Annotated in this window: 53 protein-coding genes and 3 pseudogenes (1 of these 56 only partly in view); 30 read left to right on the plus strand and 26 right to left on the minus strand. The window is 54.2% G+C overall.

Annotated features, from left to right (window positions below; all coding sequences use genetic code 11):
- From V8Z78_RS22955 to V8Z78_RS23025, 15 genes and pseudogenes are all read left to right on the plus strand, one after another.
- Positions 1-655, plus strand: a pseudogene (locus tag V8Z78_RS22955) (pyridine nucleotide-disulfide oxidoreductase); the annotation flags it as partial.
- Between the two features lie 204 nt (positions 656-859).
- Positions 860-1,093: an ArsR/SmtB family transcription factor gene (locus V8Z78_RS22960; protein WP_349732243.1), complete on the plus strand. Its 234-nt coding sequence runs from the start codon at positions 860-862 to the stop codon at positions 1,091-1,093.
- A gap of 46 nt (positions 1,094-1,139) precedes the next feature.
- Entirely contained in the window at positions 1,140-2,192 is a 1,053-nt protein-coding gene (locus V8Z78_RS22965; RefSeq protein ID WP_019042282.1) for an NAD(P)-binding domain-containing protein, read from the plus strand.
- Positions 2,193-2,729: 537 nt separating this feature from the next.
- Complete coding sequence (locus V8Z78_RS22970; RefSeq protein WP_080731525.1) at positions 2,730-3,461, plus strand: DUF3577 domain-containing protein; 732 nt, start codon at positions 2,730-2,732, stop codon at positions 3,459-3,461.
- Between the two features lie 383 nt (positions 3,462-3,844).
- On the plus strand, positions 3,845-4,519 hold the full coding sequence (locus V8Z78_RS22975; protein WP_019042162.1) for a DUF3275 family protein: 675 nt from the start codon (positions 3,845-3,847) through the stop codon (positions 4,517-4,519).
- A gap of 453 nt (positions 4,520-4,972) precedes the next feature.
- The gene (locus tag V8Z78_RS22980; protein ID WP_003054979.1) at positions 4,973-5,257 is read left to right on the plus strand and encodes a hypothetical protein; all 285 of its coding nucleotides are present in this window, start codon (positions 4,973-4,975) and stop codon (positions 5,255-5,257) included.
- A gap of 214 nt (positions 5,258-5,471) precedes the next feature.
- A complete protein-coding gene (locus V8Z78_RS22985) occupies positions 5,472-5,705 on the plus strand; it encodes a hypothetical protein (RefSeq protein ID WP_034359692.1) in 234 nt (77 codons plus the stop codon).
- A gap of 101 nt (positions 5,706-5,806) precedes the next feature.
- On the plus strand, positions 5,807-6,367 hold the full coding sequence (locus tag V8Z78_RS22990) for a hypothetical protein (protein ID WP_019042160.1): 561 nt from the start codon (positions 5,807-5,809) through the stop codon (positions 6,365-6,367).
- A gap of 77 nt (positions 6,368-6,444) precedes the next feature.
- Positions 6,445-7,572, plus strand: a complete 1,128-nt coding sequence (locus tag V8Z78_RS22995) for a DUF6094 domain-containing protein (protein WP_019042159.1) — start codon at positions 6,445-6,447, stop codon at positions 7,570-7,572.
- 845 nt (positions 7,573-8,417) lie between these two features.
- Complete coding sequence (locus tag V8Z78_RS23000; RefSeq protein WP_230629851.1) at positions 8,418-8,714, plus strand: hypothetical protein; 297 nt, start codon at positions 8,418-8,420, stop codon at positions 8,712-8,714.
- A gap of 223 nt (positions 8,715-8,937) precedes the next feature.
- On the plus strand, positions 8,938-9,285 hold the full coding sequence (locus V8Z78_RS23005; RefSeq protein ID WP_029158312.1) for a hypothetical protein: 348 nt from the start codon (positions 8,938-8,940) through the stop codon (positions 9,283-9,285).
- A complete protein-coding gene (locus V8Z78_RS23010; RefSeq protein WP_019042155.1) occupies positions 9,278-9,529 on the plus strand; it encodes a hypothetical protein in 252 nt (83 codons plus the stop codon). The genes V8Z78_RS23005 and V8Z78_RS23010 overlap by 8 nt, the downstream gene beginning before the upstream one ends.
- A gap of 141 nt (positions 9,530-9,670) precedes the next feature.
- Positions 9,671-10,186 carry a hypothetical protein gene (locus tag V8Z78_RS23015; protein WP_231879660.1) on the plus strand — a complete coding sequence of 172 codons (516 nt, stop codon included), beginning with the start codon at positions 9,671-9,673 and terminating at the stop codon, positions 10,184-10,186.
- 101 nt (positions 10,187-10,287) lie between these two features.
- Complete coding sequence (locus V8Z78_RS23020; protein WP_034398723.1) at positions 10,288-12,681, plus strand: DEAD/DEAH box helicase family protein; 2,394 nt, start codon at positions 10,288-10,290, stop codon at positions 12,679-12,681.
- A 302-nt stretch (positions 12,682-12,983) separates the two neighbouring features.
- Positions 12,984-14,054, plus strand: coding sequence for a CAP domain-containing protein (locus V8Z78_RS23025; RefSeq protein WP_131326365.1), 1,071 nt, complete (start codon positions 12,984-12,986; stop codon positions 14,052-14,054).
- Between the two features lie 424 nt (positions 14,055-14,478).
- Here V8Z78_RS23025 and V8Z78_RS23030 read toward each other — a convergent pair whose 3' ends face one another.
- From V8Z78_RS23030 to V8Z78_RS23085, 12 genes are read right to left on the minus strand one after another with little or no spacing between them, the layout of a single operon-like run.
- Entirely contained in the window at positions 14,479-15,846 is a 1,368-nt protein-coding gene (locus tag V8Z78_RS23030) for a type II secretion system protein (RefSeq protein ID WP_019042150.1), read from the minus strand.
- 43 nt (positions 15,847-15,889) lie between these two features.
- Positions 15,890-16,471: a prepilin-type N-terminal cleavage/methylation domain-containing protein gene (locus tag V8Z78_RS23035; RefSeq protein ID WP_019042149.1), complete on the minus strand. Its 582-nt coding sequence runs from the start codon at positions 16,469-16,471 to the stop codon at positions 15,890-15,892.
- A gap of 36 nt (positions 16,472-16,507) precedes the next feature.
- Positions 16,508-17,632, minus strand: a complete 1,125-nt coding sequence (locus V8Z78_RS23040) for a type II secretion system F family protein (RefSeq protein ID WP_029158310.1) — start codon at positions 17,630-17,632, stop codon at positions 16,508-16,510.
- Entirely contained in the window at positions 17,632-19,422 is a 1,791-nt protein-coding gene (locus tag V8Z78_RS23045; protein WP_019042147.1) for an ATPase, T2SS/T4P/T4SS family, read from the minus strand. Before V8Z78_RS23045 ends, V8Z78_RS23040 begins: the two co-directional genes overlap by 1 nt.
- A gap of 10 nt (positions 19,423-19,432) precedes the next feature.
- Positions 19,433-19,885, minus strand: coding sequence for a hypothetical protein (locus tag V8Z78_RS23050; protein ID WP_029158309.1), 453 nt, complete (start codon positions 19,883-19,885; stop codon positions 19,433-19,435).
- Positions 19,872-21,215, minus strand: coding sequence for a type 4b pilus protein PilO2 (pilO2, locus tag V8Z78_RS23055; protein WP_019042145.1), 1,344 nt, complete (start codon positions 21,213-21,215; stop codon positions 19,872-19,874). Before pilO2 ends, V8Z78_RS23050 begins: the two co-directional genes overlap by 14 nt.
- Positions 21,216-21,222: 7 nt before the next feature.
- Positions 21,223-23,013: a hypothetical protein gene (locus V8Z78_RS23060; RefSeq protein WP_019042144.1), complete on the minus strand. Its 1,791-nt coding sequence runs from the start codon at positions 23,011-23,013 to the stop codon at positions 21,223-21,225.
- On the minus strand, positions 23,010-23,813 hold the full coding sequence (locus V8Z78_RS23065) for a TcpQ domain-containing protein (RefSeq protein WP_230629849.1): 804 nt from the start codon (positions 23,811-23,813) through the stop codon (positions 23,010-23,012). The genes V8Z78_RS23060 and V8Z78_RS23065 overlap by 4 nt, the downstream gene beginning before the upstream one ends.
- An 8-nt stretch (positions 23,814-23,821) precedes the next feature.
- A complete protein-coding gene (locus V8Z78_RS23070; protein WP_019042142.1) occupies positions 23,822-24,403 on the minus strand; it encodes a lytic transglycosylase domain-containing protein in 582 nt (193 codons plus the stop codon).
- A 7-nt stretch (positions 24,404-24,410) separates the two neighbouring features.
- The gene (locus tag V8Z78_RS23075) at positions 24,411-25,307 is read right to left on the minus strand and encodes a hypothetical protein (protein ID WP_019042141.1); all 897 of its coding nucleotides are present in this window, start codon (positions 25,305-25,307) and stop codon (positions 24,411-24,413) included.
- Positions 25,308-25,309: 2 nt separating this feature from the next.
- Positions 25,310-25,819 (minus strand): hypothetical protein, encoded by a 510-nt coding sequence (locus tag V8Z78_RS23080; RefSeq protein ID WP_242608300.1) that lies wholly within the window; start codon positions 25,817-25,819, stop codon positions 25,310-25,312.
- Positions 25,820-25,878: 59 nt separating this feature from the next.
- Positions 25,879-26,640, minus strand: coding sequence for a DsbC family protein (locus V8Z78_RS23085; protein ID WP_057092291.1), 762 nt, complete (start codon positions 26,638-26,640; stop codon positions 25,879-25,881).
- A 215-nt stretch (positions 26,641-26,855) separates the two neighbouring features.
- Here V8Z78_RS23085 and V8Z78_RS23090 point away from each other — a divergent pair, with 215 nt between their 5' ends.
- The gene (locus V8Z78_RS23090; RefSeq protein ID WP_231879659.1) at positions 26,856-27,824 is read left to right on the plus strand and encodes a tyrosine-type recombinase/integrase; all 969 of its coding nucleotides are present in this window, start codon (positions 26,856-26,858) and stop codon (positions 27,822-27,824) included.
- A 629-nt stretch (positions 27,825-28,453) separates the two neighbouring features.
- Here the strand turns inward: V8Z78_RS23090 and V8Z78_RS23095 are convergent.
- From V8Z78_RS23095 to V8Z78_RS23115, 5 genes are all read right to left on the minus strand, one after another.
- Positions 28,454-30,037, minus strand: coding sequence for a phosphoethanolamine transferase (locus V8Z78_RS23095; protein WP_230629845.1), 1,584 nt, complete (start codon positions 30,035-30,037; stop codon positions 28,454-28,456).
- 253 nt (positions 30,038-30,290) lie between these two features.
- On the minus strand, positions 30,291-30,635 hold the full coding sequence (locus tag V8Z78_RS23100; RefSeq protein ID WP_019042316.1) for a DUF4148 domain-containing protein: 345 nt from the start codon (positions 30,633-30,635) through the stop codon (positions 30,291-30,293).
- 200 nt (positions 30,636-30,835) lie between these two features.
- Entirely contained in the window at positions 30,836-34,009 is a 3,174-nt protein-coding gene (locus tag V8Z78_RS23105) for an efflux RND transporter permease subunit (RefSeq protein WP_019042317.1), read from the minus strand.
- Between the two features lie 13 nt (positions 34,010-34,022).
- Positions 34,023-35,372, minus strand: a complete 1,350-nt coding sequence (locus V8Z78_RS23110; RefSeq protein ID WP_029158349.1) for an efflux RND transporter periplasmic adaptor subunit — start codon at positions 35,370-35,372, stop codon at positions 34,023-34,025.
- Positions 35,373-35,394: 22 nt separating this feature from the next.
- Positions 35,395-36,672, minus strand: a complete 1,278-nt coding sequence (locus tag V8Z78_RS23115) for a TolC family protein (RefSeq protein WP_019042320.1) — start codon at positions 36,670-36,672, stop codon at positions 35,395-35,397.
- A 175-nt stretch (positions 36,673-36,847) separates the two neighbouring features.
- Here V8Z78_RS23115 and V8Z78_RS23120 point away from each other — a divergent pair, with 175 nt between their 5' ends.
- From V8Z78_RS23120 to V8Z78_RS27225, 3 genes are all read left to right on the plus strand, one after another.
- The gene (locus V8Z78_RS23120; RefSeq protein WP_019042321.1) at positions 36,848-37,540 is read left to right on the plus strand and encodes a heavy metal response regulator transcription factor; all 693 of its coding nucleotides are present in this window, start codon (positions 36,848-36,850) and stop codon (positions 37,538-37,540) included.
- Complete coding sequence (locus V8Z78_RS23125; protein WP_019042322.1) at positions 37,537-38,931, plus strand: heavy metal sensor histidine kinase; 1,395 nt, start codon at positions 37,537-37,539, stop codon at positions 38,929-38,931. The genes V8Z78_RS23120 and V8Z78_RS23125 overlap by 4 nt, the downstream gene beginning before the upstream one ends.
- A gap of 550 nt (positions 38,932-39,481) precedes the next feature.
- A complete protein-coding gene (locus V8Z78_RS27225; protein WP_502878871.1) occupies positions 39,482-40,015 on the plus strand; it encodes a transposase in 534 nt (177 codons plus the stop codon).
- Between the two features lie 270 nt (positions 40,016-40,285).
- Here the strand turns inward: V8Z78_RS27225 and V8Z78_RS23135 are convergent, their stop codons facing one another.
- From V8Z78_RS23135 to V8Z78_RS23150, 5 genes are all read right to left on the minus strand, one after another.
- Positions 40,286-40,687, minus strand: coding sequence for a diacylglycerol kinase (locus tag V8Z78_RS23135; protein ID WP_019042324.1), 402 nt, complete (start codon positions 40,685-40,687; stop codon positions 40,286-40,288).
- Entirely contained in the window at positions 40,656-41,390 is a 735-nt protein-coding gene (locus tag V8Z78_RS23140; RefSeq protein ID WP_034356759.1) for a phosphatase PAP2 family protein, read from the minus strand. The genes V8Z78_RS23135 and V8Z78_RS23140 overlap by 32 nt, the downstream gene beginning before the upstream one ends.
- A gap of 149 nt (positions 41,391-41,539) precedes the next feature.
- Entirely contained in the window at positions 41,540-41,923 is a 384-nt protein-coding gene (flgB, locus tag V8Z78_RS23145; RefSeq protein ID WP_019042325.1) for a flagellar basal body rod protein FlgB, read from the minus strand.
- A 181-nt stretch (positions 41,924-42,104) separates the two neighbouring features.
- On the minus strand, positions 42,105-42,377 hold the full coding sequence (locus V8Z78_RS27230) for a double zinc ribbon domain-containing protein (RefSeq protein WP_080571249.1): 273 nt from the start codon (positions 42,375-42,377) through the stop codon (positions 42,105-42,107).
- Positions 42,378-42,426: 49 nt separating this feature from the next.
- Complete coding sequence (locus V8Z78_RS23150) at positions 42,427-44,658, minus strand: heavy metal translocating P-type ATPase (RefSeq protein WP_029158351.1); 2,232 nt, start codon at positions 44,656-44,658, stop codon at positions 42,427-42,429.
- A gap of 76 nt (positions 44,659-44,734) precedes the next feature.
- On the opposite strand from V8Z78_RS23150, the gene cadR reads away from it, so the two are divergent.
- Positions 44,735-45,181: a Cd(II)/Pb(II)-responsive transcriptional regulator gene (gene cadR / locus V8Z78_RS23155; protein ID WP_019042328.1), complete on the plus strand. Its 447-nt coding sequence runs from the start codon at positions 44,735-44,737 to the stop codon at positions 45,179-45,181.
- 79 nt (positions 45,182-45,260) lie between these two features.
- Here cadR and V8Z78_RS23160 read toward each other — a convergent pair whose 3' ends face one another.
- The gene (locus V8Z78_RS23160; RefSeq protein WP_080571250.1) at positions 45,261-45,650 is read right to left on the minus strand and encodes a CzcE family metal-binding protein; all 390 of its coding nucleotides are present in this window, start codon (positions 45,648-45,650) and stop codon (positions 45,261-45,263) included.
- A gap of 251 nt (positions 45,651-45,901) precedes the next feature.
- On the opposite strand from V8Z78_RS23160, the gene V8Z78_RS23165 reads away from it, so the two are divergent.
- A complete protein-coding gene (locus V8Z78_RS23165) occupies positions 45,902-47,575 on the plus strand; it encodes a phosphoethanolamine transferase (protein WP_230629841.1) in 1,674 nt (557 codons plus the stop codon).
- A gap of 145 nt (positions 47,576-47,720) precedes the next feature.
- Here V8Z78_RS23165 and V8Z78_RS27235 read toward each other — a convergent pair.
- A pseudogene (locus tag V8Z78_RS27235) lies at positions 47,721-48,243 on the minus strand (IS5 family transposase); the annotation flags it as partial.
- A 147-nt stretch (positions 48,244-48,390) separates the two neighbouring features.
- Positions 48,391-49,208, minus strand: a pseudogene (locus tag V8Z78_RS23175) (SprT-like domain-containing protein).
- 84 nt (positions 49,209-49,292) lie between these two features.
- On the opposite strand from V8Z78_RS23175, the gene V8Z78_RS23180 reads away from it, so the two are divergent.
- The 9 genes from V8Z78_RS23180 (at position 49,293) to V8Z78_RS23220 (ending at position 57,076) form a co-directional block, all read left to right on the plus strand.
- Complete coding sequence (locus tag V8Z78_RS23180) at positions 49,293-49,508, plus strand: DUF2191 domain-containing protein (protein ID WP_034356765.1); 216 nt, start codon at positions 49,293-49,295, stop codon at positions 49,506-49,508.
- Positions 49,508-49,894, plus strand: a complete 387-nt coding sequence (locus V8Z78_RS23185; RefSeq protein WP_019042333.1) for a type II toxin-antitoxin system VapC family toxin — start codon at positions 49,508-49,510, stop codon at positions 49,892-49,894. The genes V8Z78_RS23180 and V8Z78_RS23185 overlap by 1 nt, the downstream gene beginning before the upstream one ends.
- A gap of 88 nt (positions 49,895-49,982) precedes the next feature.
- Positions 49,983-50,192, plus strand: a complete 210-nt coding sequence (locus V8Z78_RS23190; protein ID WP_034356767.1) for a hypothetical protein — start codon at positions 49,983-49,985, stop codon at positions 50,190-50,192.
- Positions 50,193-50,371: 179 nt separating this feature from the next.
- Positions 50,372-51,172, plus strand: a complete 801-nt coding sequence (imuA, locus tag V8Z78_RS23195; protein WP_122974731.1) for a translesion DNA synthesis-associated protein ImuA — start codon at positions 50,372-50,374, stop codon at positions 51,170-51,172.
- Positions 51,117-52,427, plus strand: a complete 1,311-nt coding sequence (locus V8Z78_RS23200; protein WP_034356769.1) for a Y-family DNA polymerase — start codon at positions 51,117-51,119, stop codon at positions 52,425-52,427. The genes imuA and V8Z78_RS23200 overlap by 56 nt, the downstream gene beginning before the upstream one ends.
- Before the next feature lie 15 nt (positions 52,428-52,442).
- A complete protein-coding gene (locus V8Z78_RS23205; protein ID WP_349732226.1) occupies positions 52,443-55,556 on the plus strand; it encodes an error-prone DNA polymerase in 3,114 nt (1,037 codons plus the stop codon).
- Complete coding sequence (locus tag V8Z78_RS23210) at positions 55,553-56,350, plus strand: hypothetical protein (protein WP_131423883.1); 798 nt, start codon at positions 55,553-55,555, stop codon at positions 56,348-56,350. Before V8Z78_RS23205 ends, V8Z78_RS23210 begins: the two co-directional genes overlap by 4 nt.
- Before the next feature lie 86 nt (positions 56,351-56,436).
- On the plus strand, positions 56,437-56,646 hold the full coding sequence (locus tag V8Z78_RS23215) for a hypothetical protein (protein WP_034385147.1): 210 nt from the start codon (positions 56,437-56,439) through the stop codon (positions 56,644-56,646).
- A gap of 196 nt (positions 56,647-56,842) precedes the next feature.
- Entirely contained in the window at positions 56,843-57,076 is a 234-nt protein-coding gene (locus tag V8Z78_RS23220) for a hypothetical protein (RefSeq protein WP_230629839.1), read from the plus strand.
- Positions 57,077-57,083: 7 nt separating this feature from the next.
- On the opposite strand, the gene V8Z78_RS23225 is transcribed toward V8Z78_RS23220, so the two are convergent.
- On the minus strand, positions 57,084-57,318 hold the 3' end of the coding sequence (locus V8Z78_RS23225) for a conjugal transfer protein TraG N-terminal domain-containing protein (protein ID WP_019042340.1). Its footprint extends 1,382 nt past the window's final position; the window shows 235 of its 1,617 coding nt (coding positions 1,383-1,617); the start codon falls outside the window, past its right edge; it ends in the stop codon at positions 57,084-57,086.

Consider the following 57,318-nt stretch of genomic DNA (forward strand, 5'->3'; position numbering starts at 1 on the left):
TCCATTTGTCCCCAACGTTGAGGGTTTGATGTCCTTCAAGGGGCAACAGTTGCACTCAGCTCAGTACGCATCTCCTGAGCCGTTCACAGGCAAGAGGGTGATGGTGGTCGGCGGAGGAAACTCCGGCGCACAGATCCTGGCGGAGGTCTCGCTTGTTGCGCAGTCCACGACCTGGGTCACGCTGGAGCCTCCAGCCTTTTTACCGGACGAGGTCGATGGGCGCGTACTCTTCGAGAGGGCCACTGCGCGCTGGCAGGCCCTGCAGGAGGGTAAAGATCCAGAGAACCTGCCAGGTGGCTTTGGCGATATCGTGATGGTTCCCCCTGTCCTTGAAGCACGCCAGCGCGGCGTGCTGCATTCTGTCGGCTCATTTGAGAAGCTCACGGCGGACGGGGCTCAATGGGGCGACGGAAGTACCAAGCCCTTCGACGCGATCATCTGGTGTACCGGCTTCAGGCCTGCGTTGCAGCCTCTGGAGACTCTTGGCGTTGTCAACGAATCCAGAGTCGCGGTAGACGGCACCCAGGTGCGTGGCGTCTCAGGTTTATGGCTGGTGGGCTACGGAGAGTGGACCGGGCCGGCGTCGGCCACGCTCATTGGTGTCATGCGTACAGCACGTAGCACCGCCGAGGAAGTTGAGCAGTACCTCTCGTAGAGGGTTGTTTGTCCATGCTCTCTGGGGACATACTCGGGTGGGGGCAACCTTTACATGTGCAAACCTATACACATATGATTGCCACTATGTCCTCCGTAGTTTCAATTCGTACTCAGGCGATTGAGGCCGCAATTGCCTCGCTAGACAGCAACTTTTTTTCGTGCGTTGTGTGAACCTGCACGAGTCGCTGTGCTCAAGCGTGTCATGCAATTGGGCAGAGCGGATGTGACCGCGATTGCAGCTGACCTTCCTCAAGAGCGATCCGTTGTGTCTCGCCACCTGCAAGTCTTGCTGGATGCACGGATCGTGCGAGCCACCAAAGTTGGTCGCCAAATGTTCTATGAGGTGGATGGTCCAGCCATCATTGCGCGCCTAGAAGGCATTCTTAAACATACTCAAGGCATAGCGGCACACTGCTGTCCCGCCACCTCACTGTAGACCGTGTCCATTTTTTTTTCAATGAAATGTGTATATGTGCGCACAAATGAACAGTTTGAGTAAGAGGCACGATGTAATCGTCGTTGGTGGAGGCCAAGCAGGACTGGCCTGCGGCTGGCACGTGAAGCAGCGGGGCTTGGACTTCACAATACTGGACGAGCAGGATAAACCTGGGGGGAACTGGCGCCACTACTACGACAGTCTCACACTGTTTTCCCCTGCTTCGTACTCGTCTCTTCCTGGAATGCCTTTTCCTGGGGCACCCTCAGCGTACCCTCGACGCGACGAAGTAGTGAAGTACTTGGAGCAATACAGCAAGCATTTCGAACTGCCTGTGCAGCCGAACATTCGCATCGTGCGTGTGTACCGGGACAGCGGTGGATTTCGACTTCTCTCGGAAAATGGAACGGAGTTTTCTTCGAGAGCAATTGTTGTGGCGACTGGGGCATTTAGTCGCCCCTTCATTCCCAACATTGCCGGTCTCCACAACTTTGAGGGAACGAAGATTCACAGTTCGTCCTATCGAAATGTGAAGCCTTTTCTAGGGCAGAGGGTGGTAGTCGTTGGAGCCGCAAACTCTGCACTACAAATCGCCTACGAACTTGCGCAAGTAGCCAAAGTAACACTGGCCACACGCGAAAGCGTTCGGTTCTTTCCACAACGGATTTTGGGAGTCGACTTTCATTCTTGGCTCAAATGGACGGGCCTAGAAAGAACACGCTGGCTCAATGATCAAAGTACACCGGTGCTCGATGACGGCACTTACCGAAATGCACTTAAGTCTGGTCTGTTTGCTCACACATCTATGTTTGAGCGAGTAACGTCCAGCGGCGTAGTCTGGCCAGGTGGAGCAGAAGATCAAATTGACGGCATCATCTTCGCAACAGGTTTTCGTCCAAATCTCAAACCGTTTGAGCCACTGGACATCCTGGATTCACAGCAAGGCGTCAAGCAACATCAAGGGGTTTCTACTTCGAACCCAGGCATCTTCTTCGTGGGCTTGCCGAAGCAGCGAAACTTCGCTTCAGCAACGCTCCGCGGTGTTGGTCCTGATTCTGAGCAAATCATGGACTCCCTACACAAGTATCTCAATATCTAAGGCACCATCGGGCTCTACCAAACACCGACCCTATGTAGAGTCGTCCCAGCAATGCTCAAAGAGCGATCATCACTTGTACGTCTAGGTGCCAAGTTCTCCAACGACATGTGAATGGCTGTGGCCGGTGGTTCGCCGCCAACTTATGAGCAATGTGCAATCGACTAAAAATGTGAATCCTCAGTTGAGCGTCCGCTTTTCATACGTATGAACGACCGCTGCGGGTCGATTGCTGCCGGTGGTCAGTACAAGCAGGCCGGTCATCACGTCTCGGAATGATGGTCAATTAAGGCCAGCGCCCGCAAACTCGCCGCGCCAACTGTCAACACTGTTTGACGGGCAGAAATCTACCGTTTATTCTCCTGCACGTGAACGCCCTTGGGCACACATAGACGACTGAGCTTTTGAGAGTCGTCAACCGATCCCCCAAGGATCGGTCAAAGCATTACCTCGCAACCCGGATGGGGATCATCGCCCCATCCAGACCTTGCGGTCAGGTGTGGCTGTGCTCCGTCCAAACATTGGAAATTTGGAGTCATCATGCAGCAACAACAAGCACCTGCTCAACGTGAGTTTTTCAACCTGCACGCTAACGGCATTGGGTATTTGCACCGTGTTCGTTGGGTAACGCCCGCTGGTCGTGGTCGTAAGGCTGAACCGTTTCTCGCTTGCGCCATCAGTGCGCTGCGTGGGGCAACGGATTCTCCCGACTACACATACTTCGATCTGCGCGTGTCCTCTGCCGAGGCCATTGACCTGATCGATAGTCTGCAAAAGGAAGTTGATGAGCGCCGCAAGGTGCTGATCTCTTTCCGTATTGCTGACCTCTACGCTCACTCTTACGAGCGAGATGCGCGAGATCAAGGCGGACGCCCCACCGGGCAGAAGGAACTGGCCGGTCTCATCAAGGGCCGTCTTATTCTGGTTAACTCCGTTAAGGTCGACGGTCAGCTCGTGTATCAACGTGCCGAGTCGAATGCGGATGCTGCTCAGTCGGGCAGTCAACCGCATGGCGATGAGGCGTTTCACGATGAACGTGCTGGCAACTCTGAACAGGGTGGCCAAAATGAGCAAGCGCATGGACCTGCAGCGCAGGAACGTGCACCGGCTCAAGCTCCACGTCAGCAACCTCAGTATCGTGCTCCTGTTCCGCAGGGCCGTACACCTTCGGCGCCTGCGCGCCAGCCAGCTCGCTCAGGCGGGTACGGCATTACGCCTGGCCATCAAAGGCAAGGCGGATATGCTGATCGACGCGAACATGATTACGCGTAATCAGCAGTAGCCACCCACCCCTGAATTGCGAAAGCAATTCAGGGCGTGATTTGTGGCCCGAATACCCTGGAATTGCGCTATGCTCTCAGCCTTTCCAAGTGTTTGCCGGTATCACTCAAACCGGATGCTAGGCAACTAGCGAAGCAGGTGAGCCTCTGAAACTTGCGCGCCCTACGGGCCGAGGCACTTATAGACCGTACACACTTCACTCGTTGACGCACACCTCGAACCGGTGTGTTCTGTCTCATTCCCAAAGGATCGGAAGTCCTTTGGCAATTCCAAACAGCACTCCACAGGCATATGCGTGTGGAGTGTTTTTCTTTCACCCACGCGGGCCTGGCCCCGCGTTGGACTGGTGCTCCGCAATCTGATGGAGCAAAAGCTTGATAAAGCTCGAAAACGTGACGTTGCGTGTCAAACAAATTCGAGGGGGCCGCTACGGCGATTTCTGCGTCGGGGAGCTATTCCACGAGTGCTGCGAACTCAAGGTCAAGGATTCACTCCTGGATCAGTTTGAAGAAGGCGAGTATCACGGTACTGTGTGGATCAGCCGAATCTTCCTGCATCAGTACATTGCGTTTGGAAAAGCCGTCACTGAGATGAGAGCAACGCTGCATGACATGCAGCTCGATAGCGCCTCTGACGCTCCTGTCGAGACCGAATTGGCCGAGCCCGACCCACTGCTTGAATCGCCATCCCTGACGTCTCAAACGCCTGTGTGGTCCGCTCCGCTGCCCGCGCCGAGTACCGAGTCGAAGACCGAGGGGTCCACGCGGTTGGGCGAACAGATGCGAGAGCGCATTGAGAGAATAAAGCGTAACCCTGGGCAACCAACCCAAGCAATTGCACAAGCGTCCTCAGTCGAAGATGTAGGTCAGGTCGATACGCCCGATCTTCCTGAAGTGCTCCGAGAATACTGGGATCAGATCCGCGGTCTTCAACCAGTGAAGCTCGATCCCACTGTCGATCGCTCGATGTTGCGAGAGCAGACCAAGGCCATCGGCCAACTGGGCTCCTATAAATTTGTGTTCCAAGATCAAACTTGGCATCCAAAGTAAAGCCCATCGCCCGCATCAGCGGGCTGATCCATATGCGTGAACGCGCGTATATGGATCAGCCTACTGCCTGGTAGCCAGGCAGCGGGAAGGTGGAAATAGGGTGGCTGCGACCTGATGCGCAGCGGCTTTGCGATAGTGCGTGTCCGGTGAAAGCCAAGCCGGCCTCGTGACCGCGCCGTTCCTTGGCTGTCTGAGCCCGTTGTGACAGCCGGCCAGCCTATAGGCGGCCTGGGTACTGTAATCTGGCAATGCCGGGAGCCCGATGGGTTCCCAGAGTGTCTGCAGCAATTGCGGATCTTCTGGGAAACCATCTGACCATCAATATGGTTTCGCGCACTTTGAGCCCTTGAAAAGTGCTGGCAGCAATGCCCTGGGCATCATTTTTCTATAACCCTCGCGGGCACAACTGTCCGCAAGGGCCGGCGTGCCCGCTCCTTATCGGGAGGAGTCTCCATGGGCACACCTTCCAGCCTTAAGCTCATTGCCTGGTCTGAGGACCAGCGCATGCAAATGCATGACGCCTATCGCAAGTTCGTGGCGATGTGTACCGAGCAGGACTACGAAGCACTGATGCGACTGCGCGAGCAGGTTGCACCAGGGCAGGTTTGTTCGATCGTGACGCTGATCAGTTCGTGCTATCAAAAGCCGGAGCTGCTTGACGGCATGCCGTCGAGCTTGGTTCAACTATTGAAAGAGCGGAATTTGCCGCCGCCGTCTGCTGACGCATCCTCTTTCTAAGAATAGGTAGCGCATCACGCGCATCCATTTCCTCGAAAAGATGCACTAGGTCCAGAGGCTCCTCATGACGAGGAGTCCCTGTTATTACTCTCAACTGGGGACGCTTTTCAGTCATCTGGAAAGTGTCTCACGTTTTCAACCTCTCTCAACCCCGGATGGGCCGTGTCCCATTCGGGCGCGCTCGTCCTTTTCCCCCATCAACAGGAGAAAAGACATGACGCAAATCGTTCAATCGCAAGCAACTACTGGTGTGACTTTCGGCGTTCTCGCTGCTCAATGTGGCGAGGTTCTGCCGATGCAGGTTCTGCGTAGTGGAGGCGGCTTCTACCTCGGTACTTGTACCGAGCGTGGCCCGTTCACTCGTGAATCTCTGGAGACTTGGAATACCCAAGCCAAGGCTGAAAAGGCCTGGGCGAAGGGTCACTGGTGCCAGAAGGACCACCTTTAAACCCGTGCCAGTCCCTGAGAAATCAGGGCTGGCATTTTCTTTCCCTATGGGGCTTTGGCCCCTATGGGCTGGAGTTCCCTGAGCCTAGTTTGGAGGACTCTATGTCCATTAGTGCAAATGAAGCTGCGTTCAAAGAGCTTCTCCTGTGGACTCAGAATGAGCCCGCGCATCGCTATGAGATCTACGACACGCGTATGGAGGTCACCTACCGGCTCTATATCGCGAAGGACGCTATTGCGAAGGCAACTGAGTTGAGCTCGACAGCCTTCCAGTGTCGTCTCATGGACCGCACCGTGGAGCAGATCCGGTATGTCAATGGCATATGGATGCATGAAGGCGGCAGCATGCTGTCGACCGTGCAGAGGCTGTTCGATCATGAGGCGCTCTTTCATATCATGCGTCGCCTAGAGATGCGTGCTGAGATTGACGAGCTGCAGTCGCCAGACGTAGAAGAAGTGATGGCGCTTGCCGATACCGTGGCATTTCGCCGCATTCAAGACTTACCCGCTCAGCAGTCTGCAGCGTCCGTCATCGCGGTGCATGCACGCTCTAACCCTCTCTACCGAGAAGCCTTGAAGCGCGCGTTGCCGCGCCTCGACATTTACGGAAAGGTTCAAGAGCTTACCGGCGTTGGCCTTGATCCAGACGAGATCCCGTTCTAAGCGGTACTGAAGTACCACCTCTTTAACCAAGCCAGCTCTCCACAAGGAGACTGGCTTTTCCATTTCTGGAGCCGCCCATGGCCTTAATGTTCTCGCGCCTGGCGCACAACTATGTCAAAAACGGCTACTACCCCACGGACGAGGAATCCATACGCCGGATCTCAAACCTGCTGCAGATGCCCGAGAAGGGGGGCATACGCATGTTTGACCCTTGCTGCGGCGAGGGCAGCGCGCTCGCCGATTTACGGCAGCTACTGACCGTCGATCGAGGGCGAATCGGCGGTGCCGAGGCCTTCGGCATCGAGCTCGACCGTGACAGAGCGCGTCATGCAAAGGGAATCCTCGACCGTGTGATTCATTCGGACGTGCACGATGTCGTGCTCAAGCCGAGAAGCATGGGCCTGCTGTTTCTAAATCCGCCTTATGGCTTCGGCGTAGCCGATCAATCAGCCCAGCGCTCGCTGTTAGCGGAGGCTGATAAGGCCGAGCGCCTGGAGCGAACCTTTCTTCGCAAAACTGTGCCATATCTCGCCTACGGCGGAGTGCTTGTCTACATCATTCCGCACTACGCGCTCGACGACGAAATACGCAGCTACCTGGTGCGCAACTTTGAGGATCTGCGGATCTTCATGGCGCCAGTGCAGCAGTTTCGACAATGCATAGTGATTGGCAAGCGCTGCCGGGCAACCCATGCCACCAAGGCGGCCCTGCAGCCACTGACTGAGGCCCAAGCCTCGGAAGAGGGCGCCCCTGTCATTCCAGACTCCTGGGAGTTGGAGCCATATGTCATTCCTGCGCTGCAGGTCGATCAGGAGTTCGACTTCCACGCTGTGCAGATCGATGCCGAGCAGCTCGGCGACGAGCTGGACAAGTATGAATCGAGTCTGCTTTGGAGCGGGCTTTCATCGCAGTTCAGCCAGGTCGGCGGCGCTTGTCGACCGCCGTTGCGCGATCTGACGCCATGGCACCTTGCGCTTGCCCTTGCGGCTGGCCAGGTGGTCGGAATGATCCACGGCGCCGGCGGCAGAACTCTCCTGATAAAGGGGGATACCTACAAACGCAAGGAGCGCAAGGTGTCCGTTGACTTTGACGAGAAAGGTCAAGCATCGCAGACCACGGTGATGCTGGACCGGTTCGTCCCCGTCATCAATGCCATCGAGTTCACCCCCGACCACCGGCTGGGTCGGATCGTCGCCATCGCATAGCTTTTCTTTAACCACTGCTGGCCTCGGCCGGCGAACCGCAACCCCCTGGGGACACTTTCCCAGGGAAGGTTGTCCTCGTTCATTCACTTGATTGGAGATGACCTTGAGAAATGCTGTGAAGCCAGCACAACCATCGCAGCGCTATGACACACCGCTGTTTCGACCGGGCCGATGCGTAGCAACGCTGGGCCTAGACAACCTAATTTGCCAGGGGACCATCAATCCCCACGAGCTCCTGCAGCGGCACATCTGTGGCGATCCAGGCGAGCTGGCCAACACGAAGTTGGTCATGTTTGCGCGTGACTTGGAAGCGGCGCGTGGCCAGCGACTATCTGCATTTCTTGTCAACAGCGAGTATGTATGGGTCGTGACAAGTGCTGACTGGTCGGTGACAAAGCTGATGCTTTCATGCGAATGGAGCGCTGAAGCACGCGCAGCGTAGTTCCTTACTGGAAGCACGCTGTAAATCTAACCACCCTTGGGGGCACTAGCCTCTAGGGCCGGTGGTCCCCGATTTTTTTAACGAGGACCATCATGCAAAAACAACCACCTACTACGGCGGCAGCTCCACTTTTTCAGTTGGGCCGCTGTGTGGCCACAGTTGGAGCCGACGATCTACTTCGTCGTCTCGCCCTCAATCCGTACGACTTGCTCTCTAGGCATGTGCGCGGGGATTGGGGGGACTTAGACGAGTCAGATAAGTCATTGAATCGACGGGCGCTTTTAGACAGAAGCCGTCTCATGTCTTCCTACTCGGTAGGCGATAAGAAGGTATGGGTCATAACCGACGCAGATTGGGCGGTCACGACCATTTTGCTGCCCTCGGAATATTGATGGCGAGCTCGATGAATACCTTCCAGCTGCTTGAACACATCCTCAGCCTCCATCTGCAGGGGCTGACGACGCAGGACGAGCTCATGCTCGAAGCGCTTGCAGAGTTGCCCTCCAAGATCCCCCACATCCTGGATGCGCTCAACAAGGCATGTGATGCATCAGCCAGTCTTGAGAACGTCATGCTTCATCTCGGGGAGCGCATGACGGAATCGGACCGGACGTTTCGCAACCTGGTTGCCCTCGATCTGTCACTGGCGCTTGGCCTGCTTGCTTCCAGCAGCAAGCCATGCATCAGTGATGGATTCTGATAGGACCCATTAAACCCACGAGAACCGGCTACAGCCGGTTTTCCCCAGCCTACCCATAGAGGTGAGCTGCGGAAAACCGTTTGACCTGTCAGAAACGGTTTTAAGGCGCGCTGAGCCATGAAGGCGCACCAGGTCGAGAGACCTTGGCATTTCTTCAACCACCCTTGCGGGCCTGTCCCGCAGGGGAGGGGCTCGCTCTATCCACTTGAACCAGGAGCGATCCATGAATACATCTTTTTCTAACAACATCCGTGATGGCCACCGTGGGAACACCGAGATTGATCTCGGCGACCGGCGCGTGCTCACCGTCTCAACACGTAAGTTGAATAGCTCCCTCGTCACATCGGCCTCTGTGTCATTGGTGGAGGGAGGTTTCAAGCGCTTTGTCATGGGCTTTGGCGGCGATGGCGATTTCAGCAAGACGCTCGTGGCTTCAAAGCCTAAGCGTGTGACTGAGAAGGTTGTCCGCGAACAGCATACGCAGGCGCTGACCCAGATCGAGGACCTCAAACTGCAGGTCGAGATGCACTACGACGCCTTGGAGAAACGCAAGGCGGCTGCCCATGCATGAGCTGGAGGAAGCAGCGCGGGATGTCGTTGACTCCTGGGAGTCGGGCGACCTTGCCGGTGCTGTCACGCAGCTCGGCAGGCTTCTCAACAACCAGGATCTGAATCGCGCTGAGTGCGCCGATGCAATCGCCCGTGCCAGGGAGATCCACGCCAATGACCAATGCGTCATCGATCCCTTGCCGCTGGTAGCGCCGGCGGAAGACGGTACCTACGTCGCCGCCTGGCTCTGGATACCGAATCCATAGTCTTTCATCCACCCACACGGGGCACGCCCCTTGTGGGCTGCTCCATAAAAGGAGCATTTCATGCAAAGAGCGCTTCACCGTATAGAGGGTTTCGCGGATCTATGGGCCGACGCTTGCCTGCGGAACGATGAGGGCGAGCTCATGTTTCTCTCGTTCTATGGGCGCGATGCTTCTGCCATGCAGTTCATCGCGGCTATGGAGCTGGGCAGGACTGAGCACGGAATCACGGATTTCACGTTGGTGAGCCCTGAAGGAACGCGTAACCATGTCCAGGTTGGATCTGCGGAGCGCCTGGGAAAGTTCACCGGCCGTCTACCGCGTCAGAACCTCTTTGGATCTTTGAACCATCTGTTCGTCTACGACAAACGCTTACAGGAGATCGACAAGCCCAACCGCATTGGCTGGGTGGTGTCCAATGTCGACGCCGGCATCGAGGAGAAGGTGTGGGCTCTGGTGAAAACCTTGGCTCCCATTGCGCTGCTCGATCACTGGCAAGGACCCTTGATTGCCTGGTGTCGAGAGAAGGGCGCTGTCCACGAGCTCGGGGGTGGCCTCTATCCGCGCATCGGAAATCTTCACGCGCTGCGTGTAAGTATTTCTGATCACTTCATTCGGCATGTAAGTGAGGGCGTTCGCAACCGCGTTCTCCTTCCTTAACTCCATCAAGGCCTCGCCAGAGGCCTTTCTCACCTTCATTCATCTAACCGTTGGGCGCGCACTCCTTTGTGGGGTGTGTGCTCATTTTTTTGGAGCAAACAATGAACGATTTGGCAATTGCTGAGCCCGCTGTGGCAGAGGCATCCACTACTGCGGCCGAGGCCGCCCCGGTGGTACAGGAAGTCGCTGATGAACTTGGCACGATCGAAGGCGCAGATTTTCTGGCCGAAGTGATTGATGAAACCCTGCCCCTTGGAGATTTCATACGCGAGTTTGGCCAAGGGCTGCTCGATCAGGTCCGGTCACAGAACCCGCCTGTCTATCTACCGCAGCGCGATCAACTGTCCGAGGTCTGGCTGGCCCGCCAGCAGATCCTCGACAATTTGAAGCGCAAGCCATTCAAAGAGCAATCCGAAGCGGTTCAGGCCATCGTAAAGCTCCTGGCTGATCGAGGCGAGCCAGCTGCGGTCTTGAACGCGGAGATGGGCACGGGCAAGACCATGATGGCCATCTGCGTGTCTGTGCTGCTTCAGCAGCTGCAGCGACGCAATCCTCGCACTCTTGTGATCTCACCGCCGCACCTTGTCTACAAGTGGCGGCGCGAGATTCTTGACACGGTACCCGGCGCTCGGGTCTGGATCTTGAATGGCCCGGACACGCTGCGCAAGCTGCTGCAGATGCGTGCCCGCTTGGGCATCACAACGAGCCAGCCGGAGTTCTTCGTGCTGGGCCGTGTGCGGATGCGTATGGGGTTTCATTGGCGTCCGTCCTTTATCGAGCGCACCATCCTCGTTGGTGGCCAGCGTTTCGTGGCTGCATGCTGCCCTTGCTGCATGCGGCCGCTCGAATCGAAGGGCGATGACGACGAGACCTTGCCCATGTCCGTACCCTTGGCCAAGCAGGTCCTCAGTGACCGCCGGCGAAAGTGCGAACACTGCAACTCGACGCTGTGGATGCTGATTCGCAATGGGCGGCCCATCGACTCTATGTCCGACCTGGTGCTCAACGCACTTCAGCAGATGCCAACCATCGGCCCGGTTTCTGCGAAGCGGCTGCTCAGCAAGTTTGGAGAGAAAACACTGGCTGCGATGCTGGAGGACAACGTCTACGAGTTCTTGAACTTGATGGACGAGAACGGGGAGCTGGTATTCAGCGACAAGCAGGCGAAGCGCATGGAGCGAAGCCTGGCCACGTTCGAGTTTTCAATCGGGCAGGGCGGCTATCAGCCCACGGAGTTCATCAAGCGCTATCTGCCGACCAACTACTTTGGTTTGCTGGTGGTCGATGAAGGACACGAGTACAAAAACGAGGGCTCGGCCCAGGGGCAGGCAATGGGCGTGTTGGCCAGCCAGTGCGAAAAGGTGCTTCTGCTGACGGGCACACTCATGGGCGGCTATGCGGATGATCTTTTTCACCTGCTCTGGCGCGTCAATCCCAGGGTGTTGATCGAGGACGGCTTCAAGCCATCCAAGACCGGCTCCATGGCTGCTGCGACCATGGGCTTCATGCGCGTGCATGGAGTGCTCAAGGACATCTACAAAGAGACCTCAACTACTTCCCACCGCACGGCCAAGGGTAAAGGCGTGACTGTTCGCACAAGCAAGGCTCCAGGGTTCGGCCCCGTGGGTATCTTGCGTTACGTGCTTCCCATTACGGTATTCCTAAAGCTGCGGGACATTGGGCAGAAGGTGCTGCCGGCGTATGACGAGTCCTTTGTTGACGTGCAAATGGGCGATGACCAAGCTGAGGCATACGCCGATATGTCGAGGAAACTGGTGCAGATCCTGAAGCAGGCCTTGGCCATGAAGGACAGCACGCTGTTGGGTGTGGTCATGAACGTGTTGCTTGCATGGCCAGAATGCTGCTTTCGTTCGGAAACGGTGAGGCATCCAAGAAGCAAGGAGCTGCTGCACATGCAGCCGGCTCTGTTCGATGATGTTGAATGCACTCCGAAAGAGGCCAAGCTCATTGAGCTCTGCATGGATGAGAAAGCCCTCGGCCGCAAGGTCCTGGTCTATTCAATCTATTCAGGCACCCGCGACACCACGGCCCGGTTGCGCATGCTGCTCGAAGCCAGGGGGTTCAAGGTAGCTGTGCTGCGTGCCAGCGTAGATGCGGCCAAGCGGGAAGACTGGGTAGCGGACCAGGTAGAGCGAGGCATCGATGTGCTCATCACCAATCCCGAGCTTGTGAAGACTGGCCTGGATTTGCTTGAGTTCCCAACGATCGCTTTCATGCAATCGGGATTCAACGTCTACACGATGCTTCAGGCTGCCAGGCGCTCCTGGCGCATTGGTCAGAAGCATGATGTTCGCGTGATCTTCCTTGGCTACGCCGGCACTTCACAAATGGAATGCCTGCGACTCATGGCCAAGAAAATCGCGGTATCGCAGTCCACCTCTGGCGATATGCCTGAGAGTGGACTGGACGTTCTCAACGACAACGAGGGCGAAAGCATTGAGATGGCTCTCGCGAGAGACCTTTTGACGATGTAGCCCATTTTGACCACAAGCTGTTTTCACAGCTTGTGGTCATTTTTTTTTTTATTTTCGAGGCACTTGACAGACATACAATTGTCACGCACAGTTACACAAGGCTTCGTTGGAAATCTTCGCGTCACCCCTTGTGAGAAGCCCACAAGATATGTCCCACGCGGAGTACCAATGAAATAACGCCATATCGTTCCCCTGCACAGTCCATACCGACTGTCGCGTCTCTTCCAAATTTCCGTTCAATTTTCGCACTCGACGTTTCATTCGATCGAGCGCAGCTTTCATATTTGAAATAGAGGTTCCAGATGAAGATTTCCAGCACTTTGTCGATTGTTGCAATTGCCTGCGCACTCGCCGCATGCGGAGGCGGCGGTGGCAGCGACTCCGGGAACAGTAATGCTGGTGCCGGTAACGGTGGTGGAACTACCCCGAAGCCAGAAACACCGACAGAAACCTATCCTTCTGACGCGCAACCGGGCAACTATGCAGATGTAAACCGGGCCAAGATCTTCGACATCATCAATAAGAACCGCGTTACGTGTGGTTTCGGTGCCTTGAAGCAGAACTCGTTGCTAGACACTGCCTCATCAGGTCATGCGAATTACCTGCGATTGAATGAGACTATCAGTCATACTCAGGTCAATACAAATCCTGGCTTTACTGGTGCGGATTTATTGGCGCGTGCCACGGCGGCAGGCTATCAGGCGACTACACTCGGCGAAATTGTTTCCAACGAGAATTCTGGATCATTATTTGCAGGAACTAGCCCCTCGGGCATTGAGACCTCTCCAAATCTTCCATCCGGTGAAGCAAGGATCAAAGGTCTTTTCTCTTCTGTTTACCATTTGTCGGCAGCCGCGAGTGAATGGGTGGAGATGGGGGTGGGCTTCTCTGTGTCGGGCAACAAGACTCCTATCGCTGGAGAGACTGCCTACTATGGCGTCGCTGTTGTGAATTTTGGCGTGCCAGCTGGGACCTCGACTCCTGTTTACACAGGTGGTAAGGTCCGCAGCTTCCCCTGCAACGGCACAACTGGCGTATCACCTCTCTTCGGTCCCGAGTCCCCAAGCCCCTATCCCAGCCGCGACTTCAACGCGTCTCCCATGGGAACGCCCGTCTATTTCAAGGCTGCCTATGGTGGCTCCATCGAAATCAAGACTGCTGAAATGGTTCAGGTAAGCTCGTCTGCTCCAGTGGCAACTAGAATCCTCAATTCCACGGATGACGTGAATAAGTTGCTTGCAATCGGCGAGGCGTTTGTTATCCCTGATAAGCCTCTGCTTGCGAACACCCAATACCGAATTACCGTAAGCGGCACATCGGATGGAAAACCACTGAATGAGGTGTTTGTGTTCTCCACTGGTACACAAAACTAAATCTTGTGATCATAAAAAAGGCCCTGTAGGGCCTTTTTTATTGCTCAGTCACCGCCACACACCGATCCGGTAGTGGTAGCCTGTGTCCCGGTAATGATTCCGTATGTATTCGAAGGGCAGAGGCTATGCCACCGACCATCAGAGCCGGCAAGCGAATAACCTCCGCCTCCGCTTTTGACCACGCAGACTCCGTATGTCCAAGCTGGAAAGCAGCCGCCTGTAGTCTGAAGGTTAAACGAGTTACTAATGGCTCCCTCTCCCAAGGAGCCATAGCCAGGAACAACAACTGGTAAATTTCCGCCAGGAGGACTCGGAGCCCATAACCGAACGGTGCCAGTAGAATCATAATTCTGTGCAATTCCGTTCACCGAGATTGCTAGCAAGACTGATAATGTGATCAGAGTACGCTTCATATGAACCTGTATTAATAAATGCAGTATGTCTGTGCAATTGCTTCACCAGCTGCTGCTGCGCCGAGGTTATCAACAACTGATACTAGCCACGCCCAGCCGTAGTCAGTGGCGTAATGATTTAGCTTGACTGCATCAGTGCTTTGATTCTTGGGAGTGAGTATGACCATCGAGCCCGCAGTTCCAGAAACACAGGCCGGTTTAGGTATCCAAGTCCCATTGCTAGCTGAGTAAGACTCAATAAATATCTTCTTTCCAAATCGATCTGCTAGCGGTACCCATTGGTTTCCTGAGCAATAGAGGGCAATATCCTGTGCATTCCATGCGACTCCGCCGTTCTGCGGACACCATCCTCCGGCTATAGCATCCTTTTGCGGGGAGATTCCTTTCCAAGTACCTCCAATGCACATGACGAGTCCCTGGCTAGTCGAGTCCTGAGCAATATCGCCTTGCTGGTTGGCTCCAGTACATGAGCTGCCCTTGACTTGAACGCTAGTTGGCTTGATGACCTGGCCATACGTTCGACCAGAGCCGTCGCTCATCGAGATGCCGGCCGTAGGGACACCAGAGCCATTCTTAACCGTCAGGTCGCCGCCGCTGTTGATGCTGGCGGTCTCGGTTGGTCCATTGCTGATCGACAACGACTGAGACACGAGCGAGCCTGACTTCACTTTCCCCACGACGCTCAAGTCGCCTTGCAGATCGGGATCGCGGTCGTCTCGGATGCGTACAAATTGAGAATAGATCGCTGCAGTCCTGGTCGTGCAGACGCCATATGTGGCTGGAGCTGCGCCCCCTGGAGTTGGATAGTTACAGCTGCTCCCGCGCAGGCGAGTGGGCGCAAGCAAGGTCACCGTAGCGCCATAACCCTGGCTAGCGGATCTGATCTCTTCAGCTTGCACATGCCAAATGGAGCCCATCGCAGCCGCGCAGGCTCCATCGGTTGCATATCCATTGCAGCTGGCGGTCAGTGGTAGGTGGCTATACGAATAGGCGGTAAGCGAGCACGTCGATCCTGGGCAGCCAGATCGATCCACCGTGATGAGTTGCCGGCGCCTCATTGGGTCGATGAGAGGAAATGAGGCAGCCAAATACTTGGCAGTGCGCAGCTCGTCGACTGTGGGTGCGAGTGGATCGGAGAAGCCGGCCACAACCGATCCCATGGCAAGGGCCTGGGCATTGAGGTTCAGGAACTTGTCCAGTCCATCCTTGAGCGTCGAGAGGTAGACGCCGGTAGCTTCTGCGCGGCCGCTGTTGATCTTGTCGATTGCCTCCTTGGATGCATAGACGCCGAGTACAGCGGTCAAGCCAAGCACAGCGATGAGCTCAAGCATGAGGAAGCCCGCCTGTTGTTGTTTGCGATGATGGCGCGTGCGCAGCATGGTGTCCTTTTGCCGTGCCTACTTAGGCACGGCGGGAGGGGTGTTATTGGATGGTGTATTCAATGTCGGCGCCTGCGGGAACCGCGCAGGCGCTTTGCAGCGTCGCAATTGCAGGCTGCGCACCAGCGACCTTTACTGGGGTTGTGCCCACCTTGATGCTTTCAGCGACTCGGACCATCTGGGTCAGCATGGGCATACAGGCCTTTTCGTGGACCTTTGAGACTGTGATGACGAGGTTCGCGCCAGGCGTGCCCGTCACGGCAACTGCTTGAGGGGCCAGGCCGGTCGCTTGGATCGAATGGGTGGCCGCTGCGCCGGAGACGCTGAATGCGGTGTCCTTCAGCGCGCTGGCCAGTGTTGCAGTTGTGACGCCGGTGTACGGCGTCGCAGTGGCCACGGTGTTCGCAGCTCCTTGCAGCGTGTTGACTGCCCTGGCCAAGTCGCGCGCAAAGTAGGGCGCGCGGTACTCGCGGTAGAGGCCCTGCAGCACTGGTACAGCAAGCACTGCGAGGATCGCGATGATCGCCGCAACAATCATCAGTTCGATAAACGTGAAGCCGCCTTCATTGTTCTTGCATCGAATCGATTTGCGTGTGCGACGAGTGATATTGATCATGTTTTGCATATTGTTTGCTCCTAGTTAAAGCGGTTTGAAACGGGATCACAGAAAAACCATTTTTGCGGCATCGGTCATTTCATGAATAGCATTAAAGGTATTGAAAACAACCCAGCCGACTATTGCCAACGATACAAATAAAATGCTCCATCGGAGGATAAATGCACGTTTTTTGATGCTCTTTCCCATATCGCGCTCTGTGCGACGGCCTGTTAGTTGGAGACCAGCTTCTAAAGAATTTGCTTCAGAAATATCGAACAAGTAATAAAGAGCATCCGACTCCATCAGGCCCACATCGAATAGCCTACCATCCACAAAGCCGAGCTCAATATTCTCCATGATGCGTTGGCAATACCATTGCAACCAAGGCTCCGCCTGCAATGAGATTGCCTGTATGCCTTCTCGAAGATTGAGACCCGAGCCTCGCTTTACCAGAGTAGATAGGGTCGAAAGAAACATCGCGCCGCGATAGTTCCTGTAGACCCTGTAAACAATGAATTTTTCTGCCCATTGACGAGAACGGCCGCTCCAGCGAGTCAAGGACCAACTAAAGGCGATGCTAAGTATTAGTATCCCGATTGTTAAAGGAATGATATATGAGGCGAACACCCTTGAGAAATGTTCCAGATCAAAAGCATGTGGTCCGTAAAGTGTTTCCGGTACAAAGTCGAAGGTTGTTTTTATTTGCGGCCAGACAAAAGCAGGCACGCTTGTGAGAGTTGCCAGTACAACAATAATTGAGAATATTGCAACAGCAATGATTGAGAGAAACAGACTGCGAGCCTCATCAACTACTCTCACCAAGCGTGCAGCCTCTTTCAATGCATCCGGTACTGATCCAGTGCCTCCGTGGTTAGCTGCTGAAGCAATAATCAGCATGTCTGCATCGGGCAGCGTGCCTCGCCAAGTTGCGCCGATGTCTGTGCCAGTGTCCAGAAACTTGCTTGCCCAGTATTCGGAAAGCACTGCTCGCGGATGGGGGCGGAGCTTCTGCCAGCGGTTCTTTGGTGCGTAGCGTTGAGCATCCTTTACGAATATGTCGTGCATAAGGATTCGCCCATCGGAATCTGAAAGCACGTCAGCGAGATACTCGTAATAGTCGGCACGATGCCTTCTAAATTGTCGTGCTGCGCGTTTTAATGGCGAGAAAAACTCAAGGATGGATCGCATCACACAGCCTGCAGCTTCTTAATTGATTGATGATTCTTTGTGTGAACTGCAGCCATTTCTCGGCGTCTTTCTACTGTGACAAATGACATAAATCGAGGCTCGATCTCTCTAGGGTCAATTTCACCTTTGCTCATTTTGTAGATGGCACAGTCCATTGCAGATTTTCCAGTCATATCTGGATCGTCATATGGTGCGGTACGCGATGACGCCAGATACTGGCTCAGTTCAATTGTTTTGGCGTCGCGTATACATTCCAGGAAATAGTCATCTGGCTCAACCAACTCAGCGACGACGGTGCGGCCAAGTAAGCCATTCAATTCAGGCAAGCCATCACGCCGGCATTTATCGCATCCCTCGGGGTTTCTGACATATATCGTTTCTTGATCAATATCGTAGAGACGTTTTATGCGTGAGAAGTAATCCTCCCACTCCATTGCATTTTCACCTTGTAGGAGCTTTGTGGCCTTTAGCTTGCAGCCGGGGCAGTTTTTCGGAAGTAGTGCTTGATATCCCAAGAGCTTGAGATTTCCAGGGGTGGAAACGACATCGATGTCAATGCCAATACCTGGCGATATCAAGCGTGCTGGTATACCCATGCAATTACGAGCGTGGACAGTCGTATAGCAGTTCGTGCCCGATTCGATAGCATCTTGAAGCAGGGCGGCAGTTTGCTGGTCACGAATCTCACCGATGAATAGATCGTTAAGTGCGGTTCGCTTTAATGTTCTCTTCTTTGGCTTGAAAGGGTCGTCATCGCTTTCAAGGTCGCGACTCACCGTGTTCTGGTGAAAGTGACTGCCAGGCAAGATGTTTTCTCGCGGGTCTTCCACTGTCATCACTTTGCGCGTGCTTGGAACTCCACTGAGTAGTGTCGATATCGTTGTCGATTTGCCCGAGTCAACGACCCCCGAGAGGACGATTGCACCGCCCTCGGATCGCATGGCCCGCATCAGCATGGAGATCTGTGTGGGGAGGTAGCCAAGTTGCTCCAGCGTCAGCGGTTCTTTCTTGGCATTGATTGGCGTGATCCGCATGGTGATCTGCGGGCCTTCGTCACAGGCCATCGACGCCCAGCGCAGCATGAACTGTCCAAGCTCGGCCAGATCGATGAAGATCCGGCACTGGGATTCGACAGTGCCATTGAAAACGGGGTCTTTGACTCCCTTGGCAGTTTGGTACGCGACTCCAGCGATGGACAGAAGCGTTGCAGTTGGCAAGTGGAAGCGTGGTGGGGCCACGTACTTGCCCTCGATGGTGAACCGGACCTCGCTGCGTGTTTGGGCAGTGAAGATGTTCAGGTGAATGTCAGAGGCGCGGTTGGTTACGCCGTAACGCACCAGTTCCTCGAACGACTGGTAGTAGCCCGCTTTTGCCCTGTCGCCCAAAATGTTGCGAAGGCGCTCCCCCTGGGTCCCGTCGATGTGGCCACGCGAGACGGCATGGATGATGGTTTCGCTCTCGACCAGATAGACGTTGGCGCCTGGTGCGAGACGGTAGTTTTTGGACAGGAGGAGCTCGGTCGTAGCCCGTAGTTCTTGCGAGCTTCGGTGGCGGTTGCTCACGAGCAGAATGAACTGCTTGCTGTCTTTTCGTGTTTCGAGAGGACAGATGTGCTGGGCCAGACTTCCCGCCAGGTTGATGTCCTTGTCCTTCCCGAGTGGGCGATGGAAGCTCACTTCCTTGAGCAGCTCGGTCTCTGTCTTTATGACACGTTGACTGAGGACGAAAGTGGTCGCAGTCGGCGGAGCTGGGACTGTTGAACGTTGGCGTGAGAAGAATGGCCACTGCATCTTTGGTTCCTCAGCGGTCGCTGCAGAGCTTTTGCGGGAACTTGCTGTGCTGCAGTTCGATGCACCGTGCATCAATGCGCTTTGCTGTGTAGCCTGCCTTCGTCTCTGCAGGCGTAAAGGCGTAGATGCGACCGTCGATGGCGACCTCGGCCGTCCAACGGCCTGCGCGTCCATAGATGCCATTGAGGGTAAGAAGTGGGCGAGGCTCCGGCGGTGCTTCTACGGCTGGCTGCACAGTTGGTGCTGCTCCTTGTGGAGCCGCGGCTGCAGTAGTGGAGCCGCCCGTTTGGCCGAGCGCAGCCTCAACGGCTTTATCGGCTTCGAGTTGCAAGAGCTTCTTCACGGTTGGAGCAAAGCCATAGCCTGGCTGTGGCTGCGATGCGGCCGCAGCGAGATCCTGGGCGGCAGCGTGCATAGCGAAGCCAATCAGCGCGGCTGCAACGGCGGGCTTAGTTCTTTGCATAGATTTCTCCGGCCAAGGTGGCCGTCATGAGGCTTTTCTTGAGAGACGCTTCGCCGTTGGCCTGCCAGTCGTTGGGCAGTCGGGCAAAGTCAACCTTGAAAGAGGTCCACGCCACCGGTACCTCTGGAGTTATCAGCAGATCCACGCTGAGCAAGGGGCCGCTCAGGTTTGTCAACGCAGCTCTGTAGATGGCCAGCCCGAGCTCAGCAGGCATGGACACGGGCTCTCCGACCTTGTTGAGCGGTGCTGGAACTGCTTCAGGCTGGAATTGCCCAATGGTTTTTCCGCTGAAAGCGCGCAAGATCAGTTGCAAGGAACTAAGTCCACGTACTTGCTGGATGGCCAGTGGGGTCAGCTCATCGAAGTTGAGGCGACGTGCAGGCGCTGACACTTGCATAACGGCCTCTATTTCATCCACTGTGGAATAGCGGACGGTCCACTCGCGTGGACGCAAATGCTCGAAGTCTTCGTTGGTGGGGTCTAGACCCACATCTGCGGTGCGGTCGAATTTCAGGGTGCAACCCCAAGTGCTGCCAGCGCTTGGCTTACAGTCCGTCTCCTTTAGGCGCCACCCGGCGATGCTGGTGGGTAGTTTTTCGGTGGCTTCGCGCAATGCTCGTAGCGCTTCATGCCCGTAGGTGGACTTCTCCTGTGCATATGCTTGGAAGGCCTGAGTCCATGCTGTCTTGGGGTCCAGCTCATTGGCGTTGGCCAAGAGCTCTGCTTGGCGCCTTTGCTCCAGTTGCCAATAGTCCCAAGCACGTAATCCCCCGAGCAAAAGGATCGCGCCGGCTACGGTGTAGAGCACAGCTGGAGGGATGCTGGTGCCGACCTTGGCCAAGGCCTCACTGGCCTCGTTGCTGGCAGCTGCGCTTATGACCTGACTCAGCGTTACGGGCTGTACCTCTGGTGCGGGGTAAAGTAAATCTGGCTCATTCGTGAACAGTGAGATGGAAGAGGTGGCCAATCGCTCAAATGCAGCCAGCCGCGATCGAGCCGCTTCTTCGTCCGTCACCAGCGCGTCGAAGCCAGTCGCTGGTGCTCCGTCGATTGCGGCGCAAATCCAGATCCCTTGTGGGAGCTTGATGGCTGCAAACACATGGCCATTGGCGAAGGCGGCCACGCCGGTAGCCAAGGCGATGAGCTTTTCCCCCTGGTTGGACACTTTGAGTTTCGCGGTGCCCACGGTGGCTGGAGCTACCGTGCAGTAGTAGTCCGCCTTCCCCTTGCGGGCAAGTTGTTGTGCGTGCTTCTTGAGATTCACGGCTTGGACAGTCTGCTGCCAAGTCACGCCGATCACATAGCGCCGTTCGATGAGGTATGCACTCATGGTGGCCTCAGTTCATGAGCACAGGACGAACCACAACGAGGAATTCCTCACGTTCCAGGCTTTGCGCGTCAGAGCCGCCAGCGAGCAAACTCCAACCTTCAGCCAGACGGCGGCGGTTGTCTTTGGCTTTGTAGCGGGCCATGCCGGTGAGGACCATGACTTGGCCAGCTTTGAGCATGACCGTCGATTGATCGTCGATGCCTGACCTTTCGGGGTTTTGGACCCTTGAGATCGAAGTACCCTGGCCGGAGGTCGTCTCGGTCATCGCCACAAGGTTGGTCATGCTGATGCCGAATCTCAACTGCACTGAGCCGTTGTCCAAGATCGCGGGTTGGATCATGAAGCGATCGCCCGTAGTGACGTTGGCAGTCTTCATGCCCACCGAGCCCGATCCGGCTGCAGTAGAGGTCGATGGCAGCGTCTCAGACACGTAAGAACGGTCGTTGAGGTTGGTCTTGCGTGCCCATTGGCGGTTCATCGCCTGCATCTCTATGGGGCGATGCTGGATGTTGGTGCCATACTCGTTCAGCGCCTGGATCGCCGCTTGTGTGCCACCCCAGCGGGGCACCGTGCCGCTGCTTGGGCTGCCTCCGTTTGCCAGAGAGAGGATCGTCAACCCGATCTGGCCCGCCGTATCACCAACTAGCGAAGTGGGCGAGTCAATGGTTGCGCCCCACTTGGAGGTAAGCGAATTGAGCACCACGCCCCAGTTCACTCCCTTCTCGTCTCCGTCCTTTGTCGTGATGGAGTAGATGTCCATCTGTATGCGGACCTGGCGTGTCAGCGACTCGTTCTCGGACTTGACCACTTGGCGGATGCGCTGCATGGCTTCCTTGGTCGTCGTCACCGCGAACCTACCGGTACCCTGGTTGATAGCGATGGATGATCCGGGCACCGCAGCCACCATCTGCTGCAGGCTATTCATGAATGAATTGAAGATGTCCAGTGATCCAGCTTCGTCGATGCGGAAATTGGACTGGGAATTGCCAGTAGCGCCGGTGGTGCTGCTAGCACCCGATGTTGAGCCACCTTGCAAATTCATAGCAAAGTCCTTGCTTCCTTCAAGAGCGGCGATCTCGAAGGTTTCTGTGACGTAGCGCTCAATAATGATCACGCCATCGCGATACGCATAGGACAGTCCCAGCCTGGCTGTCACGAACTCAGTGATGCCGCGCGGCGTGTTGTTCTTCCAGTCCATCTCAACTGTGTCGAGCATGAGGTTTGGACCAGGGCGTATGGCCTCGACGCTCGGCTGGCCAGCAACGGCCAGAGGTGCAGGCATGCTCATTCCTGCAACTGTGGCGGTCGCGGGCTTGGCCGGCTGAGCGGTGCTTGGGCTAGAGGCGACTGCCGATGACGCGGGGCTGTATACGTCCTGCTTGATGCGAAACGGAACGCCAGTTATGCGAGACATGCGTTCGGCCCAAACCGTAAGGCTGACCTTGCCGCCAGTGCTTTTGTCTTCAAAGCTGATGAGCTTGAAGGTTTCATCGAAGATGGCGGGAAGGGAGTCTTCGGAACTGATCTCGATCATCTCGGAGCCGATCCACGGACGCGAAGCACGGCGCGCAACGATGGGCGAGAGCTGACGGGCGGCCGCTGCATTTGTGGCAGCCTTGTGGCCCTGTGTGGTCTCTTCTACGCGCAGGCTCCGATTCATGACACCTGCAGCCTCCAAGGAGCTGTCAATGTGGCCACGAACTTGCTGGGTGACTGCAGGCGAGACACATCCTGCGAGCAACAGAGCAGAAACGAGAGCAGAGGGTACGACACTGTGCTTTAGGTTGGCCAGAATCATTGGGTGCATTCCTTGTCTTGCTCGCCACGGCGGGTGATACGGGCCAAGGGCGGGTTATTTGGGTAGAAGCAGACATCAAGCGGGTATTCGCTCGCTTGAATGCCTGGTGACGACAGGGCGGCGGTCACGGCCTGCTCGAATGGCATTTCGTAGGTCTCGGGGCTTCCGATCACGACATGCTTGCGCGCATCCCAGCGCACGCGATAGCCGGCTTCTGCGGCCCAGCGTGTGAAGGCCTTGTTCAGCGTTACGTCCTGGAGCTTGAGCTCCCAGCGACGTGCAGGCTGTCCAGAGCCGTCAGTGAAGGAGGCTTTCCAGTGTTGGCGCGCCTGGTCCACCCACGAGCCAGAGCCTGGAACTGTGCTGGTTGTGAACAGTCCCTCAATCTGCGCGCGCGATGGTGCGCTTCCCTGTACCACTGCAGTGGCCACCGCTGTAGTCGGTGCGCTCGCTGCTACTGCTTCCAGCTTCGTGCCAGCAGCAGTTTCCGTGAGCTGAAGCTTGATCCCAGGGGGGAGTTGGCTGTTGACCGTCGAGATCAGATTGGCGACCGTGGAGCCACCTGCCTGTTTGACGGACACCTGAGTGTCCAGTGGTACTGGGCTGGTGAAGGGAACGCCCAGTCGATCTGCCAAGAGTTGAGCCAGGCCTTGCGCCTTGTCCTGCCATGTGACTTCGATTTCTGATTGCAGGAGCGTTGATTTGGCGCTGGTGCCTTCAGCTTCCTGTGCCATGGTCGGCCAGGCAGTAAGCGCAACAGCGACAGCTGCAACGCATCGTCCTAGGTGATGAAATTTCATTGCGTTCCTCATTTGCTTGCTCGGGCCATGGCGTCTGCCCAGGCAAACTCGCGGTACAAAGCGAGAACCATGGGGACGTAGGCTTGTGTTTCGCGGTACGGCGGAATGCCTTTGTGCTTACGCACGGCGCCAGGGCCGGCGTTGTATGCGGCGAGTGCCAGCTCCCAGTCTCTAAACTCGAACCACATCTTTCGCAGGTAAGCTGCGCCGGTGGCCAGCCCAAGCTCGGGCTGATACAAGTTGACCTTTGGGTCCCGCAAGCCTTCGCCACGGGCCGTATCTGGCATGACTTGAGTGAGACCGAGCGCACCTGCAGGCGATCTCGCACGCGAGTTGAATTGGCTCTCGATAGCCACGAGAGCCATTAGCAGCGCTGGTTCCAGTCCGTAGTGAACAGCGATCGCGCGAATGGCCGGCTCGTGCTGCCAATAGTTGCGGAGCAGTTGCTCACAGTGGGCAGACCTGGAATTTCCGCGAAGGCAGTCGTAGGTCGGGAGCTTTTTCGGCGGCAACTGGGCCAGGGACAGGCCAGGTGCAGCGACGAGGGTTGCTAATAGCAGATTGCGAGTGATGTGGGCTAGGCTAAACATCCGCGCCTCACAGCATCGAGAGGGCCAACAGCCCAATGAGCAAGGTTGTTGTGCCTTTCACGAGATAGTGCACTAGCTCGCTCGTGGCAACACGTCCCGAGGTGTAGCGACCGTAAAGGCCGCTGAAGGCACTGGCTGTGACAAGAAAGAAAAACGCGCCGCTTCCTGCAAGCAGCATTTGCTTGAGGCTGGGCATCTGCATCCCGGAGCCCTGCAGGAAGCCTTGCTGCATTGCTGCCGAGACTTCCATGCATGCACCGGTGGCGTCTCGCGGGCAGCTGCTACCCCCCAACCCGGTGCCACCGTTGCCACCCGTGCTTCCAGAGCCGTTTCCGAGCGGGTTGGTGTTGCCTGGGTTGGTAGGTCGTCCATTGGCCATCCTGTCGGCCATGTCGCATATAGATGTGCCATTGCTGTCGGCAAAGCCACGGCAAGACCCCGAGTTAATCATTCGCTGGCAGTTGCCGATGCCAAGCTGCACGCAAGCGAGCACCAGATTCCCGTCAACGGCGCGCCCATCAAAAGTGCCCGAGCCAATCAATTGGCGGACCACGCCGGAACGCATGGCGTCGGCGGTCAGTTGCGACCAAGCATCGATCTGAGCCTGCAGGGGCAGTTGGCGATACTGTTCAGGTGTCACTCCTGCATACTTGGCGATGTTTGTCCTATTCATCTGCAGGACGCCATAGCAGCAGCTGCCGTTGAATGCGCTGGTGTTGCCGCCCGATTCGACGTTGATAGCAAGGTTGGCCACAGCCTGCGCGTTCTGCTTTAGCCAGGCACTCGCATTTGGCGAGTTTTGAATGGCTTGGGTAATGTCTGAAGAGCTGACGATGGCGGCCAAAGCCACGGCTGGCAATAGCCACACAAGCTTGGATAGTCGCGGGAAAATGCGGCAGCTCATGACTAGCTCAGGCGCATAGCGCGATTGCATGCGGGAATGACTTTGCCGAACTGCCATGCCCGGAATCGAATCGTCAGGGCTGGCTGGGTCTGCTCTATGCGGTACTCGACACGGTTCTGTGATCGGTCGGTATTGGCGTACAACATGCAGTAGCCGGGGAGTTCAATGGCGCGCAGTCCAGGCCGAGGCGGCCAAGCGATGACACGCATGGTGCAGACGCTGTAGATGTCCATGGCTGCCGCGCCATTTGGTGCATCCAGGCAAAGTGTGTTGCCCGCAGCGGCGAACATGCTGAAGATGACTTTGCCCTCAGCGGTTGCGGTGTCACCCAGCAGCGCGAACGCAGGCATGCGCTTTCCTGCGCTGCCCAGTCGTGGAGCGGAAAGCTCTGTTGCCCAAACTGTCTTGAGGATCTCCCGGTCCACCGCTGTACCCGTGGACGAAAACACCGAGCTGTCGAAGACGACTTCTCGCATGGTCTCCCAGGACTGCGCGTGAGAGCTTGTCGCCATGGCAATGGCAAGCGCAGGGAATAGGGCAGAAATGAGGGGGCGAACGGAGGCGGGCGCGATCATCGTTGGTCCGCCTTCAAACGACCGCCACGCTCCAACTCCTCCATGAATTGCTCGGGCGGTGTGGCGCCAACCAAGCGCTTGCCGCTTGCCAGCACCACGGTGGGCGTGTTGTTCATGCCATAGCGCTCACCGAGCTTGAGGATCTCGACCAAACCATCGGTGTTGCACGACTCGGGCAATTGCGGCCGTGCGCCGTCCATGATGGCTTTCCACACGCCGGCACGGTCGCGTGAGCACCAGGCCATCCGTGCAAGAGATTGGCTTCGCCGATCAGTGATAGGGAAGATGAAGCGATAGATCGTCACGTTGTCGATCTGGTCGACGAACTTTGTGAAGACTCGGCAGATGGGGCAGAACGGGTCTTCGAAGAGCGCCATCACACGGCTTCCATCTCCGTGCACTTCCTTAATCGCGTGCTGCAGGGGAAGCTTGTTGAATGGAATGACCATCCTCTTGTCTTGTTGCAAGGCGGTCAGGTCTGTTTTGCTCTTCAAATCCATCAACGAGCCGTCCACAAAACTGTAACGACCCGTTTCATTCACATAGAATATCTCCCCTTCGGAAATCACCTCATAAATGTTGGTGAGCGGAGTTGTATTGATTTGCTCTACACGCACCGCTCCGTTCGTGTTTGCGTTGACGCCGGCCTTGATCTGCGCCGCAACCTTCTCTGATACGTCTGCAGCTATTGCTCCAGCCGTCAGGCCAACGAACAAAGCCGCGGCTGCGGCAAGCCTGCCTATCACTATGCGAGGCATTGCTTTGATATGTGATTGCTTTTGCATGGACCGCACTTTAGGGAGCGGTCGGCGTTGCCTCCAGCGGAAACCGTGCGTTACATACATCACGGTTTCCGCTTGACATATCAATTCCGAATTGATCTATATTTGAACTGTCGAGGTGTGTGTCTCGCCAGCCAAAGAAGGCGCCGATGAGGCGGCTTCTTCGTGCGGGCATTCACACGGGTAGATGAATGAATAATTTGCTAGTTGCCGGCACGATGGATGTTCCCGCCGGCTGGGATTTCCGTTTTGGAGATTTTCTAACCGATCTATTTTTTCAAGAGGGCCTTGCAGAAAGCACTCTTCAGGTCCTCCAGATCCAGTTGCGAGCTTTCAACGCATGGCTGTTGGAAGCGACCGGTCGCTCGTGGGAACATGCTTCGGTCGACGACCTGCAGGTATTCCTACTTAGCTGGAAAGACACCAGATCTGTTTCGGCACTACGCCTCAAACAATGGATGCTGCAGCGGTTGTACCGCTGGGCGAAAGAGTCCGGCATCGTGGACCTTGGCGTTCACCGCGCACTGCTACCACTTCGCGGGGGCTTGCGTCGCCCGCGTCGCCCACCATCCAGTAACGCGATCGCTAAGCTGATGGAGCTACCGGACACGAAAACGGCCAAAGGCATGCGAGATCGTGCAGCTTTGGAGCTCCTTTATGGATCCGGGCTACGTGCAGGAGAGCTGCTGAACATTACGCTCGATCAGGTCCCCGCCAGCGGCAAGCCCTTGCAGATATGGGGGAAGGGGAGCAAAGAGCGCTTGGTTGTCGTTGGAGAACATGCCAGGTATTGGATTGCGCAGTACAAAACGGCACGACAAGTGATCCTTGCAGCCGGAGGCCATGGCAAAAGATCCACATCCAAACTGTTCGTTAGTAGCGGACGCTATCCAGACTATCGCTACTACCAGTTGCGCAGAATGGTCAGCCGGTACGGTCGCGAATGCGGCCTTCGGTTGACACCCCACGCATTGCGACACGCCTTTGCGTCGCATCTGTACCAGGGAAAGGCGTCTCTGCACACTATCCAGCTACTGCTGGGCCATGAGCATCAAGAGACGACTGCGCACTATGTCTCTATCTTGCATGAGGATATCCGGGCCATGGCGGATCAGCATCATCCACGCAGCGCGAATTTCGAGCGCTATGTGCGTTGGTAATCTTGTACCGTTGAGGCTGAATCGGTAGCATTGCTGCATTTTCTACGCGATTGAGCTTTTGAGAGTAACTGCCGCTTTGTCTGCGCATCAGCCGGCCTAGTGCCATTCTGCATTGCTCCATTAGATCGGTGCAAAGACTCCTAATCCAACCCGGACAGGGAGCTATGTCTCCTTGTCCGGTGTTGTTTGCGCGCAGTAACGACACGATTCCTCGTCCATTTCCGAGGAAATCCATGAGCTAGATCTTTGCGCAAAGGGAGTGCGTGTTTTCTCACACAAGAACACGTCTGACCAAGAGATCCCAGTCTTCGATATCAAAGTGACCGGGATGCTTCAGCTGTTTGCTGGGCTGACTGCGCAGCAGGTATGCATCGTGATCCTAGCCCTCCATGCAGAGCTAACCACGCAAGAACGCCTGGCTCGCATGAAGGCACCGCTTCAGTCGGGCGAGACGCTCACTATCGGCTCCTTATTTCAGGGCGGAGGGGTACGCTGGTATGCACTGCGTTGGGCATTAGTACCTCCACCTGCGGTAGTCAGCAGTGGTTAAGCCGCTGGCATTCGTGTCAACAATTTAGGCACTAGCCACATAGATAATCAGAAATTATTTATTCAACAATCCGTCATAATCAAGATCGCCTGCATTCTTCAAAAATATCAAGACCAGGATTATAAATTTCAGACTTTACGCTCATTAATCCCAGAACTGAATGGAAATAATTATCATGGCTTATCCTGGCATCAACGTCTAATAGAGCAGCACATCCCTTATCTTCGAATTTTTCGCGCTTAAATGATTCAGAGAACCAAACGATCCAAGGAATGCGTTTCTGAGCATCGGGCGCCAAACTATAAGGAAGACCATGGAGGTATATGTTATTTTCTCCCAAAGACTCGCCATGATCTGAGACATACATCATTGCAGTTGGCCTATCTGGATAGGTCTCCTTAATCCAATCAATTGCTTTCGAAATGAAATAATCAGTTTCTCTTATGCTGTTGTCATATGCATTGACTACTTGTTCTCGACTGCAGGTTTGCAGAGCTGAAGATTCACATTCTGGGAAGTAGGTTTTTCTATCTGGTGAAGAACGCTTGTAATAGGCTGGGCCATGGCTGCCCATTTGGTGAACTAAAACAACGGTTCCTTTAGCTTTACCAAGCTTTGGTAAGTTTTCAATTTTCTTTTGGAGATTGTTCAACACTGCTGCATCAAAGCAACCATCATCTCTGCAATTGATGTCACCTTTGATTATCTCTTGATTTTCAGCAGGTATTCTCGCACATACCCCCTTGCACCCTGATTGATTGTCAACCCAAAGCACATCCAGACCTGCCTTTTTTAGAACATCTAATAAATTTTCGTAATTTTCTCGTCGATCAAAGAACTTCTCCCTCGATAAGTGTGAAAACATGCACGGCAGTGACTCTGCGGTGCTCGTTCCACAAGCCCAGGCATTTTTAAATGACAAGATGTCTTTTCGACTTGATAGCAAAGGTGTGGTATCTCTTGAATAGCCATTCAACCCCAAATGATCTGAACGAGCGGTTTCTCCGACTACAAGAAATACTATAGGGTCTACAGCCCCTTCAATGTATGCTCCTTCTCCTATTTTTACCAAATCTTTTGATTTCCTCTTCTGGGAATCGTCAATTTTCTTGAAGACCGCATATAGTCCATTGTATGGGTTAATCAAATAGCGAATCTCCTTATGGTTCCTCATGGTTGAGGAGAACGCCTGAAAAGAAACGATTAGGCTTACCACTGCTATTGAAATCCCCAGGAGAGCAAGCATCAAACGCTGCAATATCAGTTTGCCAAAAGTAGATTTTGAGAAATTTCTGCGCCATATAAACCACAATGGAGGTAGCGACAGCAGCAAAATCACAAAAATCATCTGCAAATTAATCAAATCAGAGGCTTCTTTGAAGTCTGTTTGCAGCACATTAGTTATCATATTGGAATCAATAACAATCCCGTATGCTTGCATGAAATAGGCAACTGAAGCCGCACTTACGACAAAGATGCTGGCAATTGGCCTTAAAAGCCTCCCCCATCCCAAAACAGAAATCGAAAGAATATTCAAACCAATTAATATAAAAACAAAGGATATTATTAGACTTATATCCGATTCTTCACCTAATTTAGATATTTTCAGCCAAAGATAATAATTAGAAAAAATAGCAATCCATATACTAACTCCAATGATCATGCGTGTTGATTGCATGCCACTAGATAGCAGGAATTCACTTATTTTATTGAAAGTCTTCATTTTACGGAAAGAATTTAATCAAGAACTATTCAGCTTCTCAATGAAACTATTTTTGAATTTACAAAAACCCACAATAGTAGAGATAAAATCTGATCTAAACGATGACATTTAGATTACATTTTTGTCATTTTTTGAGCAAAAAAAAAAGCGTGGATCGTGTCACCACGAATCCACGCCAAGAAAATATTACTGATTACCCAGCCATAGCTTGGTTACGAGCATCTCGCTGCGAAGGGGTTTCTTTTGTCAGCTCATCAATAACTTGTTGACGAGTCTTCTCGGGGCCTGTGCTCTTAACCGCAGGGTAATTTCCTGCGCGCATCCGAGTATCCCCACCATCGCGCACTGCATTCGCTGCTTCTGCACGGACTTGGTCACGGGTTTGAGAGCTCTTGAAGTGTCCAGGGTATGCTTTTACACCGGCCTCGTTATTTGTGGGGTGCCAGTACGTATCTGCGACTGCGACGCCAGGCATTGCCAGAACGGTTGCCATTGCGGCTGCGGCGGTGAGAGATGCAAAAATTTTACGGTGAGCCATTTAATACTCCTTAAGTGAATTGATTTTCTTCTCCATCTAAGAAAGTGGTCTATTCAGAGAAGATGGGTCAAGTGTAGAAAATACCCACCGACAGATTGCCAACAGGAATGTGACAATGTTGTCATATTAAGTATTGTTACAAGAAAAAAGCCATGGCCTTAGAGGCCATGGCTTTTACGAGGCGAGTAGAACTACTTGTATCAGGCTGGCTTTTCCTCAGTAGAAGCTAACACCTGCTCATCCTCCGTCTCGGAGAGATCCTTGCGGTGTATCAAGCTATAGAGCAATGGCAACACGAGAAGGGTCAGCAAAGTCGACGACAGGATCCCGCCGATCACCACTGTGGCCAAGGGGCGCTGAACTTCTGCGCCTGTGCCCGTGGCGATGGCCATCGGAACAAAGCCTAGCGATGCAACCAACGCGGTCATCAGAACAGGCCGCAGTCGGGTCAAAGCGCCTTCAGTGACTGCTTCATACAGGCGTTTGCCTTCTTCGCGCAGCGATCGGATGTAGGCAATCATCACCAAGCCATTGAGCACAGCCACGCCTGACAGTGCGATAAACCCGATCGCAGCCGAAATGGATAAAGGAATACCGCGCATCCAGAGCGCCAAGATGCCACCTGTCAGCGCAAACGGAATGCCCGTGAACACGATGAGACCATCACGAACATTGCCGAACATTGCAAACAGCAAGACAAAGACCATCAGCAATGCTGCCGGCACAACAATCGTCAAGCGTTTTCTAGCCGACTCGAGGTTCTCGAAGGTTCCGCCCCATCGGGTCCAGTAGCCGGCAGGCAGTTGCAGCGATTCGAGGCGTTGTTGTGCTTCTGTGACGAAAGATCCAATATCACGTCCGCGCACGTTGGCACTCACCACGATGCGGCGCTTACCATCCTCTCGGCTCACCTGGTTAGGGCCTGGTGCGATATCAAAACTAGCCACGGCCGAAAGCGGAACAAAACCAAGTCGGCCATCCGTACCGCGTGGAAGCGCGATAGGTAGGCGTCCTATCGCTTCCATGTCATTGCGCACTTCGTCCGGCAAACGAACCTGAATGTCGAACCGCTTGTCTCCTTCAAAAACTGTGCCGGCTTCACGACCGCCCAGTGCCGTACTGATGGTGTCTTGCACGTCACCCATGTTCAAACCATAGCGCGAGGCCTTCTCACGGTCGATTTTCACGGTGAGCATTGGCAAGCCTGTGGTCTGTTCGACCTTGACTTCAGAGGCTCCAGAAATTTGCTGCAACATGCCTGCGACGGCTTGTGCGTTCTTCTCCAGCACAGTCATGTCGTCGCCAAAAATCTTTACAGCGACATCACTACGCACACCCGATATCAACTCATTGAAGCGCAGTTGAATAGGTTGAGAGAACTCGAAATTGTTGCCTGGAACTCGATCTGCGGCTGCCTGAATTGCTGCCAACAAATCGTCTCGTGTACGTGCCGGATCCGGCCATTCGGACTGCGGCTTAAGCATGATGTAGCCGTCCGAGATGTTCGGTGGCATCGGGTCAGAGGCAATCTCCGCGGTACCTGTACGAGCAAATACCCTGTCGATCTCAGGAAACTCTTTCTTCAAGGTTTTCTCGATCTGCATTTGCATCTCAAGGGACTGGGTCAGGCTGGTTCCTGGAATCCGCAGAGCCTGAATGGCGAAGTCGCCCTCGTTGAGGTTTGGTGCAAATTCACTACCAAGACGCGTTGCCAGCAGCAGGCTTAACACCACCGCCACACCAGCGGCAGTCAGAACAACTGCAGGAGCTCTCATGACGCGATGAAGGGCTGGTGCATAAACGCGACGCGCCCAAACCATGAGGCGATTTTCCTTCTCCGCAACCTTGTTGCCCATGAAAAGAGCAATCGCCGCAGGAATGAAGGTAATGGACAGCAGCATTGCGCCAGCAAGCGCGATCACCACAGTCAGCGCCATGGGATGGAACATCTTGCCCTCTACACCTGTGAGCGCAAAGATTGGCAAATAGACCACCATGATGATCAATTGTCCAAACAACAATGGCCGACGCGCTTCCTTGGCTGCAGCAAATACTTCGTGGAAGCGTTCACTGCGCGTCAAAGAGCGTCCGCGTGCTTCTTGCGCGTGGGCAAGACGACGCACGCAGTTCTCCACAATGACCACCGCGCCATCAATGATGATGCCGAAGTCAAGAGCGCCCAGACTCATCAAGTTGGCACTGACTTTGTATTGCACCATGCCAGTAAAGGTGAACAGCATGGACAATGGAATGATCAGCGCTGTAATCAGGGCCGCGCGGAGGTTGCCTAGGAAAAGGAAGAGGATGACAACAACTAAAGCCGCACCTTCCACCAAATTCTTCTTGACCGTTGCGATAGCTTTATCGACGAGGTTTGTGCGATCGTAGACCGTGATCGCTTTCACGCCTTCAGGAAGACTGCGGTTAATCTGCTCCATGCGTGCAGCCACAGCCTGCGAGACCACACGGCTGTTCTCCCCGATCAGCATGAAGACCGTGCCAAGCACGACCTCTCGGCCGTTATCCGTGGCAGCTCCAGTGCGAAGCTCACGACCCAAGCCAACCTCTGCCAAATCACGAATACGTATGGGCTGGCCTTGAGCCGAACCCACGATCACTTCTCGAATGTCAGCAATGCCAGAGACTTGACCTGGGGCACGGATCAAATACTGTTCACCTTGACGCTCAATGTATCCAGCTCCCACATTGGTATTGTTGCGTTCCAACGCAGCAACCAGGTCAGCAAGAGTGAAACCATAGGACGCCAGCTGTTCTGGGCGAGGCGAAACCAGATACTCTTTCGCGAAGCCGCCAATAGAGTTGATTTCAGTGACACCTGGCACATTACGCAGTTGCGGTTTGATCACCCAGTCCTGTATCTCGCGCAGATCCATAGGTGTGTAAGGCGTTCCATCTGCCTTCTTTGCACCATCCTCGGCCTCAACGGTCCAAAGATAGATCTCACCCAAACCTGTAGAGATAGGTCCCAGCGTGGGAGTGACACCAGCGGGAAGATTATCACGGGCCTGTTGGATACGTTCGTTGACTAACTGGCGAGCAAAGTAGATGTCAGTGCCATCTTTAAACACTACTGTCACTTGCGACAGGCCGTAGCGCGACAGCGAGCGAGTCTGTTCCAGATTGGGCAAGCCGGCCATCACCGTTTCAATTGGGTAAGTGACTCGCTGCTCGGTCTCAAGCGGCGAGTAGCCGCTGGCCTGCGTATTGATCTGTACCTGAACATTGGTAATGTCAGGTACAGCATCAATAGCGAGGCGTTGATAGTTGTATACGCCAATAGCCGCTAGGGCCAGAACGGCAACCATGACCAGCCAGCGCTGCTCAATGGCAAATCGGATAATTCGTTCGAACATTTGCAGCCCTTGCTTAGTGTGCGTGCTCGGCTGTAGCCTTGCCCAGTTCGGCCTTAAGCATGAAGCTGCCTTCAGTCACATAGGACTGGCCGGACTTCAGCCCTTCAAGAATTTCTGTTGTCTGGGGGTCCGAGCGACCAACGCGCACGGGCTGAGCTCGGAAGCCCCCCTTGACGGGCACAAACACAACACTGTTTTGGCCGTCCAGACGCTGGATAGCACTGGAAGCTACCGCTACTGGCACTTGTTGCGAAGAGGCAGTCAACTCCACATTGACGAATAGACCTGGGCGCCACGCGCCTTCAGGATTCTCTAGAGTGATTCGAGCAGGAGCAGTACGTGTTTCCTGACCAATCAGAGCACCCACGTAAGCAACCACCCCAGTCGCAGACGACGAGAATGCTGTCGCCTTGACAGTTGCTTTTTCCCCAACCTTCACGGCGGGCAAGTCAGATGCTGCAACCCTCATTTCAGCCCAAACGGAACGCAAGTCTGAGATTGTGAAAACTTGGGTAGTGTCCTGAACAGCTTCACCGACGGCGAGATGCTTCTCGACGATCACTCCGTCAAAAGGAGCCCTTAGTTCAAATCGGTTTAGTGCACCGCCTCCGCCTCCGGCGCCGTTAGCCGCCAATTTTTGTTGAGCATTTGAAACGGCAATTTCTGCCTCGCGCAGTGTCTGCCGAGCCTGCAAGTAATCCTGTTCAGCCGATACCTTCTCCTCCCACAGCTTTTGCTCTCTGGCATAGCTTGTACGCGCCAGTGCTAAGCGTTGGCTAGCGGCTTGAAGTTCACTTCGTTGCTCAGAAACAGCCGCACTGCTCAACACAGCCAGCAACTGCCCCTTCTTTACAACCTGGCCGAGATTGGCGGGTACCGAGTCGACGACGCCAGGGACTCGAGGGACAACGTGAGCCGTTTTGTCTTCGTTGAAGCGTATTTCCCCCGGAAGTTGCAGTACTGAGCGAACAGTTGCAGAGCCGACCTCTGCGGTTCGAATGCCTGCAGCCTGCATACGCTGCGAATCCATTTGGATAAGACCTTCATCGTCATCATGAGCACCTTCGGCGCTTTTCTTCTCTGCAGACTTGGCTCCGTCGTTTTGCTCTTTTTCATCATGGTGCTCACCATCTGCGTGCCCTTTTTCATCTTTGTGATCACCGCTTTGCTTCTCGCCGTGATGTTCTGTGTCTGCGTGGCTAGCGGCTTCTGAGTGCCCCTGACCTCCGGCACCTTTAGCACTGCTGCTGTCCGGACCACTGCGAAGAATTAGTGCAGCAGAAAGAGCGCCAACTACTAGGATTGCAGCAATTGCAATCTGAGTGCGCCGAGTCCCAAATGGAGATGATTTTGTATCGTTCATGTTGATGATCTGTGCAAAAAACTTACTCGTCTGTTGTGCCCAACAAGCGTTCGATATCGGCCGAAGCACGATGTGTGGCCATTAACTGGTCCAGGTATTGACTACGTACATCAAACAAAGAGCGTTGCGCGTCAAGTACGTCCAGATAGCCGAATTTCCCTAGCGCAAAGCCTTTGCTTGCCGCCTCATAGGCGACTTGTGCAGTCGGCAGCACGCGTTCAGACAGTTGGATAGCTTGTTTACGACTTGCCTCTAGCGTCTCTCGCGCCGCATAAAGTTGAGACTGAAGTTCCAACCGGGTAGCTAGCAAGCGCTCTTCAGCTTGGTCAGCCAGGCGGAGGGCTTGCAACTGATTTCCTCGATTGGTATCGAGCACAGGCAAGGGAATGGAGACGCCGACTACGAGTTGATTGCCGGTCTCTTGAGCGCGCTTCATACCTAGACTCATCGTTGGGTCAGGAATTCGCTTTGCGCGCTCCAGATCTGCGGTCGCCCGGCTCTGTTCAACAGTGAAGCGAGCTTGCTGAATGGAAGGCGACTGTTCCAAGCGGCTTTGAAGAGACCCAATTTCCGGAACAGGAGGTAACGCGTCAAGTTTGCCTTGCGCATCACCAAATACAGGGCCTCCTTCTCCGATAAGGGCCTGTAATTGTTGACGAGCCACTCGTTTTGCGGCCTGAGCTTGAGCTTGCTCCAGTTCAGCACTGGACTCAGCTACGCTGGCCCGGTTGGCCTCTAGGGGCGCTGCCTTGCCCGCTGCTACACGCTTTGATGCGGCCTCACGCGCGCTTCGTGCGATGTCAAGAGTCTGTCCTGCGAGGACCTCACGCTGCTGTGCCACTAACAACCCGAAGAATGCGAGTCGGACATCTGCGACAAGGTTAGCTTTGGCGGCATCCAGTTCCGCTTCAGCCACATCTCGGCCACGTGCTGCAGCACGCATGCGAGCATCGCGCTTGCCGCCGATTTCCAGCATTTGGGTCCATTGCACTGTAGAGGTGCGCTTATCCCTGCTGGTATCTTCTTGTGAATACGATAGCGCTGGGTTAGGCCTCGCCTTACTTTGCAGAACAGCTCCATCGCTGGCCTCAAGACCGCGCTGGGCAGCTCGTAAACGGGGGTGTTGGTCGATAGCGCGTGCGACTGCCGTGTCAAGAGTCAGCGGTGCCAGAGACGCCTTATTGGCAGGATTGTCCTGCGCTATGCCTGCCACGCCAGTTAAAGCCAAACTGGTGAACAACAACGCATGACGCAACGCACAAGCTGCTCGGCCAGCGCGATGAGACGACGAAGAAATCATTGTTAAAACTCCTACCCGTGCAATCGAAAGTCTGCCGGGCGTTACTTTGCCCAAGTGAGGAATAGAAAGCGGGTGGGCGCTGCCACTCTAATAAAGTGCTCCCCTCACCATCCTGACAGCCGGATGACAAATTTGTCATTTTCAAAATGCGTGCACCTATCTCAGAATAGTCAGCATGAAAATCCTGGTTGTAGAAGATGAGATCAAGCTCGCCGATTACCTAAACAAGGGTCTGGCGGAGGAGGGCTTCACTGTGGATGTAGCCCATAACGGTATTGACGGTCTGCACCTGGCCAGTGAAATGGACTACGACCTGATCGTGCTTGACGGCATGCTTCCGGGCATCGATGGCCTAGCCGTGCTAGCTGCGCTGAGGCAAACGAAGCAAACACCTGTACTGATGTTGACTGCTCGTGGCCAAGTGGAGGATCGTGTCAAGGGACTGCAGTGTGGCGCCGATGACTATCTCGTGAAGCCATTTGCGTTTTCTGAACTGGTCGCACGCCTGCATGTGCTATTGCGGCGCAGTGGCCCCAGTGTGGCCCAAGCCGCCCCGGAAGCGACAACTCTGCGCTTGTCTGACCTAGAGTTAGACCTGATTCGTCGTAGGGCTACACGGGCGGGCCAAAGAATCGAGCTTACGGCCAAAGAGTTCAATTTGCTAAGCCTTCTATTGCGCCGTCAAGGGGAGGTTCTATCAAGAACAGAGTTGGCATCTCAGGTTTGGGATATGAATTTCGACAGTGAAACCAACGTGGTAGAGGTCGCTGTCCGGCGGCTGCGACTAAAGCTTGATCAGCCTTTTGAGCATCATCTCCTCCACACCGTCCGTGGCATGGGCTATGTGCTCGAATCTCGCACAACATGAGCAAGACCGCTGCACCACATTTAGCTCGACGTTTAGCCCGCGCCTTAGCACTGCAAACCATTGTCGGCCTCGGTTTTGTATGCATTGCTGTCTATTTTGTGATCTCCGTCACGCTGTCGGAACGTCAGCAAGACACCTTAGATCACAAGAAAACAGCAATCGAGCACCTGTTAAGCGAGAGCCGAGGGGTTCACTCCCCAGAGGCCTTGAACCACATGCTTAACGACTTCGTCACGGGGCATGACGAACTGTCTTTACGCCTGGTGCCAACCTCCGGTAAAAGCGCATTTGAACTTTTGCGCCAACCTGAAGATGACGACCGGGTTGCAGTTCGCAAATTTTCAGTGGAAGTTCCGACAGTTAACGACGGCCTGCAGCCAATGCAAGCGGTCCTGTTGCTAGACCGTAGACCAGATGACCGACTGCTTAATCGTCTGGCCTGGACCCTGGGCATTGCCGCCGTGGCGGGTGCATTGCTGGTCTCATTTGCGAGCACATGGCTTGTTCGCATAGGACTCAAGCCTTTACGCCTACTGGTGGATCAAACGCGAAGCCTTTCTGCGCAAGACTTGCATCGCCGTTTAGATGATAGCCATCAACCTCAAGAATTAAGACCATTGATCGCACAGTTCAATGCATTGCTTGACCGACTGGCCATCGCCTATCAACAAATGGAGGCGTTCAATGCTGACGTGGCACACGAACTAAACACACCGTTGACCACCTTGATCAGTAGTTGCGAGTTGGCGCTTCGTAAACCGCGTAGTGCTGTTGAACTACAGGACATCTTGGCCTCCAACCTAGAGGATCTACAGCGCATGGCTGGAATCGTGGCAGACATGCTGTTTCTGTCACACGCAGACCGCGGTACTGAAGCGCGGCGATCCGCCAAAGTGAGTCTTGCAGAGCTTGCCTCAGAAGTGGCCGAGTTCCATGAGGCAGTACTTCAAGAAGCGCACCTTCAAGTTCTAATCGATGGAGATGCAAGTGTTGCTGTGGATGCGCGTTTGGTTCGCCGTGCACTATCCAATCTTTTAGGCAACGCTTCACGCTATGCAGAACCCGGATCAACGATCACTATCGAGATCTCCCAAAGCGTAGTGGAGACACCAGATGGCAAACGTGACAACGTTAGCATTGCGGTGATCAACCGAGGAGCGGAGATCGATCCCATCCATCTGCCACGCCTGTTTGATCGGTTCTATCGTGCTGATGCGTCCCGCGCACATGCAAATCTCAATCACGGCTTGGGATTGGCCATCGTTGCAGCTATCGCACGGATGCACGGCGGTACCACTTTTGCAATCTCTTCAAGCGGGATCACCAAAATTGGGATTTCCTTACCTGAATCACCTATTGCATCGCCCGATACCTTTAAATCTCCTTCATGAGAGTGCCCCTAGGCAGGTAGACATACCTGGTCAGCCCTTTTGAGCATAGGAGGCATTCCATGAGTGCACAGCGGTTTACGCCGGAATTTAAGAGGGAGGCGGTCATGCAAGTCACGGAGAAGGGGCTCTCGGTGGCTGAAGGTATAAATAGGTTTCGATAGCCTCCTGAATCTCCGGAATGAGTCCATCGCTTATCTTCGAGTAGGCATAGGACTGTGCGTATGACTAGGCATACAGAGACGATTGAGGAGATTCCCCGGGACCAGCGTTGGTCCGCTGCCGAGAAGGCTGCCTTTGTTCGCAAAACGTATGAGCCGAGCATGAGCGCCTCGCTTCTGCCCCGCTAGGAGGGCGCGTCGGCGAGCTTTCTATTCAGTTGGCGGCGGCTGGATCGCGAAGGCTCGCTGGTGGCCGTGAGTGCCGGCGAAGTGGTTGTGGCGGCTTCGAAGCTACCGGCAGCTCGCGCCGACATCGCCAAGCTGCAACGTGTGTAGGGGGACCTAGGAGAACGAGATCCTCAAGGAAGCCGTGGAGCTCGCCGCAGAAAAAAGTGGATTGCGCGCTCGCCCTTGTTGCCTGTGAACGACCAATGACGTCGGTCTGCTCGGTGCAGGGCGTGTCGCGCTCGATTCTGCATGTGCGGCATCACCGCTCTGGCCACTGGCAGGACAGCCGCAGAAGCCGAACTCCAACCCCGGATGAGCTCTTGCTGGCCGACCTGCGGCGCCACATTGCCGAGGCTATCGCCGCGGCGGTGCGCTGCTCGATCGAGAGAGGCGATCGCAAGGGCAACAGGCGCCGAACCAAAAGCGCGCATCCACTGGGCCATGGCGCAGCATCGACTGGTGTTGGCCAAAGAGCCCAAGCGCGGCATTCGAGCCGCATTCACGCTGGTCACGTCAGTGTGCCGATGAGCAACATGCGCAGGTGCTCTGACGGCTTTGAGATCAAGTGCGATTCGGGGGGCAGTCACAGCCTCCTTCGCAAAGGACTGCTACGACAGAGAGATCCTGGTCTGGCGAGCTTGGGAGGGAGAGGGACTTGCGGGAGAGCCTGTGCCCCACAGGCTGGTCAGGAGTTGTAGTTGCAGTGACTTAGGATCGAGTTAACGCTCTACTGTCGATGCAGGATTCACCTTCATCAGTCTTTCCACTCCGCACAACAAGGTTCGTAGGCTAAAAAATCCAGGCGTCGTCGCGCGCAGTAGTCCGAGAAATCTTCGCGAGGCTAGAGCTAACATGCAGGATGCAGACCAAGAGCTGGAGCTCGCTCCCTCCGCTGTAAGCGTGAAGACTCGTTTTATGCGATGCATGATGCGCATCACGGTGAAGCGTTCCAGCACCTACGGCGAAAATTAAATAGTATTTTTATAAATCAAAGAACCCCAAACTACCAGGCAAAAAATAATTGTCATTAATACAGAAGCACTCCCCAAGTCTTTGGCTTTCCTGGAAAGCTCGTGATATTGGAATCCTACTCTATCTATTGCAGACTCTATCGCAGAATTAATTACTTCAACGATCATCAAAAACCAAATACAAGAGATCAGAAGCAATTTCTCCATCATGGATCGCCCAATCAATTGAGCCAATGGAAGCGAAATCATAAACAATATCACCTCAAGGCGGAATGCAGGCTCTAACCACGCATCCTTTATACCCGACCATGAGTACTTTGATGCATGCCAGACTCTAGAAAATCCTTTTCTATTCTTTTGAATATTATTAAAGATGTTGGCTTTCGAGTTGTTTTCCATTTTTAACAGTATATTTCTTGATGCTAAAGAATATAAACAAAAGTGTGGCAATCAACCAACAAATGAAAATCGTGGCAATGTCATGAGAAATGAAATGGGCTCCTCTCAATTGTTGAGAGATACCAAATGTCAACCCAACCATAATGCCGCACAGCAATCCTAACCATCGATACTTAGGGATGATCATCTTAAAGAAGAAATATAAACTAACCCAGGCATAGCCAGCGCTCGCATGACCAGCCGGAAAGCATTTTCCGCTCCCCATTTCTTGAGGCCTGTGCTCGAAAAGACCAATAAAAGGGCGATCGCCACCAAATTGATTTAAATTCCATGGACAATCCATATTTGTTAATGCCTTAAGAAGGCTCACCAAAATTACACTGACCAAACAAGATAAAATCAGGTAAAGCAGCGGAGACCGCCATTTTTTTCGCTGCTCAGATTTGGAGGCAAGTACAAATATATATAGTGCAATGATCACAACGATTGCTAGGGTGCTCAGATGCTTTCCACCCTTATGAAGCAATTTGTTTGTAACCCAATGATCATTCAATGACCATTCATAACCCTGGAGTGCGTATATCTTCGCGGCAACGAGACTATCTCCTCCTAGATACATGAAATAATAAAAAGTTAGCGCCAGGAAAGTAATCGGAATCAGCAAATGATTTACAAAGAATTTTTTATTTATATTATTTGACATCTTCCATCTTATCGCTTTTGAACATATTCATTATTTCCAACAATGAAATTTTTGAAAATAATCTTGTCGCGAATTTTATTTTCACTACTACTTGAATTAAAAAAAAGAGCGCAAGTAAATGCGCTCTGTGAATGACCAACTTAATAAAATTATACTAATTTCGATAGCATTTGCCCCATCTCTACATATTCATCGACAGCTTGACTCATAGCGAATTGCGTACGGATGGCATTAGCTGTAAATGAAGCTCTCTCTTGATCGAGATCAACCGTATTTCTATCCATGGCATTCTGAGAAACAGGGCGAAATGCAATCTGAGGATCAATTGATGTTGGAGCTATGTTACCGAGGTGAGACTTATTCGTAGACTGCACTGTCAGCATTTGCCTTTGCGTCTCTTCAAGCGCAGCCTTGAAGTCTATATCTTTCGCCTGATATCCAGGAGTGTCAGCATTCGCAATATTGCTTGCTAATACTTCCATCCTCTTAACTCTAAGATATAGAGCGGCATCCTCGAATCTAAGAGAATCCATAGGATTTTTCTAGTAAATTTCGAAGCCTCAATGGTAGCTAAATTGCCTTCCCCGCAAGATTACATTTTTGACACTATTCAGCCATTTACATGGTCTGAAGATTACATTTTTGACACCTTTCTGTAATCTGAACCTTCAGGAGAACAGAGATCAACCCACCGATCAGCTGTTCTCCAAAGTTCTAAGCAGACTTTCCGCAGTTTGCGCAAAAACGCGATCCAAGCGCCATCTGGACGCCGCATGCATTGCAGGCCTGGGGGGCTAGGCCGCTTCCGCACTGTTGACAGAACCGTGCTTGGGGAGAGCTTTGAGTTCGGCAGTTAGGACAAATGATCCCACCGGACACTCTTGGATCGTTGTAGGAGGCGGGTGTCCGTTTTTGATGATGACCATTCCCATGCTGATCGCCACCAGATCGGTGATGGCCTCCGAGTAGGCGTTCAAAAAAGCTCATAACTATCCTCACAATTCAAGTTGGTGCACACGAAAAACCTCTGTCGAATTCAGGACTTGGACACTTTTCCAAGCAGCCTTAGCCCATTGACGACAACTAGGAGACTTGCCCCCATATCAGCGAATACAGCCATCCACATGGATGCATTCCCGAACACTGCCAAGACTAGAAATACCGCCTTGATGCCAAGAGCAAGAGTGATGTTTTGCCAAAGGATCGCATGGGTGGATCGAGACAGCTTCACTGTCTCAGCAATCCTTCGCAAGTCATCATTCATCACGACGACGTCGGCTGCTTCCATCGCGGTATCTGTACCGGCGGCACCCATGGCAACCCCGACGTCTGCTTGGGCCAGCGCTGGGGCATCATTGATACCGTCGCCCGTCATTGCGGTGAGTCCATACTGGCTCTGGAGGGTTTTGATGGCAGCTAGCTTGTCCTCCGGCAACAAGTTTCCTCGTGCTTGCTCGATACCAGCCTCACTGGCTACTGAAGAGGCGGTGGCTTGGTTGTCTCCAGTCAGCATGACTGGGGTGATACCAAGCGCTTTCAATTCAGATATAGCTTCACGAGAGGAGCCCTTAATCGTGTCGGCAACTGCAAACAGTGCGATGACTCGTTCCGGGTCGGCAAGCAATGTGACAGTACGGCCGGATTCTTCATGCCGCTTGAGCGTGGCTTCAAGCTCTGAGGAGCATTGGCCACGTTCTTCAATCAAGCGATGATTCCCTAGTACATAGACTGTTCCACTCAGTTCGGCCTGCACACCTCGTCCAGCAAGTGCCGTGAAGTTCTGAATGTCTGCGCTGTTAGGCTTCAGGCCCGCTGCGATGGCGCGCGACACAGGATGATCTGAGTGGCCAGCGAGAGCTGCTGCCACCGACTCCGCGGTATCAAGGCTGCTCGCGGCATCAACCAACGACCAGTCCACAAGGCGCGGCTTGCCCTCAGTAATTGTTCCGGTCTTGTCCAGCGCGATTGCCTTAAGCTTGCGCGCCTCTTCCAGATAGATACCGCCTTTGATCAAAATACCACGGCGGGCTGCCGCCGCTAAGCCGCTCACAATCGTCACTGGTGTGGAGATTACGAGTGCGCAGGGGCAAGCAATAACTAGCAGAACCAGTGCCTTATAGACGGCCTGCATCCACGTCCAGCCGAGTAGCCAGGGGCCTACCAATGCTACGACTACGGCGATAACGAAAATTGCAGGTGTGTAAATTGCAGCAAATCGATCAACGAACCCCTGAGTAGGCGCTCGAGTCGCTTGTGCTTGCTCAACGGCATGAATAATCCTCGCCAACGTCGAGTTGGAGGCCAATGCAGTAACTTCAAACTCAAAGGTTCCAGACTCGTTGATGGTGCCTGCAAACACTGGGTCACCCGCCGCCTTGTCAACGGGGATACTTTCACCAGTTACGGGGGCCTGGTTGATGCTCGTTTGCCCTGTCTGAACGACTCCATCCATAGGAACGCGCTCACCTGGCTTGACTCGCAGCGTCGAGCCCACTGCGATTTGTGCAACTGCGACGGTTAGCCAACTACCGTCACTTTGGAGAACCGATGCTTGGTCCGGAGCCATCGCAAGCAACCCCTGAATGGCATTGCGGGCCCGATCGACTGCTCTCGCCTCGATTGCCTCGGCGATGGCATACAACGCCATCACCATCGCCGCTTCAGGCCATTGACCGATGACGAACGCACCAGTCACAGCAACAGTCATCAATGCATTGATGTTCAGCTTGCCACGACGAAGTGCTCCAAACCCTTTTTTATAGACGTCAAAGCCCGCAAGCCAAATCGCAATCGCGGCGACCGCAAAGCCGGCGACTTTCCAAGCCATGGTTTCTGGCGCGAAGTAGCCGACACCTTCAGCAGCGATAGCAAGAGCAAGCGCCGCGACCAACTTTGGAGTTGTGCCACGCACAAGCTCATGGTCGTGGCCATCTCCAGCTGCATGGCTTGAGTCCGCCGTGTTTGATGAGATCAGCTTTGGCTCAAAGCCCGCTTCAGTGATCGCCAACAATGCGGCAGCAAGGGCATCAGTGTCCGCGTCAATTTTGAGAGTCCTCTGCGAGAGCTGGAATCGGAGTCCCCGGATACCTGCAATTGGTTCAAGTGCACGACGTATCTCAGCTTCCTCGCCAGCGCAGTCCATTGTCGGAATGCGGTAAGTTAGCCCTCTATCCAACGGAGCTGCCACCGGGCTCGGGGTAGTGTGTGAGCTGCAGCAATCCGTTGTGGCGGTACTAAGCGTGTTGTCATCAATGTTTGGGTGCTTCATACTCGATCTCCTGTTGACAATGTGGCAATTTAAAACCCTGTAGTTGGTATAGAGTCAACTCATTTCGAGGTGGTCCATGAAGATTGGTGAACTGGCTGAGGTCACTGGTACGGCGGTTGAGACCATTCGCTTTTATGAACGCGAGAAGTTGTTGCCTTCGGCTGCTAGAGCTGAAAACAACTACCGGATGTACTCGGCGGAGCACATAGGCCAACTTGCCTTCATTCGACGCTGCCGGTCACTGGATATGACACTTGATGAAGTACGTGCTTTGCTCTTGCTACGCGAGTCATCTGCGAAGGACTGTGCAGAAGTCAATGCACTCTTGGACACACACATAGAACATGTCACTCATCGCATTCAAGAACTGAATGCTCTCGTCACTGAACTTCAGACCATTCGTGCAAGCTGCAGCGCTCCAAAGGCGCTTTCTGAATGCGGCGTTCTTGCAAGACTGGAGACAAGCTCCACGACAAGCAGCGCGTCTACTCGCCCCCAGCGCCATATCGACGGCGCGCACTAGGGAGCCATGCGCCGACCAATTGACCGAGTGGATGCGGCAGGCTCTCATGGCTTTCTATTGTGGTAGACAAGAGCAGCAATCAATGGCGTTCGAGCTCATTGTTTGCAACGTAGATCTTTAGCGTGCTGCCTGCAAACGCTGCGGGTGCGATCTTCGACAACTCGATGGGCCTGTGACCCATCACATCAAATTTCCAGATGAACTGTTCCCCGCCATTGGTGAACGCAACCGTCTCTCCACACACAAGATTGAGATATTGAGTGCTTCGTGTTGTGTCAACAACGCGTGTGACCTGAGACGCAGCACCTGCTCGTCCAAATGTTTTGTCTGCACCGCGTGTAGTCGAGTTGGTCTTTGCAGTCGTGCTTCCAGACTGACCAACGAAACTGCTTTCATTTGCCGATGCTGTCATCCCGACGGTGGCTGAGGACAGCAGGATCGAAGCCAGAATTGCGAGATTAGTTTTCATGATGAAGAGTCCTTTATCAATTACTTGAAGAGTGTCTGAGCGCCTTTCTACCCAGACACATCAAATATATAGACAGGCACTTTACGCAATATAGTCTGCAACATGATATTTTTGTAATCTACAGCGTGAATTAACCTGATTACTAAAATGTAATCTGGATGTCAGATTTCTGTCGGTATTGCACACATAGAGTTCTGTGCCCCTATTCCAAATCGAATCTCGATATTTCTATTAGGGTTAATAGGATTTCTATGAGCGCACCAGCATCCGAAGATAATCTTAAACTTCACCGATCAAGAATAGCTTTGTTTTTACAAAAATCTACCAATCGCCATAAGCTATGGTTAACTATTGTTTCTCTGCTTGCGATGCAAATTGTTTTTGCATCTCTAGGATATGAAGGTAGAAAAATATTACAGATAAGTATTCTACTTATACCGACACTATTGCTATTACTAATTCCAATTAATAACTCAAGGTTGAACTTAATTAGAGCATTGCTTGTATGGAGCTTTGTTCTTGTGTTTTTATTGGACTCAGCAGTTCGAGCGCATCTCATCTCAATGTACGCTGCTGCGCCGGATAGCACGATGGTGGTAAGTGCACTTGCTAACACAAATACATCGGAAATTGGAGGCTATATATCCACACACATCCGTGATTTCAGTGGATCCAGTATTATTTTAATAATTTCAGCGGCAATTGCTCTTTGGTTGTCTTTAAAAGGGGCCAGAAATAAAACAAAGGTCTCTAAAATTGAGTTGATCGCTTTATCCATCATCATCTTAATATCGGCCGTTTCTTACATAAGTAAACCATGGAGAAAAATAAATCCTCTTATCTTTTGGTCTAATTTGGCTGAATCCGTAAAGGTTACGAAAGAAAGCTGGACGTCATATGGAAAAGAGCGCGCCTTAGCACAAAGGTTGGCGAAAAATGAGATTCCTTCAATTGCTAGGAAAGATAAATCCACCGTGGTTCTTGTTATTTCCGAGAGCATAAATCGAGATAACATGGGAATTTATGGCTATGAAAGGAATACGACACCGATGCTTGAAAAGCTTCAGAAAGATATAGGCGATAGATTTCTCGTTATTCGTAATTCATGGTCCACGGAAGCAACTACTATTCCGGCCATCGATAGCATGATGAACTTCACAACCGGTGAAACAGATAAGAAGTTAAATATTATTGCTCTCGCGAAAGAAGCAGGATATAAGACTTGGTGGATAAGCAATCATGACGATATTGCAATTACGCAGAAGCACGCAGCTATGGCCGACGTGACTTCCATGGAAAATAATAAACCAGGAAGATCTAGCAATTCACTTGATGAGATTTTATTGCCTTCATATGAAGAAGCTCTTAAAGATCCACATCCCCAAAAGTTGATTGTTCTACATATGCTGGGGGCTCATCCTCATTATCGTCTCCGGTACCCAGAAAAGCAGCCTCAATTTCCCGATGATGAAGTATCAAAAGTAATGTCGGTCGCTGAGCGCTCAATGTGGGTTCAGCAATTTAGAAACGACTACGACTCGGCTATTCTTTATCAAGACACTGTAGTTGCATCTGTCTTTGAAAAAATAAAAAGTTCCCCATCCAGCGCAGAGGACTACAAGTCCGTTATTTACGTATCTGATCACGGGCAGGAGGTTGGTCATCAAACAAATAAAGTTGGTCACAGCCCCAGTACTGCATCCGGTTATAAAATACCCACAATAATATGGACATCAACAGGAACTGATGTGGCTTCTAAAAATATTTCCGATAGACCATTTAGAGCTGACTGGCTCGCTTGGACCATGTCGGATCTAATGGCATTACGTTGGAATAGTTACGATCCATCCCGAAGTATTATCAACTCGAGCTATAGCTGGATTAGTCCACGCTTACCTATAAATGACACAATAACAGGCAATTAATACATGAAAGAAGACTGGCTTGAGGAAATGCCTAGAACCGATCAAGCCAGCCGCCAAAGCTAGATAATTTACTTCTGGATATAAACGGCACTGTTGCATAAATCAGTTCCGGGCCAAACTTCCCCTGACCCAAGACTGACGATGCCACCGCCACTTTTTGCGGACAGACCAGTTCAGTGAACTGATTGAGAATGGAGGCTCGAATGTGCAGTTCGTTGACCTGGTGCTCGAAAGTTCTAGACATGACCCGCTCGCCCAGGTGTTTAATGCAATGCATCTTGGTCTACAACAGGCTGCTGTGGTGATAGCCACTCCAACTCTTTCATAACTTGCGTTCATAGCGCATTCGGGCATTCAGGCATTTTTCTCGGAGGGATGATGGGCATGGCATTGCGCTCCATCACGGCGGCATAGACAGGCTGTGTGTCATAGGCGCCATCACCGGTAATGGTCAGCAATGACTCATCTGCCGGCAGTTGTGCCAACAAGTGCGGCACCGCCACCGCATCGCTGCGTTGTTGAAGGTCACGCAGACGGCTCGCACTTTGGGAATCAATGCCGATGTACCCCTTGCGCCATTGACGTCGACGTTCCGCCCCATGCTTTTTACATTTCCATTCTCCTTCGCCCAGGAACTTGATGCCAGTGGAGTCGAGCAGCAAATTCAGGTCAGATTTGAACGACGGCTAGTTGGCGACCTAATTTTTTACTCGGATTTCCGCTTCTGGTCGTTTCCTGACGGTCGTCAAAACAAGCAGGTCGGTCATCGCGTATCGTAATGATGGTCAATTAAGGCCAGCGCTCGCAGCTTTGCTCTAAACAGCTGTGAAGTTGCCCCTGCACGCGCCACAGATCAGCTTTAGCCCTGGCCGTCCCCATACCGAGATCGGATTCTTGCATCCGCTGCAGCTATATTTCACCCGATTGGATCTGTTGGCGGGCGTAGTAAGAACTCCGTCTTCCCCTGCAGTGGCGGCAACAGCTAAGCCCGTGGGCTTAACTGCCTCGGCGAGGGCAGGGATGCTGGCCATGGGGGGCTTGGTCCTTCGATGCCTTGAATGTGGTTGGCCATACTGGTTTGGCCAGCGATCACATGATCGGCAGAGGGAAATCGGTCGTACCAACTGAGCGTGAAATTTGCGGTCAGCAGCTCCTGGCATGCAGCTAGGAAGCGGCCACCCTCGATGGCATAGTCCGCCATGCAATCACCCGTTCGCGCGCCACCAGGTTGCCCGGTAGAGGAGGGCATGAGTCCAATGCTCTCCATCTTTCGCGCCCATTCCTCGTTGTGATACCGGCCTCGGCCTGGTTTGCCAAAATGGTGCTGCCACAAGTGCGTCATTTCATGGACCTGGGTCTGGAGCGTCTCAATGATTGGCACCACTGCAAAGTAGGTCGGATTCAGTGCAATCTCGTCGGTCGTGGAGCCGTCGGCCGAGGCAAAGCGGGCTGCCGAGAAATATCCGAAAGTACGTTTTTCCCGCTGTAGCGTAATCAAGCAGCTAGGCAGTTGCCCCTCAAACAGGCGTGCATTGAAATGGTCGTAAGCCATCTGCAGCTCGTTGTAGGTTTCCTGGGTTGGCGCCAGGCGGCGTGTATGCGCAAGGTCGAGCTCGGTAGACTTAGGTTGCATATTTGTATTGTGCAGTACAAATGCGATTTACAAACATCCAGTTTGATGCGAAACTGCATCAGTTCTGATGCTTAAGGAGTAGCGATGAGATCGACTTTCACGATCGATGACGATGTCGTAAACCGCGCACGCGCCGTCGCGGCACCCGGTATTGCTGTGCCGGAACTGGTACGACTCGCACTGGAAACCTTCACACGTGTCGAGGCAGGTAAGCGTTTGGCTGCGCTCGGCGGTGCCGCGCCAAATATGCCCGATGTGCCGCGCCGTGGCAGTGAGGCGGATGCTGAGGACTCACGCTAATGCCCGTGTCCGTCCTAGTCGATACATCAGTGTGGGTGAGACATTTTCGTGAGGCAGACACTCACCTGCAGGAATTGCTTATGCAAGACAGCGTGCTGATGCATTCCATGGTGCATGCAGAGCTGGCCTGTGGTACGCCGCCAGCACCGCGTGCCGACACGCTGGCGGCTCTGGCGATGCTGCGGCCGAGCCAGGAGGCATCAATTCCAGAGACTTTGGAATTTCTGGAGCAGAACAAGCTTTTCGGCAAGGGCTGCGGCTTAGTAGATCTATCGCTGCTTGCCTCTACGCTTATCACTCCTGGCGCCTTACTTTGGACTGCAGATCGACGCCTCGCCGACATGGCCACACAGTTGAACGTGGCCTATCTACCGCCTTTGCATTGATCGCCCTTGGCGCTGCCAGCCCATGAAGCCAGCGTAAATCGCTGCAGCACGAAGCTTCGGCAGCGCTTCGATGATGAGAGTTTGCCTTATGACTAAATACCGTGATTTGCTTATAGAACGCTACGACACCGAAATAGGTTGCGTTGTTGGGTGTGGACTGGACCGACTGCACCGCGATGTCAGCGAAGGTGAAATTACTCGTGCTGTTGCCCACTACCAAGCCAACAAAGATCAGATTAATACACTGGCTATTGGAGACAGGCGCGATCTCATCCATAAGTTGATCAGCGGCAGGTAAAGCCCTGCCTGCCCATCGGATAAGCAGAGGCCACCATGCACTGCCTCCTGAACTCGCACGGGCAGCACCTAGACCTGCAGTGCTGCTCCTCAATCCGCAGCACTGGTTAAGCGACGCCAACATCCAGGTGCAAATCTGCATCAAGGCTTTTATACTGTATGCCCATACAGGTAAAAGCCATGAATGCCGCAACCCACTCCATCACACACGATCCCGGTGACTATGACCGCTGGCATCTGCCGTCGCATCTTGCGCAGGCGGTTTGGCGCGGCACAGAGGTAGCAAGGTCGACCGGCAGAGCTTTCCCTACTGGCTTTACGGAGCTCAATGCCGCGTTGCCCGGTGGAGGCTGGCCGACTCATGGCTTGAGCGAGTTGCTGTTGCCCCAGGCCGCACTGTGTGAATGGCGGTTGCTCGGGCCGGCCTTGCCTGAGCTGCTGGCGGACAAGGGTAGTCGGGTCTATCTGGTTGCTCCTCCGAAGACTCCACTCGCAATGGGCCTTGCTCAGCTCGGTCTAGCTCCAGAGCAACTTGTCTGGATTGATGCCCAGGGGCCGGCTGAACGGTTATGGGCCACAGAGCAACTCATTAAATCTGAGCCAGACGGTGCTGTGATTGCCTGGCTTCCTCAAGCAAGGCAGGACCAGATCCGCCGCCTGCAGGTTCACGCGCATGCATGCGATGCACTAGTGTTCTTGATTCGTCCCGAGTCAGCCCTACGCGACGCCTCGCCGGCACCGCTCCGGCTCTCTGTGTCTCTCGGCCAGGGCTGGGACATTGATGTGCAGATCCGCAAACGCCGGGGTGGTGCTGCCGTCGAAGTAATGCACCTGAATGCTGTTCCAGGCAATCTAAATTCCATCATTCCGCCTCGTATGCGCAACCTTGGCATTCCAGTGCCAAGCATTCCACAGGAGGTGCGCCATGCATTGGGCAGCTCTCATACCCATATCGCTTCCAAGCTCCGCATCGCCCATTGATCTACAGTCGTTAGCGGTCTGGGCTTTGCAGTTCACGCCGCGCGTGGCCATGGTCGAAGAGGGCGTACTGCTGGAGGTCGAGGCAAGTATGCGGCTATTCGGCGGTACAGCGGCGTTGCATTCGCTGGTGGAGTCTGGAGCGCGAGAACTCGGAGCCAGCGTTGCATGGGCACCGACAGGCCTGGCAGCGCTTGCGTTGGCACGACAAGGTGTGAGCGATGGGTTCCACGAGCCGTTAGTGCGCCTGCTCGATCAGCTGTTGCTGGAGCGAATCACTGCGGTGGCCAAGCATCAGCCGACCCTGGCGAGGGTTGGATGCAGAACCCTTGGTCAAGTGCGTGCGCTGCCGCGCGGCGGCATCGTACGTCGCTTCGACAAAGAGCTTCTTGAAGCAATGGACCGCGCATATGGCCTACGGCCGGAGGCTTACGCCTGGGCGACAGTGCCTGAGACCTTTCGAGCGCGGCTGGAGCTCATGTGTCGCGTGGATCTGGCACCTGCCATGCTTTTCGGGGCGCGGCGGCTGCTTCTGCAGATGGCAGGCTGGCTCAAAGCTCGTCAGCTGGGAGCTACTGCGTTCACATTGCGGTGGTGTCATGACGACATGCGTGCTCGCGATGCCGGTACCGGAGGTGAACTGACCATCCGTACAGCGGAGCCAACACAGAACGTCGAGCACTTCGCTCGGCTGCTCGGCGAGCATCTGGCCAAGGTCGAGCTGCTCGCACCAGCTGGTGAGCTGGAGATCCTGGCTACCGAGGTGCAGCCCATTGTTGAGGAAAGCCGCTCGCTGATCCCGGAGGTTGCAAATAGAGCTCAATCCACCAAGTTGGCCCTAGAGCGAATCCAGGCACGGCTGGGTGATGGCGCGGTGCGTCGGCCACAGCTGACGGCCGATCACCGTCTCGAATGGACGCAGGAGTGGGGCTCGACCGAAGCTCGCCGAGCTTCCAAGTCCGACCTTGTGCACGAGCTGCCGCTTCCCAGCTGGGTGCTGGACAAGCCCATACGCCTGATAGAGCGCGCCAATCGCCCGATCTATCAAGGGACCCTGCAGCTGCTGCTTGGTCCTGATCGAGTGGAGGGCGGCTGGTGGCATCGTGGCCATGAAGAGGGAAATGGCGAAGAAATCCCACTGAACGTGCAGCGGGACTACTGGGTTGCCCGCAGCGATCATGCAGGTCTGCTCTGGATCTTCCAGGCACGCCTCGCCGGCGACCAAACCGCCTGGTTCCTGCACGGGCACTACGCCTGAGAAAGAGCGGCCGTCATGGAAAACGTCCTGCCTGCCTATACGGAGCTGCGGTGCATCTCCAATTTCACCTTCCTGCGTGGGGCCAGCCGACCGGAGGAGCTCGTAGAGCGTGCTCAGGAGCTCGGCTACAGCGCCCTGGCCATTACAGACGAGTGTTCGATGGCGGGCGTGGTGCGCGCACACGTTGCAGCCAAACAAGCGGGCTTAAAGCTGCTGCTGGGCGCACAGTTCAGCATCCAGCCGCGTGATAGCAGCGAGGCACGATTCACCCTGGTGGTCCTGGCCCAGAATCTCAACGGCTACGGCAACCTGTGCCAGTTCATCACCAAGCTACGCCGCTCTTCCGAAAAAGGGACCTATCGGCTCGATCTCGATGAGATCGACGGGAAGGAGCTTCGAGACAACCTGGTGCTGCTGTGTCCAGAGCGCTGCGCGACCGACCCACAGCTAGCAGCCATGGGCGGCTGGGCTTTGACACATTTCACGGGCCGCTGCTGGATCGGCGTGGATCTGGTGCGCCGGCTGGATGATGAGCTGTGGCTCCATCGCATGCGGGAGCTGTCCGATCTAACCGCATTGCCGCTCGTGGCCGTGGGCGACGTGCACATGCATGTGCGCTCGCGCAAGCCCCTGCAGGACGTGCTGACGGCCACACGCGTCGGCAAGCCGCTCACTGAATGCGGCTATGCGCTCCAGCGCAGCGCGGAGCGGCACTTGCGCAGCCGGTTGCGGCTGGCTCAGACATTCCCCGCCGAGCTGCTGGCTCAAACGCTGAGGGTCGCTGAACGCTGCAAATTCAGTCTGGACGAGCTGCGCTACCAATATCCTGATGAAGTCGTCCCTGCAGGGCACTCGGCAGCCAGCTATTTGCGCCAGGCGACCTACGAAGGGGCAGGGCGGCGCTGGCCAGGCGGTATCCCAGAGAAGGTACAGCACCAGATCGAGCACGAGCTGGAGTTGATCTGCGAGTTGAAGTATGAACCGTACTTCCTCACGGTCTATGACATCGTGGCCTTTGCCCGGTCGCGCAACATCCTCTGTCAAGGCCGGGGCTCTGCAGCCAACAGCGTGGTCTGCTACTGCCTGGGCGTTACGGAGGTAGATCCCGCGCGCATGTCTGTGCTCTTCGAGCGTTTTATCAGCCGGGAGCGCAATGAGCCACCCGATATCGATATCGACTTTGAGCACCAGCGCCGGGAAGAGGTCATTCAGTACCTGTACCAGAAGTACGGCCGCGACCGCGCTGCATTGACGGCTGCCGTCATTTCCTATCGGCCTCGATCCGCCATCCGCGATGTGGGCAAGGCCTTGGGCTTCGAGCTCGAAGTGGTCGACGCCATTGCCAAGGGGCAACAGTGGTTTGACGGCCGCAGCATTCGTCAGGAGCGTTTCGATGAGCTCGGCATGGACACGAGCTCGCTGGCCGTGCAGCAGCTCATCACGTTGACGGAGCAGCTGATCGGCTTCCCACGGCATCTTTCCCAGCACACGGGCGGCTTCGTGCTCACGCGAGATCTGCTGTGCAGGATGGTGCCGGTAGAAAACGCCTCGATGCCGGATCGCACAGTGATCGAATGGGACAAGGATGATTTGGATGCAGCAGGCCTGCTCAAGGTTGATGTGTTGGCCCTGGGTATGCTGTCGGCCATCCGCCGAGCATTGGAGTTCATCAGTCGGCGCCGTGGGTTCAATTTTTCGATGCAGGACATTCCTGCAGAGGACAAGGCTACCTACGACATGATTTGCCGTGCAGACACGGTTGGCGTGTTCCAGATCGAGAGCCGCGCGCAGATGACGATGCTGCCACGCTTAAAACCCAGGCGCTTCTACGACCTGGTGATCGAGGTGGCCATCGTGCGGCCTGGCCCGATTCAGGGCGGCATGGTGCACCCGTATTTGCGCCGACGTCAGGGCATTGACCCCGTGAGCTACCCGAGCGAAGCGCTAAAGGAGGCCTTGGGCCGCACCTTGGGCGTGCCCGTGTTTCAGGAGCAGGTCATGCAGGTGGCCATGCTTGCGGCAGGTTTCACTGCAGGCGAGGCCGATGGTCTGCGCCGAGCCATGGCAGCCTGGAAGCGCAAAGGTGGCCTCGAAAAGTATTACGACAAGATCGTGCACGGCATGACCTCACGCGGCTACGAGCGCGAGTTCGCAGAGCAAATTTTTGAGCAGATCAAAGGTTTCAGCGAATATGGGTTCCCAGAAAGTCACGCGGCCAGCTTCGCTCTGCTGGTCTATGCCAGCTGCTGGATCAAGCGCCATGAGCCTGCCGCATTCCTTGCGGCCATGCTCAACAGTCAGCCGCTGGGGTTCTATTCCGCCAGCCAGCTGGTCCAGGACGCGCGCCGCCACGGCGTCGAAGTACGGCCCGTCGACGTGATGCACAGCGAGGTGGACTGTACGATCGAAGACATCGAATCCAAGCCAGCTGTTCGGCTTGGCCTGCGCCTTATCTCCAGCCTGCGCAGCACCAGCGCGCAGCGTATTGCACAGGAGCGTCATCGAGCACCGTTCGACACCGCTGAGCAACTTGCCATGCGTGTGCGTCTACAGCAACACGAGATGAAGGTTCTAGCCGCTGCAGGTGCCCTGGCCACGCTATCTGGGCACCGTCGCCAACAGGTGTGGGATGCCGCAGCCATGCACGCCACGCCCGAGCTGCTGGAGGTGGCCACCGTTGACGAAGCTTTCCTTGAACTGCCGGCAGCGCCGGAAGGAGAGGAAGTGCTATGGGACTTCGCCTCGACAGGCCTGACGCTGCGCAGTCACCCCATGCACCTTCTGCGGCCGCGGCTGAACAAGTACACGCTGAAGACTTCCAGGCAGCTGCGCACGGTCGTCAGCGGCGAGCGGGTGCGAACTGCCGGCATCGTGACGCTGAGGCAACAGCCAGGCACGGCCAACGGCACGGTTTTTGTCTCCCTGGAGGACGAAGAAGGCTGCACACAGGTCATTGTGTGGCGCGATGTGCGCGATGAACAGCGCCAGGTGCTACTAGGGTCGCGCCTGCTGGCCGTGGAAGGTCGCTGGCAGCGGCAGGGTCAGGTATGCAATCTGATCGCCGAGCGGCTGGCGGACCTGTCTCACCTACTAGGACGGCTCACAACGGAAAGCAGGGAGTTCAGGTGAGCGCCAATTGGAACCGGAACTTCCCCAGGGAACCCCATCCTTCGGGCATGATCTCTGGTTTGCCTCATACCCCAGGAGATAAAGTGAAACCTACCTACGAAAATGTCTACATCGGAACCTTTCTCTTTACCCTTGGCTACATGTTCAGTGCAGTCTCAAAAGGGGCAAAAACTGCGGTCGGTATCGAGCTATATCAGCAAACACGAAAAGGCGAAAAAACCATTGGTGACCTTTTGACCTCTGTAGGAGGACGGAATATTATTATTGAGTTCAAAAGAGAGTTTAAAGAAATTGCTGGCGAAAAAACCAAGGCAAGTAAAAAATCTCTCCGGGATAAATTGGAATCTTTCAAAGATTCAAATTTCAATGATATTTCAAAACGCTGCCATTTCTTGAGCGTTGCCAGCGAATATTCCGATAGTAAAAAGAAATGTCTTGCATTTTTACCATATATTGACATTATTATCAAGCCAGCAACAAATCATAACTGGATCGGCGATGGTAAATTTTGCTTGGACTATATTAGTACTCCGTCAACTGAAATTGGTGTGGATCACGAACAATTTAAATATTACGTCGACCAGTTAACGAAAGTGTCAAACGGAACGTGTGGCGGACTTGCCGTTTCCATTGATGCCGAAGGTTTGAGAGCTGCTGTTGTTTTCGATGACATTCGAGATCTACAGCGATCTATCTCCGAGGTGGAACTAGCAGCGGAGAGGGAAATTCAAACCCTCGAAAAATCTATCGAGAATGAAGTGAATAAAACGAAAAGTAAGGGTTACGAGCGATAACCATATGAGAAATACTTCCGTCAATCTACACTCATTCGCTATGGCTAAGTCGCTTCACAGCACCTACGGTGCATGATCGAGAACTCATGAAAATCAAAGCAGATACAAGCACATTCGTTCCTTCAGCTGTACTACGCTATGAGACATGGCTGGGCTACCAAGAAGAAATGGGCCTGCCGCTGACCGCTGAAAATTACCAAGTCACTCAGTTGGACAATGACCGCTGGTCGGTCACCGATATAGCAGGTACGCAGGTCTACCTCGGGATTGGCCCAGTGGAGATTGCCGGTGCTTAGTTCACCTTTACATCAGTCATGGAACCCGTTACCATCTGACACGCTTGCGCTTTAACGGCCAAGATTTGGACTCGCCAGGTATGTGATCTGCTTGGCGCACATCCAGAAGGATGTGGAGGCCACTCAATTTGGGTCGTGTGCGATGCACGATCGCACAGGGAGCCACGAAGATCCATTTCACTTCGATGGAGTCCCTATGCTCAAACTCTTTACCGCTCTCATCGGCCTGCTTTGGCGAGTCTTCCTCATCGTTGGCGGTCTAGTGCTTGGTTCGCTCTGGAATGCTGCTTGGGCTTTCTTCACTTCGCCAAAGGCGACTGAAGAAGATGCCCCCATCATCACCTCGGTCAACGATGTCTATGCCGCAATGTACAACGGTGAGGTAGGCTTGGCCGATCTGCACCGTTACACAGAAGAAGAAAACCGCTAACTCATCGTCAGCGCTTCAGTCTAATTGATGAGCCTTTGCCAGCGTTGGAAGAAAGATTTTCTCCCTTATTGAGAGTTGAACTTTCAAACCCAAGTCGATAACCGACCCACGCCATCATGGAGCTCCAAATGAATGGAAGCGCAATGAACATCAGCGCCAATAACGTGTTAAGAATCATGCGCTTATATAGCTGCGGCTGACCTGAGCTCACGCTTTGCGTAATCTCTTGCATCAATGCAGAT

The organism is Comamonas sp. wu1-DMT, assembly GCF_040187805.1.
Classification (GTDB): Bacteria; Pseudomonadota; Gammaproteobacteria; order Burkholderiales; family Burkholderiaceae_C; genus Comamonas; species Comamonas thiooxydans.

What these genes read in the sequence shown, in the direction of transcription:
- V8Z78_RS23140 (WP_034356759.1), bottom strand. Translation starts at nt 41,390, where the DNA reads ATGTCAAATAATATAAATAAAAAATTCTTTGTAAATCATTTGCTGATT.
- V8Z78_RS23040 (WP_029158310.1), bottom strand. Translation starts at nt 17,632, where the DNA reads ATGCGATCCATCCTTGAGTTTTTCTCGCCATTAAAACGCGCAGCACGA.
- V8Z78_RS23000 (WP_230629851.1), top strand. Translation starts at nt 8,418, where the DNA reads ATGAATACCTTCCAGCTGCTTGAACACATCCTCAGCCTCCATCTGCAG.
- V8Z78_RS23050 (WP_029158309.1), bottom strand. Translation starts at nt 19,885, where the DNA reads ATGCAAAGAACTAAGCCCGCCGTTGCAGCCGCGCTGATTGGCTTCGCT.
- V8Z78_RS23150 (WP_029158351.1), bottom strand. Translation starts at nt 44,658, where the DNA reads ATGAAGCACCCAAACATTGATGACAACACGCTTAGTACCGCCACAACG.
- cadR (WP_019042328.1), top strand. Translation starts at nt 44,735, where the DNA reads ATGAAGATTGGTGAACTGGCTGAGGTCACTGGTACGGCGGTTGAGACC.
- V8Z78_RS23065 (WP_230629849.1), bottom strand. Translation starts at nt 23,813, where the DNA reads ATGAAATTTCATCACCTAGGACGATGCGTTGCAGCTGTCGCTGTTGCG.
- V8Z78_RS23110 (WP_029158349.1), bottom strand. Translation starts at nt 35,372, where the DNA reads ATGAACGATACAAAATCATCTCCATTTGGGACTCGGCGCACTCAGATT.
- V8Z78_RS23090 (WP_231879659.1), top strand. Translation starts at nt 26,856, where the DNA reads ATGAATAATTTGCTAGTTGCCGGCACGATGGATGTTCCCGCCGGCTGG.
- V8Z78_RS23085 (WP_057092291.1), bottom strand. Translation starts at nt 26,640, where the DNA reads ATGCCTCGCATAGTGATAGGCAGGCTTGCCGCAGCCGCGGCTTTGTTC.
- V8Z78_RS23185 (WP_019042333.1), top strand. Translation starts at nt 49,508, where the DNA reads ATGCCCGTGTCCGTCCTAGTCGATACATCAGTGTGGGTGAGACATTTT.
- V8Z78_RS23160 (WP_080571250.1), bottom strand. Translation starts at nt 45,650, where the DNA reads ATGAAAACTAATCTCGCAATTCTGGCTTCGATCCTGCTGTCCTCAGCC.
- V8Z78_RS23075 (WP_019042141.1), bottom strand. Translation starts at nt 25,307, where the DNA reads ATGAGCTGCCGCATTTTCCCGCGACTATCCAAGCTTGTGTGGCTATTG.
- V8Z78_RS23060 (WP_019042144.1), bottom strand. Translation starts at nt 23,013, where the DNA reads ATGATTCTGGCCAACCTAAAGCACAGTGTCGTACCCTCTGCTCTCGTT.
- V8Z78_RS23180 (WP_034356765.1), top strand. Translation starts at nt 49,293, where the DNA reads ATGAGATCGACTTTCACGATCGATGACGATGTCGTAAACCGCGCACGC.
- V8Z78_RS23070 (WP_019042142.1), bottom strand. Translation starts at nt 24,403, where the DNA reads ATGTTTAGCCTAGCCCACATCACTCGCAATCTGCTATTAGCAACCCTC.
- V8Z78_RS23035 (WP_019042149.1), bottom strand. Translation starts at nt 16,471, where the DNA reads ATGCAAAACATGATCAATATCACTCGTCGCACACGCAAATCGATTCGA.
- V8Z78_RS27230 (WP_080571249.1), bottom strand. Translation starts at nt 42,377, where the DNA reads ATGAGCTTTTTTGAACGCCTACTCGGAGGCCATCACCGATCTGGTGGC.
- flgB (WP_019042325.1), bottom strand. Translation starts at nt 41,923, where the DNA reads ATGGATTCTCTTAGATTCGAGGATGCCGCTCTATATCTTAGAGTTAAG.
- V8Z78_RS22965 (WP_019042282.1), top strand. Translation starts at nt 1,140, where the DNA reads ATGAACAGTTTGAGTAAGAGGCACGATGTAATCGTCGTTGGTGGAGGC.
- imuA (WP_122974731.1), top strand. Translation starts at nt 50,372, where the DNA reads ATGAATGCCGCAACCCACTCCATCACACACGATCCCGGTGACTATGAC.
- V8Z78_RS23020 (WP_034398723.1), top strand. Translation starts at nt 10,288, where the DNA reads ATGAACGATTTGGCAATTGCTGAGCCCGCTGTGGCAGAGGCATCCACT.
- V8Z78_RS22960 (WP_349732243.1), top strand. Translation starts at nt 860, where the DNA reads ATGCAATTGGGCAGAGCGGATGTGACCGCGATTGCAGCTGACCTTCCT.
- V8Z78_RS23220 (WP_230629839.1), top strand. Translation starts at nt 56,843, where the DNA reads ATGCTCAAACTCTTTACCGCTCTCATCGGCCTGCTTTGGCGAGTCTTC.
- V8Z78_RS23080 (WP_242608300.1), bottom strand. Translation starts at nt 25,819, where the DNA reads ATGGCGACAAGCTCTCACGCGCAGTCCTGGGAGACCATGCGAGAAGTC.
- V8Z78_RS23205 (WP_349732226.1), top strand. Translation starts at nt 52,443, where the DNA reads ATGGAAAACGTCCTGCCTGCCTATACGGAGCTGCGGTGCATCTCCAAT.
- V8Z78_RS23025 (WP_131326365.1), top strand. Translation starts at nt 12,984, where the DNA reads ATGAAGATTTCCAGCACTTTGTCGATTGTTGCAATTGCCTGCGCACTC.
- V8Z78_RS23200 (WP_034356769.1), top strand. Translation starts at nt 51,117, where the DNA reads ATGCATTGGGCAGCTCTCATACCCATATCGCTTCCAAGCTCCGCATCG.
- V8Z78_RS23045 (WP_019042147.1), bottom strand. Translation starts at nt 19,422, where the DNA reads ATGCAGTGGCCATTCTTCTCACGCCAACGTTCAACAGTCCCAGCTCCG.
- V8Z78_RS23015 (WP_231879660.1), top strand. Translation starts at nt 9,671, where the DNA reads ATGTTTCTCTCGTTCTATGGGCGCGATGCTTCTGCCATGCAGTTCATC.
- V8Z78_RS23100 (WP_019042316.1), bottom strand. Translation starts at nt 30,635, where the DNA reads ATGGCTCACCGTAAAATTTTTGCATCTCTCACCGCCGCAGCCGCAATG.
- V8Z78_RS23095 (WP_230629845.1), bottom strand. Translation starts at nt 30,037, where the DNA reads ATGATCATTGGAGTTAGTATATGGATTGCTATTTTTTCTAATTATTAT.
- V8Z78_RS23165 (WP_230629841.1), top strand. Translation starts at nt 45,902, where the DNA reads ATGAGCGCACCAGCATCCGAAGATAATCTTAAACTTCACCGATCAAGA.
- V8Z78_RS22985 (WP_034359692.1), top strand. Translation starts at nt 5,472, where the DNA reads ATGACGCAAATCGTTCAATCGCAAGCAACTACTGGTGTGACTTTCGGC.
- V8Z78_RS22990 (WP_019042160.1), top strand. Translation starts at nt 5,807, where the DNA reads ATGTCCATTAGTGCAAATGAAGCTGCGTTCAAAGAGCTTCTCCTGTGG.
- V8Z78_RS22995 (WP_019042159.1), top strand. Translation starts at nt 6,445, where the DNA reads ATGGCCTTAATGTTCTCGCGCCTGGCGCACAACTATGTCAAAAACGGC.
- V8Z78_RS23010 (WP_019042155.1), top strand. Translation starts at nt 9,278, where the DNA reads ATGCATGAGCTGGAGGAAGCAGCGCGGGATGTCGTTGACTCCTGGGAG.
- V8Z78_RS22970 (WP_080731525.1), top strand. Translation starts at nt 2,730, where the DNA reads ATGCAGCAACAACAAGCACCTGCTCAACGTGAGTTTTTCAACCTGCAC.
- V8Z78_RS23135 (WP_019042324.1), bottom strand. Translation starts at nt 40,687, where the DNA reads ATGGAAAACAACTCGAAAGCCAACATCTTTAATAATATTCAAAAGAAT.
- V8Z78_RS23005 (WP_029158312.1), top strand. Translation starts at nt 8,938, where the DNA reads ATGAATACATCTTTTTCTAACAACATCCGTGATGGCCACCGTGGGAAC.
- V8Z78_RS23115 (WP_019042320.1), bottom strand. Translation starts at nt 36,672, where the DNA reads ATGATTTCTTCGTCGTCTCATCGCGCTGGCCGAGCAGCTTGTGCGTTG.
- V8Z78_RS23105 (WP_019042317.1), bottom strand. Translation starts at nt 34,009, where the DNA reads ATGTTCGAACGAATTATCCGATTTGCCATTGAGCAGCGCTGGCTGGTC.
- pilO2 (WP_019042145.1), bottom strand. Translation starts at nt 21,215, where the DNA reads ATGAGTGCATACCTCATCGAACGGCGCTATGTGATCGGCGTGACTTGG.
- V8Z78_RS23120 (WP_019042321.1), top strand. Translation starts at nt 36,848, where the DNA reads ATGAAAATCCTGGTTGTAGAAGATGAGATCAAGCTCGCCGATTACCTA.
- V8Z78_RS23190 (WP_034356767.1), top strand. Translation starts at nt 49,983, where the DNA reads ATGACTAAATACCGTGATTTGCTTATAGAACGCTACGACACCGAAATA.
- V8Z78_RS23030 (WP_019042150.1), bottom strand. Translation starts at nt 15,846, where the DNA reads ATGCTGCGCACGCGCCATCATCGCAAACAACAACAGGCGGGCTTCCTC.
- V8Z78_RS22980 (WP_003054979.1), top strand. Translation starts at nt 4,973, where the DNA reads ATGGGCACACCTTCCAGCCTTAAGCTCATTGCCTGGTCTGAGGACCAG.
- V8Z78_RS23215 (WP_034385147.1), top strand. Translation starts at nt 56,437, where the DNA reads ATGAAAATCAAAGCAGATACAAGCACATTCGTTCCTTCAGCTGTACTA.
- V8Z78_RS23125 (WP_019042322.1), top strand. Translation starts at nt 37,537, where the DNA reads ATGAGCAAGACCGCTGCACCACATTTAGCTCGACGTTTAGCCCGCGCC.